The following is a 55,783-nucleotide window of genomic DNA, read 5'->3' as shown; positions in this document are numbered from 1 at the left end:
CCGCCTGCTGCCAGGCGGTCATCGCAGCCCAGGCCGGACATCTGCGGCTGGCCTACGAGTACACGGCCGAGGCCGCGCTGATGGACCTGGCCGACCTCGAGCACAACACGCGGGACGGACTGCACATCGCGTCCCTGGCCGGCACCTGGACGGCCCTGGTCGCCGGGTTCGGGGGACTGCGCAGGGACGCGGACACCCTGCGGTTCGCGCCCCGGCTGCCGGAGCGGTTCAGCCGCCTCGCCTTCAGCGTGCAGGTGCTCGGCCGCTGCCTGCGGGTGGAGATCGGCCCGGAGAAGACCGCGTACACCCTGCTGTCCGGGGAGCCGCTGACGATCCGCCATCACGGGGAGCCCGTGCACGTCAACGGGGACGGCCCCGTCGTGCGCCCGGCGCCGCCGGTCCCGGCGCGTCCGGCGCCCCGCCAGCCGACGCACCGGGGCCCCAACTTTCGCTGACCCCGCACCACGCTCAGTCGCGCACTCCGTGGTCCCTGCGGTATTTGACGATCTGCTGGACGGGGTCGCCGGTGCAGGACCACGGGGTGCGCGTCGCCCGGCGGCCGAGTCGGGCCAGGAGCGGGGCGGCCACGTCGGTGACCCGCGCCGCGCACGCCGCGTGGGCCAGGTGGTTGACGTCGCGCAGCTCACCCGGGGCGACGGCGCCCTCCTGGCGGCCGGCGAACCAGCGGTCCCACGTGCGGCGGACGTCGCCGACCGCGCCGTCGTTGTTCCAGTGCTGGGCAAGGGCCACCGAGGTGGCACGTCCGTGCGCGGTGTCGACGGCGTGGCGGAACTCCTCCACCCGCGCGTACTGCACCAGTACCGGCAGCGGGCAGCCCGGCGGAGCCACCCCCGCCGCGTCCCGGGCGAAGTCGTACATCAGCCCGTGCGAGCCGTGCCAGCGGGCGGAGTAGTAGTGCAGGACCTGGAGGTGCCCCTCCATGCTGTAGGGGTCGCGCCGGTGCAACTCGTCCCACCAGCGGGCCAGTTCCTGCCGTCGTACCCCGGCGGGGTAGAGGCGGGCGACCGAGATCAGCGAGGTCCACGGCGTCGGGTCGTCCAGATAGGCCTCGGTCGCGGCCAGACACGCCAGGACCGCGCCGTCGACCCGGGTCTGGTCGATCGGCGCGCCCCGGCCCGCGGAGACGGCCAGGTTGAACGCCCGGGCCGTCTCCGTGGCCGCCCGAAGCACCAGCGCGTCGGCGCTGTGCGGCTCGGCGGCCAGCCAGGTCTCCACCGTGGAACTGCTCGCGCAGGCCTGCGCGAGCATCCGCATCCGGTGGCCGCGGGCGAGCCAGTCGGGCCCGGTCGACCGCAGCAGCTCCCGCAGACCCTGCCAGCGGCCGATGACGATGTCGTGTTTGACGGAGGAGAGGGGGGCGTCCCCGCAGTCGGGATCGAAATCGGGAGCGAAGCGGTCCCGCGCCATCACGTTCCTTCTCAGAAGTCGGTGGAGAGGCCCTCGTGGACGACCGGTTGCCCGTCCGGCCGCCCCTCGGGCACGTAGTCGGTCTCGACGGTCCGTGCGGCGTCCAGCCGGGCGGGCCGGTAGTACTCACTGCCCTGCCGCCAGTACCAGAGCATCGGCACGAGCCCCACGGCGAGACCCCCGATGCCGATGGCGATCGCGGTGGGCGCCAGTTCGCCGAGCGACTCCGCGAACACCCAGAACATGAACACGGAACCGAACATCGGCCACAGTCCGCCGAGGACGAAGTCCGACGGCGACCTCAGCAGGGTCTTGCGGTACGCGACGACGGCCGCCAGACCCGCGAGGCCGTAGTAGACGGCGATCTGCAGGCCGATGGCCGAGATCGCGTCGGCGAGGATGTCGCCCACCGAGCCCAGCGCGTTGGAGGCGACGAACAGCACCAGCGCCACCCCGCCCACCACCACGATCGCGACCCAGGGCGTGTTCCAGGTGCGGTGCACCCGGCCCAGCGCGGACGGCATCGTACGGTCGCGGCCCATCGCGAACAGCGAGCGCGTCACCTGGATCAGGGTCGTCTCCAACGTGGCGACCGTGGACAGCATCACGGCCACGATCAGCAGTTTGCCGCCCCAGCCCGGCCACACCTGTTCCCCCAGCGCGGCCAGCACGTTCGCGCCGTTGTCGTCGATCTGCTGGGAGCTGAGGACGATGTTCACCGCGACGGTGAAGACCTCGAAGAGGAGGAAGACGACGCCCACGCCGATCAGTCCCGCCAGACCGGTCGTGCGGCGGCTGTTGCGGGTCTCCTCGCTGAGGTTGCTGGTGACGTCCCAGCCCCAGTAGTAGAACGCGGCGACCAACGCGCCCGCGGCGAAGCCGGAGACGCCGTCGAAGTGGCCGAAGCCGAACCAGGACCAGTCGAACGGCAGGGAGTTGTCCGTGTGGAACAGGCAGAGCAGCGCGAACAGCGCCAGGATCGTCAGCTCGACCCCCGACATGATCAGCTGTGCGCGGACGGTGAGCCGGGCCCCGCCCAGCACCACCGCCAACATCACCAGGAACCAGGCGGCGCCGACCACGGTGGACAGCGCGGTGTTCGCGGCGAGGTCCTCGTCGAACAGGGCGAGCGTCATCGACCCGGCCGGCAGCGACCCCGCCACCATGAAGATGGTCGCCGAGATCACCAGCGCCCAGCCGCTGATGAAGCCGAGGAAGGGGTGGAGCGTGCGGCCCACCCAGGAGTAACTGGCGCCCGCGTTGACGTCGATCCGGCTGAGGCGGCTGAACGCCAGCGCGATGCCCAGCATGGGTATCGCGCAGTACAGCAGGGCCGCCGGGCCGGCCAGACCCACGGCGCCCGCCAGGACCGCCGTAGTGGCGGCGATGGAGTAGGCGGGGGCACTGCCCGCGACCGCCATCACCACCGTGTCGAAGGTGCTCAGCACATTCGCCTGAAGCCCTCTTCCGGTGCTGTTGCTCATGGTTGGCGCTGCTTTCGTCGTGCACGCCGGAGGGGGAAGGGCCCGGCGGTGAATGGGGGGTGGGTGGGACGTGGAGTTGCGTGGAGCGCCGCCGCGCGCGAGAGGGATGGCCTCGGGAACGTCGGCGGACAGGGGCGCGCAAGGACACTGTTCGAGCACTGCGTCGGCGGACGGTTACACCGAGTGTGCGAGTGACTATAGCCCCAACTATTGAGGTTTCAAGATTGACGGATGGGTAATCTTCCCGGCCGACCGTGCAGGTGGCATGTGTCGCACGTGCGTCGCGATTGGAGCGGGCCGCACGGGAAACGCGGACGGGGAGAACAGCAGTCCGGCCGACGAGGAGGCACCCCATGGGCACGGAGTCCGAAGCGATGGGCGACGACGTCTACCAGCCCACCGGATCCGACGAGGAGCAGGAGGACAGGGCTCCGCTCGACCTTCAGGACGCCGTCGACGAACGCACCTACGACGACGTCCTGGACGAGGGTTACTCCCCGCCGGAGAAACCGCTCGGCGTCACCAAGTACGGCACCACCGCGGCCGAGCAGCACGACGGCGAGAGTCTCGACCAGCGCCTCGCCCAGGAGGTCCCGGACGTGTCCGCGCCGGCCGGGGACGGCGTCGGCGACCTGCCAGGCGGCGAGGGCGAGCCGGTCGACCCCGAGGCCGGCGACCGGCGCGCGGGCCGCCTCGTCGCCCCCGACGAGGGCGCCCACCCCGACGCCGTCAAGGAGGAGATCGCCGAGGACGTGGGCATCGACGGCGGTGCGGCGGCCGCCGAGGAGGCCGCCGTCCACATCGTCGAGGAGTAGACCGGCCCGCGGGGGCGCGGGCCCGGTCAGTCGTCCATCCGCTCCAACTGCCGCAGCCGGTTGGTGGCGTCGAGGGCGGCTACCTTGTACGACTCCGCCAGCGTCGGGTAGTTGAACACCGCGTCGACCAGGTAGTCGACGGTCCCGCCGCAGCCCATCACCGTCTGCCCGATGTGGATCAGCTCGGTGGCTCCGGTGCCGAAGCAGTGCACACCGAGCAGCGTGCGGTCCTCGGGGGAGACCAGCAGCTTGAGGACGCCGTGCGCGTCGCCGATGATCTGCCCGCGGGCGAGTTCGCGGTAGCGGGCGACGCCCACCTCGAACGGCACGCGCTCTTCGGTCAGCTGGTCCTCCGTCCGCCCGACGAAGCTGATCTCCGGAATCGTGTAGATGCCGATCGGCTGCAGGTGGTGCATCCGCCCGACGGGCTCGCCGCAGGCGTGGTACGCGGCCGCCCGGCCCTGCTCCATCGCCGTGGCGGCGAGGGCCGGGAAACCGATGACGTCGCCGACGGCGTAGATGTGCCCGACCGGTGTGCGGTAGTGCTCGTCGACCTCTATCCGCCCGCGCCGGTCCGCCGTCAACCCGGCCTTCTCCAGGTCGAGTCCGTCGGTGAGGCCCTGCCGGCCCGCCGAGTACATGACCGCGTCGGCCGGTATCTTCTTGCCGCTCTCGAGGACGGTCAGCGTGCCCCGTTGGTGTCTTTCCACGGCGGCCACGGTCTCGCCGAACCGGAAGGCCACCGCGAGGTCCCGAAGGTGGTACTTGAGCGACTCGACGACCTCGACGTCGCACATGTCGAGCATCCCCGCCCGCTTCTCCACCACCGTCACCTTGCTGCCGAGCGCGGCGAACATGCTGGCGTACTCCATGCCGATCACGCCGGCGCCGACGATGACCATCGACTGCGGCACCCGCTCGATCGTCAGGACGTTGTCGGAGTCGAGGATGGTCCGGCCGTCGAACTCGACGCTGTCCGGGCGGGCCGGCCGGGTGCCGGTGGCGATCACGATGTGCTCGGCGCCGATCAGCCGCTCCTGGCCGGTGGCCTCCCGCAGGGCGATCGTGTGGTCGTCCACGAAGCGGCCGGTGCCGGCGAAGAGGGCGACGTGGTTGCGGGACAACTGGCTGCGGATGACGTCGATCTCACGCCCCACCACGTGCTGGGTGCGGGCGGTCAGATCGGCGACGGTGATGTTCTCCTTCAGCCGGTAGCTCTGACCGTACAGATCGCGCTGGGTGAGGCCGGTGAGATAGAGCACCGCCTCGCGCAGTGTCTTGGAGGGAATGGTGCCGGTGTGGAGGGAGACGCCGCCGACCATGTCGGGGCGATCGATGACGGCGACCCGGCGGCCCAGTTTGGCCGCGGCGATGGCGGCCTTCTGACCGCCGGGACCTGATCCGAGGACGAGCATGTCGAAGTCGGGCACCCTCCGCAGTCTGGCAGTGCGGGGGCGCCCAGGGAAAGGGCGGCGGAAGATCTGCGGCGGTGGATGCGCCGGTGGATACGGTTGTGGAGGCGGCGGAGGTTCTAGGGGAGCACCTTCTCGATCGCGCCGGGACCCTCCTCGTCGAGCTTGCGCCGGGCCCACGCGAGGTTGCGCGGGGTGAGGTCGCGGCCGGTGGCGAGGACCATGTCCTCCGGCGAGACCTCGGTCCCGGTGCGGGTGTGGAGCAGGCTGTCCGGGGTGGTGCGGTCCGGCGAGGGCCGGGCGGCGCCGGGCTGTGACGTCGGCATGGTGTCTGCTCCTCGCGTCCGAAGGAATGTACTAACACCATTCATCCTGCGGCCGCGCCCCGCAATCCCGATCACCGCCGCCGAGATGCCGCGGTGATCGCGCGGAGGTCTAATGGGCTGTGTCGGGGCGACCCAACCACTGTGCGGTGACGCCGCACGGCATGGAAGGCCCAGCTCATGGAACCCACCGCTGCCGGGAAACCCCAACGGGGGGCACTGCGCAGGCTCGGCGCCTGGTGCGCCCGTCACTACCTCGTCGTGATCATCGCCTGGCTGGTGGCCCTGGTCACCCTGCAGGTGATCGACCGAGCCGTCGGCGGCACCTTCGAGGACGACTTCGCGCTCTCGGACACCCAGTCCCAGAAGGGCCTCGACGTCCTCGAGGAGCACGACCCGCAGGCCGGCGGGTACAGCGCCCAGATCGTCATGCACGACGACAAGCAGGCCCTGAGCGCGCTGAGCTCGCAGATGTCCACCACGGTCGGCGACCTGCAGAAGCTGCCCCATGTCCTGTCGGCGCAGAACCCCCTCTCGCAGAGCCCCACCAAGGTCGGCCCGGTGTCCAGCGACGGGAAGACGGGCTACATCACCATCCGCTTCGACCAGCAGCCCAACACCCTCGGCGACGCCTACCTGAACGGCGTTGACAAGGCCGTGCAGCCGCTGCGGGCAGCAGGAGCCGACGTCGAGTACGGCGGCTCGCTCGGTGAACTGGCCCGTCCCAAGGCCAACGACTTCATCAGCGAGGGGATCGGCTTCGCGGTGGCCGTCGTGGTCCTGCTCATCGGCTTCGGCAGCGTCCTCGCGGCCGGACTGCCCCTGGTCACCGCGCTCATCGGGGTGGTGGGCGGACTCGCCGTCCTCGGTCTGCTGGCCGCCGCGTTCACCTTCGCGACCGTCTCCCCGACCCTCGCGACCATGATCGGCCTCGGCGTCGGCATCGACTACGCGCTGTTCCTGATCACCCGGCACCGGCAGAGCCTGATCGACGGCGCCGATCCCGCCGAGGCCGCCGGCCATGCCACCGCCACCAGCGGCCGCGCCGTCCTGGTCTCCGGCACCACCGTGATCATCGCGCTGGCCGGCCTGTACGCGTCCGGGGTGTCCTTCATCGGCAAACTCGGCGTCGCCGCCGCCGTCACCGTCGTCTCCGCCGTGATCGGAGCGCTCACTCTCGTGCCCGCGATGCTCGGGCTCATCGGCCGTGGCATCGACCGCTGGCATGTGCGCAGACCCGTCGCCGAGACCGACGCGGCGCCCGGCGCCACCCCGCACGGCACCTGGCACCGGTACGCCAAACGGGTCGAGCGCAGGCCCTGGCAGTACCTCGGGGGAGGGGTCGCCGTCATCGCGATCCTCGCCATCCCCGTCTTCTCCATCCAGCTCGGCCACATCGGCGACGGCGCCGATCCGACCTCCTTCACCGACCGGCGCGCCTACGACCTGATGACCGACGCCTTCGGGCCCGGCTCCAACGGCCCCCTCACGATCGTCATCGACCAGACGTCCGTCCCCTCCGACAAACGCTCCGACCTGCAGTCCCAGGCGCAGAAGACCTTGAACGCCGTACCGGACGCGGCCACCGTCACCCCGTTGACCGCCACCCAGGACGGCGACGTCCTGATCGGCACCGTCTACTCGACCCAGGCGCCGCAGGACGCCGTCACCACCGGCCTGACGAACCGGCTCAAGGACACGACCCTGCCCGACGCGGTCTCCGACTACGACGCCAAGGGCTATGTCACCGGCACCACGGCCGCCCAGGTCGACTTCCGTGACATCGTCGCCAGCCGGCTCCCGCTGATCATCTGCGTGGTCGTCGGTCTCGCCTTCCTGATCATCCTCGCCGTGTTCCGGGGCCTGCTCGTCGCGGTCAAGGCCGCCGTCCTGAACGTCCTGTCCATCACGGCCTCCTACGGAGTCGTCGTCGCCGTCTTCCAGTGGGGCTGGGGCGGACCCGCGCTGGGCGTCAACGGGGACGTGCCCATCGAGAGCTATGTGCCGATGATGATGTTCGCGATCATCTTCGGCCTCAGCATGGACTACGAGATCTTCCTGCTGTCCCGGGTGCACGAGGCCTGGCTGCGCACCGGGAACGCGAAGGACTCCGTCGCGCACGCCCTGGAGATCACCGCCCGGGTCATCACCTGCGCGGCCCTGATCATGGTGAGCGTGTTCGCGGCGTTCATCATCAGCGACAACATCGTCGTCAAGATGCTGGGCCTCGGACTCGCCGTCAGCGTGCTGATCGACGCGACCGTCGTGCGGCTGCTCATGGTGCCCGCCGTGATGACCCTGCTGGGGTCGCACGCCTGGTGGACGCCGCGGTGGCTGGACCGGATCCTGCCGCACATCGACGCCGAGGGCGACGCGGAGACCCTCAGCGGGCCGCCCCGGGCGTCGGGGCGAGGACCAGCATCGTGACGTCGTCGCGAACGTCGGGGCAGTGGCGCGACACGTCCGTCCAGACCCGGCCGGCCGTCGTCGCCGGGTCGGCGCCGGCCGCCAGCGCGGGCAACCGGTCCAGGAGCGGGTAGAAGACCCCGGCGGCGTTCCTCGCCTCCGAGACGCCGTCGGAGGCGAGGAAGAGCCGGTCGCCGGGGTGCAGCGGCACGACGCAGGCGCTGACCGGGGCGCCCCCCGGCAGGCCCAGCCCCAGCGGCGTCCACGGCACGACGTCCACCTCGGTGACCGTCCCGCCGCGCAGCAGCAGGGGCGCCGGATGCCCGCAGGCGACGACGCGCACGGCGTCCGCGTCCGGGGTGAACTCCACCAGCACGGCCGTCGCGAACAGTTCGGCGTGCGCGACCCGCGCCGAGTCCACCACCAGCCTGCGGTCCAGCCGGGCCGCCACCGACTCCAGGTCCGGCTGGTCGAGCACCGCCTCCCGGAACGCCCCGAGGAGCGAGGACACCGTCGCCACCGCCGCCAGGCCGTGCCCCTGCACGTCTCCCAGCACCGCCCGCACCCCGTGAGCGCTCTCGCGCACGTCGAAGAAGTCCCCGCCCACCAGCGTCCCGCGCTGCGCCGCCCGGTAGAGACCGGCGCACCGCACCGGCCCGACCCGCTCGGGCACCGGCGGCGCCACGGCGCGCTGCGCGGCCTCCGCGATGGTGCGTTCGGTGTCCAGCTGGACGTCCCGCCGGCGGCGCACGAACGCCACGAACACGCTCAGCGCCGCGACGGAGAACACCGTCAGCACATCGGTCTGCCCCGGCCGGTCGAGCTGGAACGCGGGCACATCGAGCATGACGATCACGGCCGCGCCGAGCGCCGCGGTCACCGCGGGGCCGTAGGACAGCACCGCCAGCGGCGGGATCGCGCCCAGCAGGAAGCCGATGTCCAGCGGGCTGGGACTGACCAGGGTGGCGACGCAGACGCCCGCCGCCAGCAGCAGCGGCAGCGCCCGCACCCAGCGCGGCGGCGGTGCGCCCCGCAGCCAGCCCCGCCGGTCCCCGTCCTGTGCTCCCACATCCCCACGCTCCCCCTCGGTCCCGCCCGCCGCACGCCGAGAAACCCGCTGGACGCGGTCGTGCGCGAGCGGGTCGATCTCCGGGTTCGGGTGAGGGGCGGCTGTCGTTCCCCGGTGGCAGGGTGTCTCCGGCGGTTCGAGCGGACACGTGGGACGGAGGGTGCGGTGGGGTTCGAGGGCGAGGTCTGGCACGTGCGTGACGCGCACGGCGGAGAGGACGTCGGCGAGATCGTCGTCGCAGGGGCCGACTTCCCCTGGTTGTCGGGGCGCTTCGCGCCGGGACCGGGGTACGCCGCCGTCGCTGCTCTGTTCGCCCGTGAGCTGGCTCTGGCGGAGCAGGACCGGGACGAGCTGCTGGAGGAGTGGGAAGAGGTGTACGACGAGATCCGGCGGCGGGTGTCGCTGGTCTCGCCGCGCGGTCCCGTTCCGGAGTTCCTGCTGCACGTCGGCGGCGGCGAAGCGTGGTTCCGCTGGAGCGACGAACCGTTCGACGGGACGTGAGTCAGCGTGCCGTGTCCGCCAGCAGGGTCTCGGCGTCCGCGAGGATCTCGGTGACGCGCAGGCCGAAGGCGGCGTCGCAGGGATGAGGGCGGCCGTCGCGGGCCGCGCCGAGCAGGGCCTCCGCGGCCCGGGCGAAGGCGCGGCCGGCGTCCGCGTCGCCCTGGGGGAGCCGTCTCACCCCCGCCGTCCCGCGGAGCTCGACGCCCGCGCCGGCCGCCGCGGGCGGCGCCGTCAGGCTCAGCGTCAGGGTGCTGGAGGCGCCGTCCGCGTGGGCCAGGACCACATGGACGGTGTCGCCCGGACCGTGGGCCGCGGCCGACACCCGGCGGACGTCTCCCAGGACCGGCAGCAGCACCGACAGCGCGTGCGGGCCCACGTCCCACAGGGCGCCCTTCTCGCCGCGCCAGGGCGTGCCGAACGGGCTGTCGCTCGCCGCGTGGAGGACGTCCCCGAGCCATTCGGCGTGACCGGTGAACCAGCCTCCGCCGCCCGCCTGCTCGGCGATCCAGGCGTCGGCCTCCGGCACGAACCGGCTGGTGAAGAAGACCACCGAGGCGACCCCCGCCCGGTCGGCCGCCCGCACCACGGCCCGCGCTCCCGCCACCGTCGTGGCGACGGGCTTGTCCAGCAGCAGATGACAGCCGGCCCCGGCGGCCCGCACGGCGACTTGCGCCTGGACGTCGGGCGGCAGGGCGACGGCCACCGCGTCCACGTCCGCGAGCAGGGCGTCGACGTCGTCGTAGGGCCGGGTGCCGTGCCGGCCGGCCAGTTCCTTCGCGGCCTCGGGGCGCCGGCCCCAGACGCCGACGAGGTCGAGTTCGTCGTGGGCGGCGAGGACGGGGGCGTGCACCATCCGCGCCCAGGGGCCGGTGCCGAGCAGACCGATGCGCATACCGCTGACTCTCCCTGGAAGGAAACGGCCGGTGACACGGACGACTTGCGTCGCGTATGCCGACGTGAGCGTCGCACACCGCCGCCCCTGGGTCACCCCCCGGCCCGCCCTGCGAGATCAGGCGGCCCGGGTCTGCGACGGCCGGTCGCGCTCGGCCGCGGGGGCGGCGGGCGCCGGGGCCTCGGGCGGGGTGCCGGACGCGCCGCCGCGGATCAGGCGCAGCCGGCGTCGGGGCGAGGCGTGACGCCGGTGGGCGGGAGCCGGGGTGAGCAGGCGGGTCTCGACCCGGTCCATCACCGCCAGCAGGACGGACAGCAGCGGCAGAAGCAGTACGGCGACCCAGAGCACGGTTCTCTCCTCGGCAGGCGACAACGGGGCGAGTGCTCCGATTCGGGCCGCTGATGCCTGCCGGACGCCGTCAGGGGCGAAACGGCGCGTCGTCGAACCCGGTGAGCAGGGCGTCGGCCTGCGCCAGGCCGCTCTCCGCGGAGATCTCCCGCACCGACTGCGCGGGACGGATCACGGCGAACGCGACACGGCCCTCGTCGAGCAGCGCGCCGTACACCGCGGGCCGCGGCAGGCTGTTGTACGCCCAGTGCGCCGAGAAGTAGTAGCCCCCGGTGTCGTGGAGCACCACCAGGTCCCCCTCGGCGAGCGCGGGCAGCGGCCGGTCGTACGCCACCACGTCCCCCGCGAAGCACAGCGGCCCGGCGACGTCCTGCCGCACGAGCGGCGTCCGCTTGGGCAGGCCGTCCGGGCCGAACGCGGAGATCCGCAGCGGCCAGGCGTCCGGCATGAGGACGGTCCGGGTGGCGACCTGCCCGCCCGCGTGGGTGAGCGCGACCCGGCGCCCGCCGGCGTCCTTGACGTACTCGACGACGGCGGCGGTGAACCCGTTCTTGGCGATCAGGGACCGGCCGAACTCGGTGACCACCTGGTAGCGGCCGTCCAGCAGCGCCGGCTCCGCGGCGGTGAGCGCGGCGACGTAGTCGGCGTAGGTGGGCGTGACCGTGTCGTCGGCGAAGTTCACCGGCAGGCCGCCGCCGAGGTCGAGACTGCTCACCTGGCGGCGGCCGACACGGTCGTCGATGTCCTCGGCGAGCCGGTGCGTGTCGGCGAGACCTTCCGCGATCAACGGCAGCGGGCAGCCTTGCGAGCCCACGTGCGCGTGCAGCCGGGTCAGCCACGGCCGCCGCGCGAACGCCTCGACGACCCGGGCGCGGGCCCCGGGGTCGCGCAGCGCCACACCGAACTTCGAGGTCGCGGTCGCCGTGCTCATCGCGCCGATGGACCCGCCGCCGACCTGCGGATTGACCCGCAGTCCGAGCACGGACGAGCAGTCGGCGGGGCGCAGGGCGTCGATCCGGTCCAGCTCGTCGAGGTTGTCCGCGTTGAGCGCCACGCCCAGGGAGAGGGCCTCGCGGATCTCCCCGCGGGTCTTGGCGGGCGAGTCCAGCACGATGCGCGCCGGCGCGAACCCCGCGTCCAGCGCGAGCCGCAGCTCGCCGGGACTGGCCACCTCGCAGCCCATGCCGGCGTCGGCGAGCAGGCGCAGCACCGGGACCAGCGGACAGGCCTTGGCGGCGAAGGTGTGCAGCACGTCGGGCGTGCGGGCGAACGCCTCGTGCAGGGCGGCGACGCTGCTCCGCACGCCCCGCACGTCGACGAAACCGGCGACCGGCCGGCCCTCGCCGATCAGTCCGTCCGCGACGGCCCGGCGGACGGTGAGCGCGACGGGGGTGACGTCGCTCTGCTGGTTCTCGGTGGGCCTCGGCACGTCTGCGGTCTCCTTGGGGCGGGCGGGCGGGCGGGCATGCGAGCGGGTTCGGGCGGGGCGAGGCGGGACGGGCCGGGGTGCGGGCCGGGGTCGTCCTCACTGCTACCACCTGTCGAGGGTCTTCCCGGCGCCGGGCGTGGCCGCGCGCCGAACCGGCCCGGAGGGTCACCGGGACGGCCGAGCGGGCCGAAAAGAAGACTGCACACCCCTAGGGACCGACCGGACGGTATGCCATCCTTCGGGGCAGGACGAGTCGGACGGCGGGGCAGCGGCCCCCGGGGGAGGACCGCGATGCATCACGCCCTACGGTCACGGACCGTGTTCCGTCCCGCCGCGGACGCCCCGGCGGCCCCCGTGCACCGGCCGCGACCGCAGCCCGTCCGGTCCCTGATCGACGCCGACGCCCTGCGGGTGCTGCACCGGGCCGCCCGGGTGCTGCTGGAGGACCTGGCCGGCCTCACCGACCGGCTGGTCGCCGTGCTGCAGGAGCAGGAGCCCGCCTACCGCGCGGCCGTGACGTGCGACCCCACCGCGACCTGGCAGGAGGTGCACCGGTCGCTGCGGCACAGCGTGTCCTCGCTGCTGGACCCGCGCGGCAGCCGGGACGCGGCCCGCCGGTGCTCCTGGCGGATCGGCGCCACCCGTGCGGAGCAGGGCCTGCCGCTGGACGCCCTGCTGCACGCGTTCCGGCTGGGCGGATCCCTGGTGTGGCAGGGCCTCATCGACGAGACCGCCCGGACCGCTCCCGAGGACGTGCGGTTGCTCGTGCACGTCGCGTCCGACGTGTGGAACTTCGTCGACGAGCACTGCACCCTCGTCGCGGACGCCTACCGGCAGGTCGAACGGCAGCTCGCCTGGCGGCGCGAGAACCGGCTGCGGGTGCTGGCCGGGGCGCTGCTGGACGGCGCCAGCCGCATCGCCGACCTGCCGGAGACCGCGCAGGCCCTGGACCTCCCCGAGGAGGGCCGGTACGTCGTGGTGGCGGTGACGGCAGGCTGCCCCACCGACGGGGCCGGCGCGCGCGCCGCCCTCGCGCGGGGCGCCCGCGTGTACTGGCACACCGGCGTCGAGGTGGACTACGGCATCGTCCTGCTGGGCGAGGACGCCGACGCCGGGACGGTCGGCCGCCCCGGCCAGGAGCGTCCGCCGACCGCCGGACCCGGACACGGGACCGTCCCCGGACCTGGACCTGGACCCGGGACCGGATCGTCCGGTGCCGGACCGGCCGTGGGCAGCGCGCGGACGGGCGTCAGCACGGCCGTGACGGGACTGGCCGCCGTCGGGGACGCCCGCCGGCTCGCGGACGTCGCGCTGGGCCTGTGCCCCCGGACCGGCGGCGCGATCCGGCTGACCGAACACCTCCCGGCCGCGCTCGTGGTCTCCGCACCCGACCTGGGCGCGGCGCTGGTCGAACGGGCGCTCGGCCCGCTGGGCAACCTGGAGCCCGCCGACGAGGCCGTCCTGCTCGACACCCTCGCCGCCTGGCTGGCCTGCGACGGCTCCGCCCAACGGGCGGGGGAGCGGCTGTACTGCCACCGCAACACCGTCCTCAACCGCCTGCGCCGCTACGAGCAGTTGACGGGCCGGTCGCTGGCCCGGCCGGCCGATCTGATGGAGGTCAGCCTCGCCCTGACCGCGAGGGGTCTGTACCCCCGCTGACCCGGCGCGCACCGCACGCGCCTGGGCAGCCGCACAAGCCGCCCCGCCCTCCGTTGGTCGCGCGCAGCGACCCCGCCGCCGCGCCTGTACCGCCCCCGTCCCGCCGTGCTGTCGTGAGCTCCCCTTCCCCCGAACGCCGTGCCCACGGGCACGGTCCCGAGGAGCCGCGATGCCCCAGGCACCCCCGCAGGAGCGGCCCGCCCTGCACGTCGAACGTCTCGACGTGACGTACGGGCGGGCCCTGTCGGCCCTGCGCTCCGTGTCCCTCACCGTCCCGCACGGCGCGGTGGTGGCCCTGTTGGGCGCCAACGGCGCCGGAAAGTCCACGCTGCTGCGGGCCGTCTCGGGCACCCTCCGGCTGCACCGCGGCGCCGTCACGGCCGGTCTGATCCGCTACGGGAGCACCGTCCTTGACGGCCGTGACCCCGTCGCGGCCGTACGGGCCGGCGTCGTCCAGGTCCCGGAGGGCCGCCGGGTCTTCGCCGGACTGACCGTGGACGAGAACCTGCGCACCGGGGGCCTCGGCCCCGGCCGGCGCGCGCCCGGACAGCTCCGCGCGGCACGGGAGCGGGTGCACACCCTCTTCCCCGTGCTCGCCGAACGCGGGCGGCAGGCGGCCGGACTGCTGTCCGGCGGCGAGCAGCAGATGCTGGCCATCGGCCGGGCGCTGATGGCCGCGCCCCGGCTGCTGCTGCTCGACGAGCCCTCCCTCGGCCTCGCCCCGCGCATGGTGCACCGGATCGCCGAGGTGATCCGGGAGATCAACGCCCAGGGCACGGCCGTCCTGCTGGTCGAGCAGAACGCGGGCATGGCCCTCTCCCTCGCCGGCCATGCCCATGTCCTCGAGGTCGGCGAAGTCCGGCTGTCCGGGCCCGCCGACGAGCTCGCGCGCACGGACGCGGTGCGCCGCCTCTACCTGGGTGACCCGGCCGACGACCAGGGGGCCGCGTGAACGCCCGCACCGCCCGCGGTGTCGCGACCGACCGGCCCCCGGCGCCGCCTCCCGCCCTGCACGTCGAGGACGTCACCGTGCGCTTCGCGGGCCTGACCGCCCTCGGCACCGTCTCCCTGACCGTCGCGCCGGGCTCCGTGCACGCCCTCATCGGGCCCAACGGCGCCGGGAAGTCGACCTGCTTCAACGTCCTGTCGGGCCTGTACCGCCCGGAGTCCGGACGGGTCCGGCTCGGGGACACCGAACTGACCGGACTCGCCCCGCACCGGATCGCCGCACTCGGCGTCGCCCGCACCTTCCAGAACATCGTCACCACCGAGGGCACCGTCGCCGACAACCTGATGCTCGGCCGGCACGCCCTGTCGCGGGCCGGTTTCGCCGCGAGCGCCCTGCGCCTGCCCCGGGCCGTGCGCGAACAGCGGGCGCACCGCGAACGGGCCCGGGAGATCGCCGAACTCACCGGCCTCGCCGCCCACTTCGACACCCCCGTCGCCCTGCTGTCCTACGGCGACCGCAAACGCGTGGAGTTCGCCCGCGCCCTGTGCCTGGAGCCGCGCGTGCTGCTCCTCGACGAGCCGGTGGCCGGCATGAACGGCGCCGAACGCGCCCGCACGGCCGAGGCGATCGCCGCCGTCCGCGCGCAACTCGGCCTGTCCGTACTGCTCGTGGAGCACGACATGGGTCTGGTGATGCGTCTCGCCGACGAGGTCACGGTCCTCGACTTCGGCCGGACGCTCGCCCACGGCTCCCCCGACGAGGTGCGCGCACACCCCGAGGTGCTGCGCGCCTACCTCGGCGTCCCCGGAGAGGACACCGTATGACCGCCTTCCTCGACAGCGTCCTCGCAGGTCTCGCCCTCGGCGCGGTCTACGCCCTGGTCGCGCTCGGCTTCGTCGTCATCTTCAAGGCGTCGGGCGTGCTCAACTTCGCCCACGGGTCCCTGCTGCTGTTCGGCGGCTACCTGACCGCCGTCCTCCACGACGACCTGGGATTCGCCGGCGCGCTCGCGGTGTCCGTCCTTGCGACCGCGGCGCTCGCCGGCGCACTGGACCGGCTGCTGCTGCAACGCGGCGACCCCGACCCCGGGGCCGCCCATGTCCAGACCATCGTCACCATCGGGGTCGACATCGTGCTGCTGACCGACCTGTCCCGGCGCATCGGCGGCGATCTGCTCACCCTGGGCGACCCCTGGGGCGACTCGGTGACCCGGCTCGGCTCCGTGACCGTCGCCGACAGCCGGATCGCCGCGATCGTCGTCTCCGCGCTGGCCATCGGCGGCGTCTTCGCCCTGTTCCGGTTCACGCCCTGGGGTCTCGCCCTGCGGGCCGCCGCCGAGGACACGGAGGCCGCGGCCCTGATGGGGGTGCGGCTGAGCCGGGTGCGCATGCTCGCCTGGTGCCTGGCGGGCGCCCTCGCCGCCCTGGCGGCCGTGTTCCTCGCCGCGTTCCCCGCTCCCGGACTGGAGCGGACCACCGGCCAGATCGCCCTCAACGCCTTCCCGGCGGCGATCCTCGGCGGACTCGCCTCGCCGCCCGGCGCCCTCGCGGGCAGCCTGCTCATCGGCCTGACCGAAGCCCTGGCCGCGGGCTACCAGTCCGAACTGCACGTGCTGGGCGAGGGGTTCGGCGACGTCGCCCCCTACGCCGTGATGGTCGCCGTCCTGCTGGTGCGTCCCACCGGGCTGTTCGGCGCGAAGGGAGCGGCACGTGTCTGAGCGCATCCCCAAGGGCGCGGGCGCGCTCCTGGCGGCTCTCCTGCTGTGCGCCCCGCCCTTCTACCTCGACGCCTTCTGGCTGCGCATCGGCCTGTTCTCCATGGCCGCCGCCGTCGGCGCCGTCGGCCTCGGCCTGCTCACCGGAGCCGCAGGCCAGCTCTCCCTGGGGCACGCCTTCTTCCTCGCCGTGGGCGCCTACGGTTACACCTGGCTGGCGGGCGAACCCGGCCCCGGGTTGCCGACCGCGCTCGCCGCGCTCCTCGCGGTGCTGCTGGCCGGGGTGGCCGGCGGGCTCTTCAGCCCCGTCGCCGGTCGGGTGCGCGGCATCTACCTGGGCGTCGCCACGCTCGCCCTGGTCTTCCTGGGCCACCACGTGCTGCTCACCGCCGACTCCGTCACCGGCGGCTTCAACGGCCGCTCGGTGCCCCCGCTGACCGTCGGCGGGTTCTCCTTCGCCGGCGACGGGTCCTCGCTCGTCGTCCTCGGCGTGCCGTTCGGCGGCGAGGAACGCCTCTGGTACCTCGGGCTCGTGCTGCTGGCGGGCACCTGGTGGACGGCGCGCGGCCTGCTGCGCGGCCGCCCGGGACGCGCCCTGACCGCGTTGCGCGACAGCGAGACCGCAGCCGCGGTGATGGGCGTCGACGTCGCCCGCTACCGCTCGGCCGCCTTCGTCGTGTCGTCGATGTACGCGGGCCTGGCCGGGGTCCTCCTCGCGCTGGCCTTCCGCCGGGTGGTCCCGGACTACTTCGGCCTGGCCCTCTCGGTCGACTACCTGGCGATGATCGTCATCGGCGGGCTGGGGTCCGTCGCCGGCGCCGCCGCGGGCGCGGTGTTCGTCACCGCGCTGCCCCTGCTGATGACCCGTTACGCCGACCAGCTGCCGCTGGTGACCGCCCCCGGCGCCGGCGACGGCGGGGTCGGACCCACCGAGGCGGCGCGCTACCTCTACGGCGCGGCCATCGTCCTCGTCCTGCTGTACACCCCCGACGGACTGCGCGGCTTCACCCGCCGCCTCCGCGTCCGTCTGCGACCCGGCGCCCCGTCCCCGGCGGCCGTGAACCGTCCACCCGCCTCCGCAGTCCGAGCCAAGGAGCCCACCCCGTGAACCGCACGCAGCACAGACACCGCGCCCACGTCCCCCTCATCGCCGCCGCGCTCGCGGCCCTGCTCGTCACGGCCACCGGCTGCAGCTCCAAGGCCCAGGGCGGCGGCGGTTCCGAAGGCGCCGACGGCGTCAAGGAGGGCCCGGGAGTGACCGACAAGACCCTCCGGCTCGGCGCCCTCACCGACCTGACCGGCCCCTACGCGACCCTCGGCAAGTCCATCGTGCAGGCCCAGCAGATGTGGGCCGACGAGACCAACGCGGCCGGCGGCGTCTGCGGCCGCAAGGTCGAGATCGTGGTGAAGGACCACGGCTACGACGTGCAGAAGGCGGTCACCGCCTACGCCGACCTGGCCCCCGACGTCGTCGCCCTGCCGCAGGTCATCGGATCGCCCGTGGTCGCCGCCCTCCTCGACGACATCGAGCGCGACCACCTGCTGACCTTCCCGCAGGCGTGGGCAGCCTCCCTGCTCGGCAAGGACTCCGTCCAGGTCATCGGCACCACCTACGACGTCGACATGATCGCCGCCGTCGACTTCCTCACCCGGACGAAGGGGCTGGCCAAGGGCGACGCCGTCGGCCATGTCTACTTCGAGGGCGACTACGGCGCCAACGCCCTGGAAGGGTCCACCTGGGCTGCCGGGCGGGCCGGGCTCACGATCGTGCCGCAGAAGATCAAGGCGACCGACACCGACCTGTCGGCCCAGGTGTCGGCGCTGCGCAAAGCGGGTGTGAAGGCCGTCCTGATCAGCGCGGGTCCGGCGCAGACGGCCTCGCTGGTCGGGGTCGCCGCCTCACGCGGGCTGCGGGTGCCCGTCGTCAGCAGCGCGCCCGGCTTCGCGCCCCAGCTGATGAAGACCCCCGCGGCGCCGGCACTGCTGGCCATGCTGAACGTGGTGAGCGCGGCGCCCGCGGTGAGCTCGGACCTGCCCGGCGTGCGACAGATGGCGGCCGCCTACGGCAAGAAGTACCCGGACTCCCCGGTGGACGCCGGCACGCTGTCCGGCTACAACGCCGCGCAACTGCTCGGCGCCGACCTCAAGAAGGCCTGCGCGGCCGGCAGCCTGGCCCGGGAGGACGTGGTGAAGGCCCACCGCTCGCAGAAGAACGCCGACACCGGCCTCGGCTCGCCGCAGGACTTCTCCGACGTCAAGAAGCCCGCCGCCCTGTCCACCTATGTGCTCAAGCCGGACGCGAAGGCGCTCGGCGGCGTGGTGGGCGTCGAGGACGCGCACCAGGCGCCGGGCGTCACGGAGTACCTGGCCGGCCGTTCCTGACCGGCCCCGGGCGATTCAGCGGCCCGGCTGCTGAATGCGTTCGGTTATCTCCATTGGACCCGCGGCCGACGGCGGGGCCAGGGTGGAGAGGTCCGGTGCGTCGCGATCACCGTCCCGGCGCACCGGACCTCTCCCTGCCCGCCCGCACCCGAGAAGAAGAGGTCGCGACCCCATGCAGACCCGCCGCATCGGTGAACTGGACGTCAGCGCGATCGGCCTCGGCGCCATGCCCATGTCGATCGAGGGACGACCCGACGAAGCACGTTCCCTGGCGACGATCCACGCCGCGCTGGACGCCGGCGTGACGCTGATCGACACCGCGGACGCCTATCACCTCCACGCCGACGAGGTCGGCCACAACGAGACCCTGATCGCCAAGGCCCTGGCCTCCCACGACCGCGGCGGCGACGTCCTCGTCGCCACCAAGGGCGGCCATCTGCGCCCCGGCGACGGCAGCTGGACCCTGGACGGCGGCCCCGCCCACCTCAAGGCGGCCTGCGAGGCGTCACTGCGCCGGCTCGGCGTGGAGGCGATCGGCCTCTACCAGTTCCACCGCCCCGACCCGCGCATCCCGTACGCGGAGTCCGTCGGCGCGATACGGGAACTGCTGGACGAGGGCAAGATCCGCGCCGCCGGCATCTCCAACGCGGACCCCCGGCAGATCAGGGAGGCGAACGACATCCTCGGCGGACGCCTGGTCGCCGTGCAGAACCAGTTCTCCCCGGCCTTCCGCTCCAGCGAGCCCGAACTGCGCCTGTGCGACGAGCTCGGCATCGCGTTCCTGCCGTGGAGCCCGCTCGGCGGCATCTCCCGCGCCCGCGAACTGGGCTCCTCCTACGCGCCGTTCGCGCATGTCGCCGAGCGGCACGGGGTCAGCCCGCAGCGCGTGTGCCTGGCCTGGGAGCTCGCCAGGTCGCCGGTGGTCGTGCCCATCCCCGGCGCCAGCAGGCCCGAGACGATCCTCGACTCCCTCGCCGCGACGGAACTCGCCCTGACCGCCGGCGAACTCGCGGAACTGGACGCCGCCGTCTGACACGACCACCGGGAGGACGGACGTCGACGACGTCGTCGTCGCACGGAGCCGGCACGTCCATCGGGCTCGGCCTCGTCATCGACTTCATCCGGCCGACCTCCGGCCGGATGCTGCTCGAGCGCACCCGCGTTGCGGCCGACAGCGGCCCGCACAGCGCCCGGATCGCCTGACCGTCCGTGGCCGGATCGTGCCCCTGGGGAGTGACAAGTCCGTGTGTCATGCATGATTCGCCGGAGTCCGGGCACACGCAGCGCACAACAGAGAGAGGGGCGCTCGTGATCGTTCCGGATCCGAAAATCGCCAGGACGTTGCTGACCCGCTACGCGACGCTGAAGATCGCACAGGCGGAGAGGGAGACGCCGCAGGCGGCTCGTGAACTCCAGGACGTGACATACACCTTGTGCGTGCTCATGGGCACGTCCGACGTCCGGGAGGCGGTCGCAGCGGCTGACGCCCTGCTGGAGTCCGTGCCGCAGACGCGTACGCCCGCGGAGGGCTCGGACGGACTGTCGCTGGCCGTCTGAGGCCATGGACGGCCGGGCCCGGCCGTGCGGCGTCCGCCCCCGGGCCCGTCGCCGTCCGGACCGACGGCATCGGGGCCGGCCCTCCGAGGGCGGCCGTCTGACGGGCCCGGCGCGGCGGAGCTCTTCCGGGCTCCGGCCGCGTCCGGGCGCCTCACGGGGCCGCGGAACCGCACCGGTCGACCCGCCGGGCGTCGCGCTCCGCCGGCGGCCCGGCCAGCCACTCGGCGATGGTGCGGGCGATGGGCTGACCGGTGTCCACCTCCACGAAGCCGAACTGACCCGACTGGTTGCACTCCAGGAACCACCAGGTTCCGTCGGCGTCCTCCGCGAAGTCGAAGGCCCCGTAGGCGAGTTCCGCCTCCCGCAGATACGTCCGCACCGCCTCGGCCAGGCGCGGCGGCACGTCGGCGGGACGCCAGGGCGTGGCGGACGGCGTATAGCGCACGTCCACCACGTCGGGGTCATCGCCGGGGACGGTGTCCTTGCGGGCGGCGAGGAGGCGGTCACCGACCGCGGTCAGCCGGATGTCGGCCCGTTTGGCCACCCGGCGCTGCAGCAGCGTCGGGCCGTAGGCGACGGCGGCGAAGTCGGCGTCCGGCGGGACCCTCGTGGTGGGCACCGCCCGGGGCGGATCCTGCGGATGCGCCCCGGACACCGGCTTGACCACCAGGTCCGGATAGCGGTCCGCGAACTCACGGGCCGCCTGCGGGAACGTCGTGACGATCGTGGCGGGCACGGGCAGGCCGCTGCGCTGTGCGAGCCGCAACTGCCACGGCTTGTGCCGGGCCCGGACGGAAGCGTCCGGGTGGTTCATCCAGCGCGCCCCCGTCCCTCGGAGCATGCCGTAGAGCGCCTGCGAGGCCTCCTCCGTCAGCCACGAGGACGGCTGGGACGCCCGGGCCGCCGGGGAGCCGGGCCGGCGGACCCACACCGACCGCAGCCCCTCGAGGCTCACCAGCCGTCCGGCGGAGGACAGATGGCCACGGAAGGCTCCGTGCACGTACTCGCCGGAGAGCGCGACGGTATGGGTCAGGTCGGCCGGATCGAGCCGGACGACGGGGACGCCCGCGGCGTTCAGGTGCACGACCACCATGTCCGCCGTGACGTCTTCTTCACAGGTCAGGATGAGCACGGTCATTTTTCGTCGGCCTGTGTTCAGTCGTCGAAGTGGGTCTTGGAGCCCGCTGTCGAGGTGGTGGTCGCCAGTTCGCGCAGGAGGGCGTGGTCGCGAGCGGCGATCCGGCCGTCGAAAGTTACGTTCAACTGCATTCCGGGGTCGTAGGCATACGGAGTGGCAAACTCCAACTCAGCCGCGGGGCGTGCGTAGTTGAGCGTGAACGGTTGCATCGTCTCTCCCTCGTCGGTACTGCCTCGATCAAGCGGTGCCGCTGTGCGACGTCACTCGGGCCCGCTGCTTTGTGCTGGGTGGGTGCGCCCTTCAGTCACTTATACGAATCGAACGGGTGGTTGGTTTCCTTACTCTCCGTGATCGTCGGGGAGTTGGGCGCCGAGCAGGGCGTGGAGCAGGGGAGATCGGGTCGAGCGGTGGTGAAAACGTCTTCCTCGGCGGTCAGTCGGGGACCCGTTCTGACACGTTCCCGGTGGTGCGGTCGGGGGCGCGGCGCAGTGAACGCAGGGCCAGCAGAAGCATGCCGACGTCGTCGAGATAGACCGGATCCGGCAGCAGATCGGCCGGAAACACGAAGTACAGAACCGCCCCCCAGAACACCCAGCGCGGGCCGGTGGGCAGTCCGGCCTGTCTGAGACCCCGGCGGGTCCGGATCAGCCGCGTCAGCACCGCGGCGGCCGCGGCGAACACCGCGACGGCTGCCACCGCCACGACGACGACGAGCGTGGTTGGCGCATCCACGGGTCCTCCCCTGTGGTCCGTCGCGCTACGTCCGGCCGTGCTCTGCGCTTCCTGTCCGGACCCCGGGCAGCGGTCCCTGTCTGTCGATTTCCCCGCTTCGGGTGCTCGAATGCCCGTTTCCGGCAGGATTACCGCATCGGACGCCGTCGCGCGGGCGCGCCGCGGCCGATCGACGCGACCGGCCGGACGGCGGGGGCGGGGTGTACGCCGGGGGCGGAACGGGCGCACAGCGGCGGCGGAACGGGGCGCACAGCGGCGGCTGCCTGCGGCCCTCGGCGGGCGTCCGGCGTCGACCCCGTCATGGGCAGGGCCGCGCGCGGGACGGTCGGGCGCGAGACGCCGGCGCGCGCCTACGGGCGCTTCGAGCCGGCCTCTCCTGCGCCGGACCCGGGTGCGCCGTCCTGCTCCGGCCCGTCGGCGGGCGTGCTCGCCGGCACCGGCCGCAGGCCCTTGGTGGACTCCTTGAAACGCTCCAGGGTGCGGCCCAGCTGCTGGAAGGGTGAGGCGGCCCGCTTGGCCTGCGCCTGCCGCGGCACTCCCGCCGCGTCGGCCTCGGCCGCGGCCTCCCGGTACGCGGCCAGCGCCTCGTGTGCGTGCTCGGCGGCCTCCCGGTACAGATCGCGGGACTCCGTCATCGCCTCCAGCGCGTCCTTGTACATCGCCACGAGCGCGCGCTCCCGGGCGAGTTCCTCCTCCAGGGTCAGCAGCTGCCACTCCTCCCGCAGCACGGTGAGCGCGGCGTCGCCGCCCTCTGGCAGCGGCCGGGGCAGAGCGGCGAAACGCCGCACGGCGTCCAGCAGCTCGGTGGGGTGCGTGCCGTCCAGGAACACGCTGCGCACCGAGAACGCGGCGGGGTCGTAGTCGGCGGGAGCGGGTACGCCGGGCAGCACCAGCGCACCGCCGCGCGGCACCTCCGCCCCCGACTCCTTCAGGGCCCAGTTCACCGTGCGCAGCTGGTGCGGGGCGGCCCGGTGCTCGACTACCCGGTGATGCAGGCCGGGCGGAAGCAACGGGACCAGCGAGCGACGGCCCTGTTCGTCCGGTGTCATGGCCTCGTGGACGACGAAGTGCACGGCCCAGGTGTCGCGCAGGGCGGCCCGCAGTGTGCGCCGCAGCTCCTTGTCGTCCGCGGGCAGCGGGTTGACGTCGAGGAACCGTTCGCCTGTGACGGTCTCGTGGCCCCACGGGGCGTCCGCGTCCCAGGGCCAGAAGACGCCTGCGGGTGACGGCCAGCGCCGGTCCCAGGGCCGGTCCGCCTCCGCCGTCAGCGTCCACTCCTGGCCCCGGCCCGACCACTCGGCGAGGGTGAGCCGGGCGCGGACCGTCACCTCCTCCTCGGGCTGCCACCTGGCCTCGAAGGCCGTCTCCCCGTCCGGCGTGTCCGCTTCGGGCAGCTCCGCGAAATCCTGCACCGCACCGGAGTCCTTGAGGGCCTGGAGGTTCTTGCGCAGGACGTCCGGCGCGGTCGGTCCGGTGTGGCGGCCACGGGCCTGCCACACCGTGGAGGGCGTCATGGGCGAATCGGTCGCGGCGATGTGCATGGGTCCATTCGTGAGGGCGGGCGGGCGGCCGGGCGGCGGCGCGGCGACGACATGCGACGACGCGCGAAGGCCAGTATCGCTCGCCGCAGGGGGTGGGCGGTCCGACGGATGACGGCGAGGGCGCCCGAGGACGCCTCCGTTCAGGAGCCCCTTCCCCGGCACGGCGCCCGTCACGCGTCCGAATCCGCCCGGTTGGCCGCATCCGCCGCATCCGCCGCATCCGCAACGACCGCCGCATCTGCGGAGGCGCGCGCAGTGTGTGCGTCGCCCGCCCGGGGTGTGCGCCGTGCACCACGGGCGGGCACCCCGCACTCATGGGCTCTCCCGGTCGGGAACGCGACAATAGGACGGCGGACGGGGCTCGCCCACCATCCGCTGAGGGGCGGGCCCCGTCCGCGCGCCCGCGGTCCCCGCGGGCGTCCGCCGCGCGAGCCGGGCCCGGCACCTCTTCCCGCCGAGCAGCCTGCGCGTGCGGCGTGCGGCGTGCGGCCTGCGGACGTCCGGCCCGCGCCGCCGGGCGAACCCCGGGCATGCCAAAGGAATGTGCCAAAGCCATCGCCTTCGGCTGCCGCGTTCCGTAACCTCTGGGGCACCCGAACCATCCCGCGCCGCTCCGCACTTGCTCCGCCCCAGTCGCCAACGCGCCGAAGGGACACCGGTCATGGCCGTCGAGGTCGAGGTCGCGAACGAACTGCACCGGCTGCGCGCCCGAATGCCGCAGCTGACGGGGGCGTTGGCGGCCGGCGCCGACGGTCTCGTCCTGGCCCAGGACATGCCGGACGTCCAACCGGAGGGACTGGCCGCGCTCACCGCCGCGGCGCTCGGCGTCGGACGCCGCATGGTCGACCTGGCGGACCGCGGCGACTTCCGCGAACTCCTGGTGCGCGGCGCCGACGGCTACCTCGCGACCTACGCGGCGGGGCCGACCGCCGTGCTGACCCTGCTCGCCGACGACCGGGTCAACGTCGGGCGACTGCACCTGGAGGGGCGGCGCTGCGGCGCACGCATCGCCGAACTCGTGGCCGCCCGGTCCGCGGACGAAGGGCCCCTCGGCGCCGAGGGCGGCCGGTTCCCTCCGCCGCATGCCCGCGGCCGGATCCAGGGCGCCCTGCCCGTCCGCATCCCACCACAGTCCCGCCACCGCCCCTGAACCCACCACGTCCCGCCCAGGGCCCCGAAGTCGGCCGCAGTCCCGCCACCGCCCTCAATCCCGCCCCAGTCTCGCCACCGGCCCTGAAGCCGGCCGCGGTCCCGGCACCTGTGCTGAAGCCGGCCGGGGGCGGCCAAGGGCGTGGTGTCGAGGAGGGCGCCGCAGGTCAGGCTGCGCCGCCGCCTGCTCCCGAGCGCCCGCGCCGCCCCCCGACGGGGCGTCGCCGCACACCGCCCCGTTCCGGGCCGGCGCCGGCTCCCGTGGGGGGTGCGCTGAAGCCGCCGGGGACGAGCCGTGCCGGTCCGACGGCGGGCATCGTGGGTCCCGACGGACCGTGCCCGCCGTACGCCTCCCGCCCCGCACCGGAGCCGGAAGCCTCCACCGGGCCGCCGCCCGCGCGGGCGTTCGCCTCCGACCCAGCGTCCGCAGCCGCCGGGTCCGGCACCCGGGGCCGCGGCGGAGCCGACCGGCTCAGCACGCGCGTGTGAGGCATCAACGGGGCGCACGCGGAGCACACTTCGCTGAGCGTCCACACCTGCCCCACCGACGGGTCGTGCCGCAGGACGAGGACGACCGTGCCCGCGCAGGAGACCCGGATGTCCTCGTGCGGCGCGCACCGCTGACGACGGCACCAGCAGGCGGCGTCGTGATGCACCGCCGCCGCCCGGGCGTGCGCGGCCGCGTGGGCCTCGGCGAAACGGCGCAGGGCCGCGAGGTCCCGGGAGCGTGGCGGCATCGCGCACGCGGAGGAGCAGGTGACCGACGCGGTGCGGTCCCGGTGCCCCACCACGCGGATCGTCCAGCAGCGGCCCGGACGGCGGGCCGAGGGGGCGTCAGGGTGCATGAGAGCCAAAGCGCACGTCCTTCGTGGGGAGGGCGGGAGGAGAGGGGAGGGAGAGCGGACCGGGAGCGGTTACGGCACGGCCCGGCGGAAGTGACCTCGTTCACAGCATGCCCGTGGGCGACCGGACCATTCGCGCTGTGCCCCCTCCGGCCGACACACCGCGTGTCGGTCGCTGCCTCTAAGCTCCCTCCATGAGCACAGGGGGAACCCACAGACGCGTCGTCGACGGACGCTTCGAGCTGGTGGAGCGACTCGGCGGGGGAGGGATGGGCCTGGTGTGGCGGGCCCACGACCTGGTCCTGCAGCGCGCGGTGGCGGTGAAGGAAGTGCGGCACGCGGACCCGGACCTCGCCGAGCACGACCCGGCGGCCGCCGGCGTGCTGCGCGAGCGCGTCCTGCGGGAGGCCCGCGCGCTGGCGCGCGTCCACCATCCCAACGTCGTCACCATCCATCACATCGTCGACGGCGGCGAGCACACGTATCCGTGGATCGTGATGGAGCTCGTCGAGGGCGGTTCCCTGCAGGACAGGCTGGAGCGGGGCGTGATGTCCCCGGTCGAGGCGGCCCGGATGGGCCGCGAGGTGCTGGCCGCGCTGCGCGCCGCGCACGCCGTCGGCATCGAGCACCGTGACGTGAAGCCCGCCAACGTCCTGCTGCGCCCCGACGGCCGGCCCGTGCTCACCGACTTCGGCATCGCCGCCGTCCGGGAGTCGGCCGGCCTCACCGCCACCGGCTCGGTCATCGGCTCGCCCGACTACATGGCGCCGGAACGGGTCAGCGGGAAGGAGGGCGGCCCCGCCGCCGACCTGTGGTCCCTCGCGATGCTGATGTACGTCGCCGTGGAAGGGCACCATCCGCTGCGCAGGGGCAGCACGCTCGCCACCCTGGCCGCCGTGCTGAGCGAGGACGTGCCCTCGCCGCGCAGCGCGGGACCGCTGACCGCCGTTCTCTCGGCGCTGCTCGTGCGCGACCCGCAGGCCCGCCCCGACGCGGCCCGGGTCGACCTGATGCTCGCGGCCGTGACGGCCGCCGCGCCGGCGCCGGGCGCGGTCTTCCCGTCCGCTCCGGTCCCGCCGGCGGGCGCGGCCGTTCCGCCGGTTCCGGTCCCGCCGGTCCGGACGCCGCAGCCCTCGACGACCTCGTACTCCCTCACTCCGCCCTCGGCCCCGCCGGGTGTCGCCACGGTCGTCCCGCCTGCCGACGCCCGGCCCCCCGCCCGCCGTGGCCGTGGCGCGGCCGTCGCCGTCGCCGTGCTGGCCACCGCCCTGGCCGGCGTCCTGGCGTGGACGCTGCTTCCGTACCTCCAGGACAGCGGCGACAGCGGCGGAAGCGGAGCCGCCTCACCGCTGCCCGGCGTGTCCGCGTCGCAGAGCGCCCGGCAGGCGGCCTCCGGACCGTCCGGGGCCCCTTCCGACGACGCCTCCGGGGCGGCTTCCGACGACGCGTCCGACCCGCAGAAGGTCGACCTGCTCAGCGGGGACGGCGTCAAGAACGTGGTGGCGAAGCTGTCGGCGGCCACGGGCGGGGCGAAGGTGACGAGCCTCGCGGTGTACGAGGAGTACGCCATCGCCGAGGTCTCGGTGAAGGGCCGCCCGAAGCTCTACGACCGGTACACGTACCGCGGTGGGGACGTGGCGGTGAAGGACGGCCCGGGCGGCACGGTGATGAGCGGCGAGGTCCCCGTCGACCTGGACGTCTACGACTGGGACAAGGTGCCCGGGCTGTTGGCGCGGGCCGCGAAGAGTCTCGGAGTCCCCCATCCCACCAGCCGTTACCTGCTGGTCGACCCGGGGTCCACGGTCTTCGACACCGAACCGTCGATGAGCGTCTACCTGTCCGACGACTACGGCAGCGGGTACCTCCGCGCCGACGTCAAGGGCAGGGTGATCGCGACGTACCCGCGCGACGACGGCTGACGGCCGCCGGCAGCCCACGGCCGGATGGTGCCGAAGCGGCGTTTCGTCGCGCAGGATATCTTGGGAGCCGATATATTCGGTCCCATGGCATCGAGGAGCATGACCCAGGCCGCCTTCTTCGTGCTGACGGCCCTCGCCGACCAGCCGCGGCACGGCTACGGCATCCTGCGGGAGATAGAGGAACTCTCGGACGGCGAGGTGCAGTTGCGGGTGGGCACGCTCTACGGCGTGCTCGACCGGCTCACCGCCGACGGGCTCATCGTCCTGGACCGCGAGGAGGTCCAGCAGGGCAGGCTCAGGCGCTACTACCGCGTCACCGACGACGGCGTCCAGGCCCTCGCGGCGGAGGCCGACCGCATGGCGGCCGGCGCCGGAGCGGCCAGACGCCGCATCGCCGAGGGCCGCCGCGCCCCCGGAACCGTCATCCCGCCGGCCCCCGGGCCCGGACTCGCCGGAGGTATGGCATGACCGGCACGACGACCCTTCTCGAAGCGCGCTACCGCGCCGTGCTGCGGCTGCTGCCCGCGTACTACCGCCAGGAGCGGGAGGAGGAGATGGTCGAGGTCTTCCTCGGTGACACCGACCGCGATCTCCAGGACCAGAGCCGGCCGACTCTCGGCGAGGCGGCAAGCGTCGCCGCCCTCGCCCTGCGCGCCCGGCTGGGCACCGCGGCCGCGCCGCGCCGCTACGCGCTGCTCGGCTCGGCGGCCCGGCTCTTCGCGCTCTCCGCCGTGCTGCTCCAGGCGGCCGCCGCGGTCGCCGACCGGGCACTGGAGCTGACCTGGACGTCCACGCACGGCGCCTTCGCCCGGGACGTGTTCATGTCGGGGTTCTCCGGGCAGGGGCCGGTCGTCGCCACGGCCGCCGTCGCCGCCTGGGTGCTGCCGCTGGGGTGGACGGTCGGCTACTTCGCCCTTCTGCGCGACCGCCGCAGGACCGCGCGGATCAGCGTGCTGCTCGCAGCCCTGCCCACCCTCTGGCCGTTCCTCGCGCCCTTCGTGAGGGACTTCCCCCCGCCGGAGCCCGCCTACGCCGCCGCCGCGGCGGCCTTCGCCTGGCTGCCGGCCCTGGCCCTGTGCACCGCCTGCCACCGCGACGCGCCCCCGGCGGCGCTGCCCGCCGGTACGCCGGGCACGGTCTATCTCGGATGCTGCGTCGTCATGGGCGCCTCCGTGGTCGTGCTGCCCGGAGTGGTCGACTCCGTGTGGGCGCCGACCACCTGCTTCGTCCTCGGCGCACTCGGCTGGCTGGTGCGACGCGGCCGCCGGGGCCGTATCGCGGGCGGGGAGGGCGCGCTCGCCCTGGCCGTGCTCGGGTTGCTGGTCCTCACGCTGCGCGTGACCGCCGCGTACACCTGGCTCGGCGTGTCCATGCCTCTGCCCATGGTGATGGTCGCCGGATTCGCCGTCCAGGCGGCCGCGTTGCTGCTCCTGACCGCCGCCCTCGCGGTCGTCGGCGGCCGTGACGTCGCGGCCCGCTGACCGCCCGCACGACGTGCCGTGTCTCAGTGCGGGTAGGCGCGCGGCTGCCGCAACCGGGGCAGCTCGTCGCGGAACTCCTCTATGCGGGAGCTGATCTGCCGCATCAGGACGGTGTCGGCCAGCCGGTCCAGGTACAGGTTGCCGCGGGCCAGGCCGGGCGCGTCGACGCAGAAGTACAGCGCCATGAGGGGATTGACGAACAGCTCGCCGTCTTTCGTGCGCTCGGTGAACCGGACGTCGCCGAAGTCGCCGCGCACGGCGGCGGCGACGGACCCGTTGACGATGCTGGGGTGGCCCGGCGTGCAGGCGTGCGCGTCGGCCACCGCGTCGAGGTAGAGGGAACCCTCGGGGCTCAGCTGCGACAGGGAGAACGCGCCGAGGTAGGCGCCCGCCCGGTCGAGTTCGGCCAGGTTCTCCAGCACCAGGGAGTGGCTGATCCCGTGATAGGCGTCCACGCCGAAGCCCAGACAGGCCACCAGCCGTTCGGGGACGTCGTCGAGGCCCTGGACGGCGGCCAGGCTCGCCATGTCCTCCTCGGGCGTGCCCAGGCCGTGCTCGTCGCCGCGCATCAGGATGTCGGTCCCGCCGTCCACCAGGACCACGGCGTCCACCCCGCCCAGGTGGTCCACCAGGGCCCGGTAGGCGGCGCGCAGCGGCCGTACGCCGGTGCGCGGGAAGGCGTACACCGTGGCGGGCAGACCCTGCCGGTCGAGCCAGCGGGCCAGTGTGCGTTCGGGGAAGTAGTCGCCCCGCACGGCGAGGTCGGGGCCGACGGCCGCGACGTCGGGCTGCACCCACACGTCCGAGGGCAGCCCGTACAGATCGGCGAACGAGAGGTTCGCGAGATGGACCTCCTTGCCCGCCGCCCGCAGGGCGAACGCCAGCGGAAGCCCCGCGTACACGTCGAAACCGCCGCCCGCGCCGGCGACGAGCACCCGGCGCGCATCGCGCAGCCGGGTGAAGAGGGGAGGCTCCTGGAGTGAGAACACCCCGGGACGCTAACAGCCGGCGATCTTGCGGACCAACGGATTCGCCGAGGCCGCGCGCCGGGCGTGCACGCCGGGGGAAAGGGCCCGGAGGCGTCCGCCCCCGAGCCCCGTCACCGTGCTTACGCGCCGCTCTCCCGCAGCATGTCCTCGCGTTCGACGATCTTCACGCGTTCGCGGCCCTGTGGCTCGCCGAGGGCTTTCTCGGCGGCGTCGAGTCGGTGCCAGCCCTCCCAGGTGGTGTAGCGGACCTCGCGCTCGGCGAGGAACGCGTCGACGGCTTCCGGCTCGGGTGTGTCGGGGGTGTGCAGGCGGCCGTTCGCGTGGTCGTCGAGGAGGTTGGACACGGTCTCGTTGGCGTCGCCCTTGGTGTGGCCGATGAGGCCGACCGGGCCGCGTCGGATCCAGCCGGTGACGTAGGTGGACTGCAGGTGTGCGCCGGATTCCTCGATGACCCGGCCGCCCTCGTCCGGGACGGTGCCGGAGTCGAGGTCCCAGGGCAGCTTCGGCAGCTTCTCGGAGAGGTAGCCGACGGCGCGGTAGACGGCCTGGACGTCCCAGTCCTTGAACTGGCCGGTGCCCTTGACGTTGCCGGTGCCGTCGAGGGCGGTGCGCTCGGTGCGCAGGCCGACGACGTGGCCGTCCTCGCCGAGGATCTCGGTCGGTGACTCGAAGAAGTGCAGGAACAGTTTGTGGGGGCGGTCGCCCACGTCGCGTATCGCCCAGTTCTCGAGCGTCTTGGCGACCATGTCGGCCTGCTTGTTGCCGCGTCGCGTCGCGATCGAGCCGTCGTCGTAGTCGATGTCCTCGGGGTCGACGATGACCTCGATGGTGGGGGAGTGGTCGAGTTCGCGCAGTTCCATCGGCGAGAACTTGGCCTGTGCGGGCCCGCGCCGGCCGAAGACGTGGATCTCGCGTGCCTTGTTGGCCTTGAGGCCGTCGTGGACGTTGGCCGGGATCTCCGTGGGCAGGAGCTCGTCCGCCGTCTTGGCGAGCACGCGGGCGACGTCGAGGGCGACGTTGCCGACGCCGAGGACCGCGATCTTCTCGGCCTCCAGCGGCCAGGTGCGCGGTACGTCCGGGTGGCCGTCGTACCAGGAGACGAAGTCCGCGGCGCCGTGGGAGCCGTCGAGGTCGATGCCCGGTATCGACATCTCCCGGTCGGCCGTGGCGCCGGTGGAGAAGATGACGCCGTCGTAGAAGGCGCGCAGGTCGTCCAGGCTGATGTCGCTCGGGTAGTCGACGTTGCCGAAGAGGCGGATCTGGGGCTTGTCGAGGACCTGGTGCAGGGCGGTGACGATGCCCTTGATGCGGGGGTGGTCGGGGGCGACGCCGTAGCGGATCAGGCCGAAGGGGGCCGGCATGCGTTCGAAGAGGTCGATGGAGACACCCGGGTCGGTGGCCACGGCGGACTTGAGCAGCGCGTCGGCGGCGTAGATCCCGGCGGGGCCGGCTCCGACAATGGCTACCCGCAGGGGGCGGGGCATGATCAGGTTCCCTTCGAGCGGCGACAGATCGACTCGGGGAAAGCCTAAACTAAGGCAAACCTAACTCGGTACGTGGGTCCACTCTATGAGCTCATAAGCAGCATTTATGAGCGGACGGCGGTATGCGCGCCCCGGCCGCGACGGCTCACGCGCACGCACGCCGGAGGTCCACGCCCCCTCAGGGCAGCGGCTGTTCGGCCCAGATGACCTTGCCCTTGGGCGTGTACCGGGTGCCCCAGCGCTCGGTGAGCTGCGCCACCAGGAACAGCCCGCGCCCACCCTCGTCGGTCATCGCCGCGTACCGCAGATGCGGCGAGGTGCTGCTGCCGTCGGAGACCTCGCAGATCAGCGTGCGGTCGCGCAGCAGCCGCACCCGCACGGGCCCGCTGCCGTAACGGATCGCGTTGGTGACCAGCTCGCTGAGGATCAGCTCCGTCGCGAAGGACAGCTCGTCGAGGTCCCAGCGCGCCAGCTGCCGCATGGCCGCCGACCGCACCTCGGCGACCGCCGCCGGGTCCACCGGCACGTCCCACTCGGCGACCCGGTCCGCACCCAGGGCCCGGGTGTGCGCGACGATCAGCGCGATGTCGTCGCCCTGCCGGGCCGGCAGCAGCGCGTCCAGGACCGCCTGGCAGGCCTCCTCCGGCGAACCGTCGGCGCTCCGCTCCAGGGCCGCGCGCAACATCTCCAGGCCGGTGTCGATGTCCCGCTCCCGGTCCTCCACCAGCCCGTCCGTGTACAACGCCAGCCGGCTGCCCTCGGCCAGCTCCAGCTCGACCGTCTCGAACGGCAGACCGCCCAGTCCGAGCGGGAGCCCCGCCGGCACGTCGGCGTACTCGACCCGGCCGTCGGGATGCACCACCGCCGGCGGCGGATGCCCGGCGCGGGCGATCGTGCAGCGCCGCGCCACCGGGTCGTAGATGGCGTACAGACAGGTCGCCCCGGAGACGGCCGCGTTGCCCCGGTCGCCCGCCTCGTCCTGGTCGATGCGCGCCACCAACTCGTCGAGCAGACCCAACAGTTCCTCGGGGGACAGATCCAGCGCCGAGAAGTTGTGCACCGCCGTGCGCAGCCGACCCATGGTCGCCGCCGCATGCAGCCCGTGCCCCACCACGTCACCGACGACGAGAGCGACCCGGGCTCCCGACAGGGGCAGCACGTCGAACCAGTCGCCCCCCACACCGGCCTGCGCGGGCAGATACCGGTAGGCGATGTCCAGGGCGTTCTGCTCCGGCAGCGTACGGGGCAGCAGACTCCGCTGCAGCGTGACGGCCATGCCGTGCTCGCGGGTGAAGCGGCGCGCGTTGTCGATGGAGATCGCCGCCCGCGCCACCAGCTCCTCGGCGAGCGCCACCTCGTCCGCATCGAACGGGTCGGGCCGCTCCGAACGCCAGAAGCTGACCACGCCCAGGATCAGCGCTCCGGCCCGGACCGGCACCGTGATCAGTGAGTGGATGCCGAACTCCACGACCTGCTCGGTCCGTTCCAGGTCCTGGGCCCGCCAGCCGGACGCCCGGAGCAGCCGGGCCTCCAGGACGGCCCGTGCGGTGCTCAGACTGCGGGCCTGCGGCGCGGAGTCGACGAACCGGATCCGATCGCCCACCGCGTACAGCGGAGCGCCCTTGCGGATCCCGTCGACCGCGGTACGCCGCAGCGATCCCCGCCCCTGAGGCTCCTCGCCCTCCAGGACGGCGTCGAACAGGTCGACGGTCGCGAAGTCCGCGAACCTCGGCACGGCCAGCGCCGTCAGCTCCTCGGCCGTCCGGGTCACGTCCAGGCTCGTCCCGATGCCGACCCCGGCCGCGTACAGCATGTCGAGACGCTCGCGGGCCGCCTCCGCCCGCCCGGACAGGGCGCGCAGCTCGGTGGAGTCGCGCAGGGTCGCGACGCTGCCGGCCGGACCGCCCGCCAGGTCGGTGGGCCGCTGGTTGATCGCCAGCAGCCGTTCCCCGACCAGGTGCACCTCGTCCGTGACCATCCGCCCGGAGGCCAGCAGCCGGGCGGTGTCCTGGTCCAGACCCAGGTCGAGGACCTGCCGCCGCTCGGCGTCCGGGGGCAGGTCGAGCAGCCGCTGCGCCTCGTCGTTGGCGAGCAGCAGATCGCCCTCGCCGCCGACGATGATCACGCCCTCCCGCACGGCGTGCAGCACGGCGTCGTGGTGCTCGTACATCCGGGTCATCTCGCGCGGCCCGAGACCGTGCGTCTGGCGCTGCAGCCGGCGGCTGACCAGCGCGGTGCTCGCCGTGGCCAGCACCAGGGCCAGAGCGGCGCTGCCGAGGACGAGCGGCAGCTGCCGGTCGGCGTTGCCGCCCACGTGCGCGGTCGTGATGCCGGACGACACCAGCCCGACCACCTGCCCGTCGGGGGCCTTCACCGGGACGACGGCCTGGACCAGCCGGCCGATGGTCCCGTCGACCTCCTCGACCACGACGCCGCCGTCCAGCGCCGGTTGGAGGGTCCCGACGAACTTCTTGCCGATGCGGTCCGGCTTGGGATGCGTGTAACGGATGCCGTCGGTGTTCATGACGACGATGAAGTCCATGTCGGCGGCCGTGCGGGCGGCCTCGGCCTTGGGCTGCAGCACGGCCGTCGGATCCGGGCTGCTCAGCGCCGCCACCATGCCCGGCGAGTTCGCGAAGGTCTGTGCGACGGCCAGCGAGCGGTTGCGGGCCTCCTGTGTGGTGTCGTGCCGCACCTGCAGCAGCAGCGCCACCACGGCCGCCACGACCAGCAGCAGCACGATGACCACCTGCAGCACGAACACCTGCACCGCGAGACTGCGCCCGCCCAGCGTGCTCTCGGGAGCACGCCGGCCCAGCGGGCCCCGGGGACCACGGGCCTGACGGGCATCCGAGCGCCCCAGGAGTCGGACCATGTGCTCATGTCTACACTGCCCGGCCCCCTGAGGCGAGAGCCGTCACCGAGGGTGACGGACCGCGCCGCTCAGACCCGGCCCGGCGGCTCCGGCCCGGCCCGGCCCCGCCGGGTGGCCAGCAGCAGCGCGATGTCGTCGAACCGGTCCGCGGACCGGCGGGCCGCCGCGGTCAGCCGGTCCGCCACGTCGGCGAGCGAACGGCCGGCGCCGCCGACGGAGCCGGTAGCACCGATGGAGCCGGCGGGACCCGTGGCCTGGGCCGAGGCGGTGGGGTCCCCCTCGCTCGGGCGGCCCTGTGCTCCGCCGGCCTCGGCCAACACCCTGCGCAGCTCCGCGATGCCGTCGTCGATGTCGTGTCCGGGCCGCTCGACCAGCCCGTCCGTGTAGAGGGCGAGGATCGCGCCCGGCTCCAGCAGCAGCTCGGTGACAGGATAGTGGGCACGCGGATCCACCCCCAGGACCACCCCGCCGGGCAGCTCGAGGACCTCGGTCCGGCCGTCCGGGTGGCGCAGCAGCGGGGGCAGATGCCCGGCGCGGGCCGCCCGGGCCCGACCCGTGGACGGATCCAGCCGGACGTAGCAACAGCTCGCGAACTGGCCCGGGTCCAGGTCGATGAGAAGGTGGTTCGTGCCGCCCATGACCTCCTCGGGCGGCCGGTCCCCGAGCGCGAACGCGCGCACCGCGCTGCGCAGTTGCCCCATGGTCGCCGCGGCCTGCACCCCGTGTCCCTGGACGTCGCCGATGACCAGGGCCAGCCCGTCCCCGGACTCCACCACGTCGTACCAGTCGCCGCCCACGTCCATGCCCTCGGTGCCCGGCAGATAGCGGCCCGCGGTCTCCACGCGCGCGTGCTGCGACAGCCGGCGGGGGAGCAGGGCCTGCTGCAGGCCGCGCGCGAGGGCCGCCTCGGTGTCGTAGCGCTGTGCCTTCTCCATCGCGTGGGCGATCAGCCCCGCCAGCGCGGTCAGCACCGTGCGTTCCTTGGAACCGAAGCTGCGCGGACGGTCGAAGCCGAGGATGCACGAGCCCACCGGGCGGCCCGAGGCGATCAGCGGGAGGAAGGCGCGGGCGCCCTCCTCGGCGTCGAGTTCGATGCCCGGGTAGGCGTCGGCCAGCTGCTGCATCGAGTCGAAGAAGAGCGGCCGGCCCGTGGTGAGCGTCTCCACGCCCGGCAGCCGGGCGTCCAACGCCACCCCCTCGAAGGGCGCCAGGAAGCCCTCGGGGAACCCGGACTCCCAGGCCAGGTACAGATGCCGCTCCTGAAGCAGGTAGATGGCCAGCCGGCGGCCGCCGAACGCCGGCAGCAGCTCCTGCATGACCACCGCCGACACCTGCCGGGCGGTCACCGCCTCCGTCAGCGCGATGGCCAGCACGATCGGCCGGTACAGCGGGGCCGTCGAGGCGGCGGCGTCCGGCGCGGGGCCGTCCGGCCCGGCGGCCTCGGGGACGTCGTCGTGCGGCACACGGTCGGCCGGGACGGCCTTGCAGGTGACGAGATCCGCGCCCGGGTACAGCGACATCCGCAGCCAGTCGCCCTCGTACGGCCGAGGCGCCGCGGGCCTTTCGGGCGCGGCGGGCAGCCGCACGTCGAAGTGCGCGGGCTCCGGCGACAGCAGGACGCCCCGCAGGTGCTCCTCGTACGTGGGCTGGTTCAGCCACGGCACGGCCTCCCACAGCGGCCGACCGACCAGCAGCTCCCGCGGCACGCCCAGGAGGTGACCGGCCCGGGGGTTGGCGTAGACGACGAAGCCCATCCGGTCGAGGCAGAACACGCCCTCCGGGAGCAGATCGGCGGCCCCGTCGGCGAGCGCGCCCGGCCCCGGGTCCAGGACGACCCCGGCGACGGGGTGCGGTGCGTCGGGAGAGGCAAAGGCCCCGCCGCCGTCCGACGCGGCGGGCCCGCCGGATTCCGGCGCCTCCCGGGCCTCCCCGGCCGCCCGGGCCCGCTCGGGCCGACGGGACGGCGCAGACGCCCGCCCGTGCTCGCGCGCCTCCCCGGTGCGGACGGCGGGCCACCGGGCCTCGGCGGCCGGGCCGACGCCCGCGGCCTCCGCGTCCGTGGCCCGCCACAGGTCCAGCAGCCGCAGGCCGCCCCCGGCGGTCCGCACCTGGATCGGCAGCGGCGGGGGCCGGCCCCGGGCCGTCCGGCGCAGCAGGTCGGGCAGCCGGTGGGCGTCCGCCGGGTCGACGGCCCTGGTCAGGGCGTCCAGCGTGCCGGGGAGGTCGCCCGGCGGCAGACCGAGGAGGGCGCAGGCCTGCGCATCCACGGCCAGCGCGCCGGTCGCCGGGGTCCACGAGAGCCGTCCGACGCGCCCCGGCGCCGGTCCGGCGGCCGGCGGCCGCACACACAGCGGCGCATCGTCCCAGGTGACGGTCCCGCCGTCGGCGCCCAGCCGCAGCAGGTCCGCGCCCAGGGCGTCCGCCACGGCCGACAGCCGCTCGCCCTCCGCCTGCACCTCCGCCGCGTCGGCCGCCGCCGCCCGCAGCACGGTCAGCACTCCGAAGGCCTGGTCCTCCGCCACGACTGGCACATGCACCGAACCGAACTGGAAGGGCAGTCCGGCCGCGAACTGCGGATAGCGGCGCATCACCTCGGTGGCGTTCGCCAGCACCACCGGGACGCCCGTCCGGTGCACGTCGGCCACCGGGAACGGCCGGTCCACGTTCACCCGCCACCAGGGGCGGAACAGCTGACCGGGCAGCCCGGAGAGGACCGCGAGGCGCAGCATTTCGGAGCTGCGGGAGCGCAGGTAGACGCCCGCCGCGCGCCCGGCCGTCGTCCGCAGCGCGTCCGCGACAGTCCCGGTCAGCAGCGCGGGCGGCGGTCCGGACGGCTTCCGCTCGTCCCTGGCGCTCCCAGTCATCGGCCCTACCTCGTCCGTGCGCCGCCGCGTGGGGCGACACAGCAAGAATGCGCCACATGTGACCGGATGTGCATCCGCTCGCACCGGAGAAAAGCCCGTCGGACGGGGTAACCGGCCGCCCATGGGTGAGATTCTGGTGGGCGCCTGTTCGTGGACGGACCGGACGCTGGTGTCCAGCGGCTGGTATCCGGCCGGGCGGCGCGACGCTGCGGGCCGGCTGCTGCACTACGCCGAACGGTTCCCGGTCGTCGAGGTCGACGCGACGTACTACGGGCTGCCCCGCGAACGCACCTGCCGGCTGTGGACCGAGCGGACCCCCGACGGGTTCGTGTTCGACGTGAAGGCGTTCTCGCTGCTGACCGGCCACCCCACCCGGTCCGCCGCGATGCCGCCCGGCCTGCCGGCGGACTCCCGCGGGCCGCGGGCCCTGGACGAGGTGTGGCGCAGGTTCGCGGACGGCATCCGCCCGCTGCGGGACGCCGGCCGGCTGGGCGCGGTCCTCTTCCAGTTCCCGCCCTGGTTCCGGCCCGGCGCGCGGGCCCACGCGTTCCTCGCCCAGTGCGCGGAGCGCACCGCCGGGTGGCCGGTCTGCGTCGAGTTCCGGCACCAGGACTGGTGGCGGGGTGAGCAGGAGCGGGCGACGGCAGACCTGCTGCGGACCCACGGCTTCGCCGCCGTCGCCGTCGACATGGAGCAGTCCCTGCCGACGGCCGTCCCACCCGTCACACCGGTCACCTGCGAGCGCCTGGCGGTCGTCCGGTTGCACGGCCGTAGCCCGCACTGGGGCACCGGCAGCAAGGAGGACCGCTTCCGCCACGAGTACGGCCCCGGTGAGCTCGACGAGTGGGCGCCGAGGATCCGCGCGCTCGCCCGGCGGGCCGAACAGGTGCATGTGCTGTTCAACAACTGCTGCGGAGACGCCGCCGTCCGGGCCGCCGCGCGCATGCGCGCCCGGCTCGGCGGCTGACGGGCCCGCGCCGCCCGGACGGCGGGCGTCGGCCAGGCGAGCGGGAGGGCGTCAGGCGGCGTCGGTGTGCAGGGTGCTCTTGGCGAGCTCGTAGGCGGGCAGCATCGCCTCGTGCTCGCCGGTGTCCATGCCGCCGAGGTGCAGGACGACGGGGCCCTTCGACGTGGTGACGGCGAAGGCGTGCTCCTGCTTGCTCTCGTCGAGGAGCTTGCTCGTGGTGGTGTAGGCGACCTCGACGCCGGTGACGTCACCCGCCTCGAGCTCGCGGTACACGGCCCCGCTCGCCGCAGGCTCGGCGGCCACGAACTCCTTCAGCACGGTCCGCGCGTCGGCCTTGCCGGGGGCGCCGGTCCACACCCGGAGGAACCCGATCTTGCCGGCGGGCTTCGCGTCGATCTCGCAGACCAGGGTGACCGGGCCCTGGCGCAGGAACGCGTCCCCGAGCCCGGCCAGGTCGCCGGTGGACGAGTCCCCGCCGTCGACGGCCTCGGCCTTCCAGAACTCCGCGACGTCGAAGGCGACCGGCAGTTCGCAGGCGGACCCGGCGGCCCCGACCGACCCCCCGCGCTTCGCGACCTTCGCGCTCCCCTTCGCGGACGTCCCGGTCGCGGCGTCCGAGCCCTCCCGCTCGGCCGTGCACCCCGTCACCAGACCCGTCACCAGACCTGTCGCCACGGCCGCCAGCGTCATCCCCCGCCGAACCCGCCCCGCGTTTCCCGCGTTTCCCGCGTTCCCCACGATCCCCGTGCTCCCCACGTTCCCCACCCCAAAGCCCACCGCTGTGTCCTCTCGCCGGGCCGGCGCCTTGCCGGCGGAGCACTGTAACCGAGGGGTGCGCCGTCTTCGCCACCGAGATTTCGCACCACCGGGCCGCAGCACGTGAGGCGGAAGAGTGACGTGCCGTCATATCGGCGTTCGAATGGGGCGAACGGGAACGCATAGCCGCATGAGCAAGACCGCACTGATCGTGATCGACATGATCAACACCTATGACCATCCGGACGCGGAGTTCCTGCTGCCGTCCGCCGACAGCGTGGTTCCGGTGATCGCCGGTCTCCTCGAACGGGCCCGCGGCGCAGGCGTGCCCGTCGTCTACGTCAACGACAACTTCGGCCAGTGGCGCTCCCACCACGGCGAACTCCTCGACAGGGCGCTCGCCGGCCGGTACGCCCCACTCGTCGAGCCGCTGGTGCCGGACGAGGAGTCCCTCTTCGTCGTCAAGGCGCGGCACTCCGTCTTCTTCGAGACCCCGCTGTCGTACCTCCTCGACCAGGAGGCAATCGATCGCGTCGTGCTCTGCGGGCAGGTCACGGAACAGTGCGTGCTCTACTCGGCCCTCGACGCCCACATCCGCCATCTCGAGGTGACCGTCCCCCGGGACGCCGTGGCCCACATCCACGCCGACCTGGCGGACGCCGCGCTGACCATGATGCGGCGCAACATGGGCGCCCGGGTGTGCGACAGCGACGAGCTGTGGAACTGAACGGCCGGGCGCGGCACGGCGGCTGAGCACCAGCGTCGGCCGGCTCGCACGGAGCGCCGGCCGCAGCGACCCTCCGCGTTCCGGCCCGGGCGGAGACGAGCACAGAACCGCCCCCGTGGGGCACGGGCCGGCCCTCCCACCGGTTCCTCCCACCACCAAGGGGCACACACATGGCAGAGCTGACCCGACGCCGACTGCTGGGCTCGGCCGCGGGAGCGCTGGGCGCCGCAGCAGCCCTCTCCCTGCTCCCGTCGAGCGTTCAGAAGGCCGTCGCGGCCGGACAGCCCCGTGGGGGCTCGCTCGCCGACATCGAGCACGTCGTCCTGCTGATGCAGGAGAACCGCTCCTTCGACCACTACTTCGGCACCCTCTCCGGCGTGCGCGGCTTCTCCGACCCCGACGCGCTCACCCTCGACAGCGGACGGTCGGTCTTCTACCAGCCCGACGACGAGAACCCCAGCGGCTACCTGCTGCCCTTCCACCTCGACACCCGCACCTCCAGCGCCCAGGCGATCCCCTCGACGAGCCACTCCTGGTCGGTGCAGCACGACGCCTGGAACGCCGGCCGGATGGACCGCTGGCTGCCCGCCCACCGCAGAGCCGACGGCGCCGACGGCCCCTACGTCATGGGCTACTACACACGCGAGGACATCCCGTTCCAGTTCGCCCTCGCCGAGACCTTCACCGTCTGCGACCACTACTTCAGCTCGGTGCTGGGTCCGACCTGGCCGAACCGCCTGATGTGGATGACCGGTTCCATCGACCCGGAGGCGCTCCACGGCGGCCCGGTGACCGGCAACTCCGCGCCGACGCCCTTCAGCTGGACGACGTACGCCGAACGTCTCCAGGCGGCCGGCGTCAGCTGGAAGGTGTACCAGCAGGAGGACGACTACGGATGCAACGTGCTGGAGCAGTTCGCCGCGTTCAGGAACGCGCTGCCCGGCACCGAACTGTACGAGCGGGGCGTACGACCCCAGCCGGAGGGCGCCTTCGAGGACGACGCCCGCAACGACCGCCTGCCGACGGTGTCCTGGATCATGCCCCCGGGCCACCAGTCCGAGCACCCGGACTACCTGCCGGCGGCCGGCGCGGCCTTCGTCGCCTCGAAGATCGAGGCCATCGCGGCCGACCCGGAGGTCTGGGCCAAGACCGCGTTCATCCTCAACTACGACGAGAACGACGGCCTCTTCGACCATGTGCCGCCCCCCACTCCGCCCGTCGGCACGCCCGGCGAGTTCGTCGGCGGCCTCCCGATCGGCGGCGGCTTCCGGGTCCCGGCGATCATCGTCTCGCCCTGGACCGTGGGCGGCTGGGTGGCCGGTGAGAGCTTCGACCACACGTCGACCCTGCGGCTGCTGGAACGACTCACCGGGGTCCTGGAGCCCAACATCAGCGATTGGCGGCGCAGCGCGTTCGGCGACCTCACCTCGGCGTTCCGCTTCGAGGACGGCAGCGCACTCGCACCGGCGCTGCCGGACGGCACGGAGGAACAGCTGGTGAAGGCGCAGACGGAGGTCGCCACCCTGCCCAGGCCCACTCTGCCGGGCGCCGACCAGAGCTTCCCCCACCAGGAGACGGGCCGCCGCCCACAGCGCTGACGCGCAGGCCGGAGCGTGCCACGACCGGGCCTCCCGAACCGTGTCGCCGTCCGCGGCGCGAGCGTGGTCCGGTCAGTCGCGCGCGGCCGCCGCCGGGGGGTCTGCGCGCGTAGACAGTGCGCAGTCCCGGGGAAGGAAGAACAGGGCGCAGATGCGCAGGGGGCCGGACTCCCGGTTCTCCGCCATGTGGACGCCCCGCGGCCCCACCGGCTCCACGATGCAGCCCCCCGCGGGCGTCACGCACTCGGATCCGTCCGCCAGGGTCCGGGTCAGCACCCCGGCCGTCACGACGGCGACGACCCGGCCGTCGTGATAGTGCCAGGGCAGTGAGCCGCCCGGCGGGATCTCGTAGTCGGCGACCACCACCCTGGTGCCCTCCGGCGCGGCCAGAGCCAGTCGTTCCGTGAGGAGGCCGTCGGCGAGCAGAACCGGTGCGGGTTCGGCGGCGGGCCGGCTCCCGACGGGCGCGGGGCGGTTCACGCGGCGGTCGCAGGGAACGGCAGGCGCCCGATACGCCGGGCCCGCGGGAGTCCTCCGGGGCCCGCCGGGTCCGGTAACTCGGCAGGGTTCATGTTCCGCTGGTCAGTGCGTTCCACAGCGGTGACAGTAGCCCACCCACGTCACACGGGGGTGACGCCGGGGTGACCGGGAGTCAAGGCCGGCCCACCGAGTGATCCTGTCGCCCGATCTCTGCGTCTCCCAGAGCGGGACTCGCACACACCTCGTGCGACAAGTGGTTGGGGAGACCATGAGCATGCTGCGCCTGCGCCCGGAAGTGGAGCGGCCTCACGAGGGCCACACCGGTGGCGAGCCTCGCGCCGACCGTACCGCGGACGAACCGCCCGGCAACCCGCTCCGCCGGGCCGCCGTGTTCCTCGGCCGCACGTTGCGGGGCGAGTGGCACGGCATCGTCGTCGACCCCGTACGGCAACTCGGCCGGCGCGGGCCCGCCGCGCTGCTGCTGGCGGTCGTCGCCTGCGCGGGCGTGATCTTCTTCCACGGCATCGCCCAGCACCCCGTCGGCGCGACGGGGGTCCGCCTCCTCGGCGGGGTCCAGGGCGACCTGCCCCTGTGGCTGGCCCTCCTGCGCACCCCGGTCTCGCTGTACGTCCCGGCACTCGACCTGCCGGTGTGGGCCGGCATCACCCAGCTGTTCCTCGCCTTCGCCCTGGCGGAGCTCGCCCTCGGGCGTCGCAGGACCCTGCTGATCGCCTACGCCTCCACCCTGGCCGGCACCCTCTCCGTACGGGTGATGCTGGCGATCGGACCCGGCTCTTGGGGCCTCGGACTGCCGCCCGAGGCCGGGCAGGTGCTCGACACCGGCCCGTCCGCCGCGGTCGTCGGGCTCTTCACCTATCTCTCCGTCGTCCGCCGCGCGCCCATCGTGTTCACGCTCACCGGCGGCTCGATGGTGTGGGAGTCGATAGCCAAGCCCAACCTCGCCGGCCGCGAGCATCTCATCGCCGTGGCCGCCGCCGTCGTGATGGGTCTGCTGCAACTGCGCGCGGACCGCAGGCGGCAGGCTCGGCCCGGCCTCGTGGATACTCCGGCGGGATGACGGCCGGCAGCGCCCTGCGCGCGGTGAAGACGCGGGAGACGGGGCTTGTCTGAGATCTTGCTGTGAATTCGCCGTGCGGTTGAACACTTCCGTGTCCGGCAGCGTATGAGGCCGGGGGATTTCATGTCCGTGGCCGCCGACGACGCGTAGGAGCACTCCTTGGCACAGAACAGGCGCAGAAGACCGACGGGCGGACGGCGGGCCAGCTTCGCCGCGATGGCGCTCATCCTCGGCGGCGGCGGGCTGATGGCGGCGAACGTCTACGCCTCGGCGACCGAGGACGGCACCTCGGGCGACTCCGTTCGCAAGGGCGGCAACAGCGCCGTCACCATCGACTGCCCGGACGTGGGCGCCAAGCTGACGACCGTCCCGGAGCAGGCCTCCGCGGAGGTCGACCGCGAACTCGCGGTGCTCGACGAGCAGGTCGCCGCGGCCTACCGGCAACTCCAGGAGTCGGCGCAGGCCGTGCGCCAGGACGCGGGCTTCGCCGACAACGCGGTGATGAACCCGCTCAAGGAGAAGCGCGGCGCGACGATCGAACGGATCGCGGTCGCCATCGACCGGGTCGGCGACCGCCCCGAGGGGCTCGAATCCCTCGCCGCCTGCACCCTGCGCGCCTCCGACGACCAGGCGGACGAGGGCGCCGACGGCAAGGGCGACGAGAACCAGGGCGGCGGCCAGGACGGCCAGGGCCAGGACGACCAGGGCCAGGACGACAAGGGCCGAGGCGGTCAGGGTCAGGGCGGCGGCCAGCAGGGCGGGCAGGGGCAGCAGGGCAACGGCGGGCAGGCCGGGAACGGTCCGGTCGCCGCCGACTTCGCGGACATCGCCTCCGTCCAGCCGGCCCAGCAGACGCCCGACCCCCGCTCCGGCCCCTCCCGAGGCGTCTTCGTCACCAGCTGCGGCGTCAATGCGGGCGGCCTGTTCAACTCGGACAACGTGATCGTGGCGCCGGGCGTCAGCAACGGCGCCCACCACTTCCACGACTACGTGGGCAACCAGTCGAACAGCGCCTTCGCCTCCGACGACGACCTGGCCAAGGCCGAGACGAGCTGCGTCGACCAGGGCGACAAGTCGACCTACTACTGGCCCGTGCTGCGCCTGCAGAACGGCGCCCAGGAGCAGGACGCGCAGAGCCCGGGCGGCGGCGTCGAGGGCAACGCGGGCAAGATCATCACCCCGAAGGACGTCACGCTGACCTTCGTCGGCAACCCGCGCTCCAAGGTCACGGCCATGCCGCGACTGCTGCGCATCATCACCGGTGACGCCAAGGCCTTCGTCAACGGCACGGCCAACGCCAACGCGTCGTGGAGCTGCACCGGGTTCGAGGACCGGCAGCTCAAGGACAAGTACCCGCTCTGCCCGTCCGGCAGCGATGTGGTGCGCACCTTCCGCTTCCAGAGCTGCTGGGACGGCTCCAACATCGACAGCGCCAACCACCGCACCCATGTGGCGTTCGCCGGCGCCGACGGCTCCTGCCCGGCGGGCTTCGAGGCCGTGCCGCAGCTGGTGCAGCGCATCGTGTACGACGTCGACGCGCCGAGCCTGCAGGACGGCGGCCGGACGACCCCCCTGTTCGCGGTGGACTCCTTCCCGGAGCAGCTGCACAAGGCGGTCACCGACCACGGCGACTTCATCAACGTCTTCGACGAGTCCCTGATGCGGCAGATGGTCGACTGCATCAACGAGGGCCGCCAGTGCGGAGCCGGCCAGAACGGCGGCGGCAACGGAAACGGCGGAAACGGCGACAACAACGGCGGAAACGGGAACGGCGGAAACGGCGACAACAACGGCGGAAACGGGAACGGCGGCGACAACGGCGGAAACGGTTCCGGTAACGGGGACAACGGAAACGCCGGCGACAACGGTTCCGGTAACGCCGGCGGCGACGGCGCCGGTAACGGCGGCGACAACGCTTCCGGCAACGGCGACAACGGGAACGGCGGCGACAACGGTTCCGGCAACGCCGGGGGCAACGCCGGTGGCAACGGCGGCGGCAAGGCTGGCGGCAAGGCCGGCGGCAACGGTTCCGGAAACGACGACGGAGCCGGTCAGAACGCTCAGCCGTCCGCCGGCAAGCCCGCTCCCCAGGCGCCGGCAAAGAACGAGCCCCGCGTCGACGCGAAGCCGTCGGCGAAGGCGGCCACCTCGGCGCCTCCGGCGGGCTCGGGCGGCGAGATCGGAGCCCCCGCGACCGCTCCGCCGACCGTGTCCGCCCCGGCACAGTCGCAGTCGCAGTCCCAGGTCCAGCCCCCGGCCGACCCGGGCGCCGTCACCGGCGGCACCGAGCAGCAGGCGGTGCAGGGCGGCCTCGCCGAGACCGGCGCCAACCTGTGGCCCGGGGCGCTCGGCGCGCTGCTGGTGATCGGCGGCTTCGTCGTCCTGCGCCGCAACGCCCGGCGCAACTGAGCTGCTGAGTCCGGTCGGCACGACCAGGGGCCCGTCGCACCGCGACGGGCCCCTGGTCGTCCGCCTCCCCGGGCCGCGGCCCCGTGACGGGCCCCGTACGTCGAAGGCGCAACTCAGGTCACGGCACCACGGGTTCGCGGCCCCCGCCCCGGTGACGCGCCGTCCGCCGGCAGGCGACGGGAAGACAGGCGACAGGTGAGAGGCGGCAGAGGACGGGCGTCCGGCGTCCGGCGTGCGGCGTCCGGCCCGTCGGGGTCGCCGCGGTTCGGAAGGCCGCCCCGGACACCGCATCCCCGGGGTCGCGGTCACGCCGGGGCACCGCGCCATGGACAATTGATCGAGATCGTTGGTGCTGTCGACGCACGACAAGGAGCCTCGGAGCATGGCGGGCGCACGGTGAACGGAACAGGCAGATCGAAGTGGGCGCTGCCGCACGTCGGCCAGGCCCAACAGGACGCCGTCGCCCGCGCGCGCGGCTGGGCGCGGCTCGCCCTGGTGTTGGTGGCCGCGTGCGTGGCGGTGGTCATGGCCGGCGCCGGTTCCGGCGGCTGGCTGGTGCTGCTCGCCGGGTTCGCCCTGCTCGCGCTGGCCGCGGCGGGCGTGTGGTGGATGCTGGCGCACCGGGGCGGCCCCCGACTGCTCGGGGGTCTCCTGGCGGTGACCGCGCCCGTGGGCGTGCTGGTGCTGTACGCGACGTCGGGGCTGTGGCCGGTGGCGGTGGGCGCGCTCGCGCTGTGGGCGGGGGCGCTGGCCTCGGCCCGGTCCGCGTTGCGCAGCGTGCGCCGTCCCAAGGGCACCCACGGCCGCAGGACCCCGCCGCCGCGCCGACCGGTGCTGATCATGAACGTGCGCTCGGGCGGCGGCAAGGTCGTCAAGCACGACCTCGCGGCGCGCGCCGAGGCGCTCGGCGCGCGGGTGATCCTGCTCGGCGTCGACGACGGTTACGTCGACCCGGCGGCGGAGGCCCGTCGGGCCGTCGCCGAGGGCGCGGACCTGCTCGGCGTCGCGGGCGGCGACGGCACCCAGGCGCTGGTCGCGGGTGTGGCCGCCGAACTCGACGTGCCCTTCCTGGTGGTCGCCGCCGGCACCCGCAACCACTTCGCCATGGACCTCGGCCTCGACCGCACCGACCCGGTGCGCAGTCTCGACGCCCTCACGAGCGGCGTCGAACTGCGTGTGGACCTCGGGGACGTGAGCGGACGGCCCTTCGTCAACACCGTCTCCTTCGGGGCGTACGCGGAGATAGTGCAGAGTCCCGACTACCGCGACGCCAAGGCCGCCACGGCCCTCGACCACCTGCCCGACCTGCTGCAGGGCGCCTCGGGTCCGGTTCTGGCCGTGCGCACGGACGACACCGCGGTGCACGCGCCGCAGGCGCTGCTGGTCAGCAACAACGCCTACGCCCGCGCCGACCCGTTGGGCGGTGGCCGCCGCCCCCGGCTGGACTCGGGGCTGCTCGGGGTGATCGGCGTGCGGGTGGAGAGCGCGGCCCAGGCCGCCGAACTCGCCCTGCTCGGCGAGCGCGCGGGCAGCATCACCTCGGTGACCTCCAAACGCGTCGTCGTCGAGGCCGACCGCGAGCGCATCGCGGTGGCCGTCGACGGCGAGGCCCTCGAACTCGACATTCCCGTGGTGTGCACGGTACGGCCCGCCGCGCTGCGGGTCCGGGTGCCGCGGCACCGCCCCGGCGCGGCCTACGCGCCCCCCACGGTCGACTGGCGGCGCGTCGCCCGACTCGCGCTCGGCCATCCCGACCCCCGCACGATCAAGGAGGCCTACGATGTCTGACCGCCCAGCGAAGCTGACCGCCCGGCGACTGGTGGGCGACCTCGCCACCCTGGACCAGGCTCTGTACGAGGCGGTCACCGTGACCAGGACGCCCACCCTGGACACCGCGCTGCGCCGGCTGTCCGCGGCCGCCGACCACTCCAAGCTGTCCTTCGCGGTCGCCGCCGCGCTCGCCCTGCGCGGCGGCCGCCCGCGCCGCGCAGCGCTGCTCGGCGTCGCGGCCATCGGCGTCGCCTCGGCCAGTGCCAACCTGCTCGGCAAGCAGCTCGTGCGCCGTCCCCGGCCGCATCGCGCGGAGGACTCGCCGTACCCGGGCCGGCACGTGCCGATGCCGCACTCGGCGTCGTTCCCGTCCGGGCACACCGCCTCGGCCGTAGCCTTCGCCGCAGCCGTCGGCCCGACGCTGCCGGTCTGCGCGGTACCGCTCGGCGTGCTGGCCTGCGCGGTGGGCTACTCGAGGGTCCACACCGGTGTGCACTATCCGGGTGACGTGGTGGCCGGTGCGGTCCTCGGCACGGGTGCGGCCGCACTCGTCCTCGCGCTCGCCGCCCGCGTCGGGGACTGAACGACGGCGGAGGGCGGGCCTACGGCTTGCCGCAGTGCAGGAACAGATGGGGCTCGGGGCCGGCCTCGGGGTGGTCGGGGGTGAACAGGACGCTCTCCTCGTCCAGTACGGTCAGGCCGGCGGCGGTGACGACGTCGACCAGGCCGTCCCGGGCGTAGCTGGTCACCCGCACCGGCTGCCCCATGAACACGGCGTCGACGCCCTCCACGTCCACCGGCACGGTGGCCAGGGCGAGGCTGCCGCCCGGCAACAGCGCCCGCGCCAGGGTGCCGATGAGCTCGCTCTGCTGCGCCCGTTCCATCTGCAGCAGGGAGAAGTACGCGCAGACGGCGTTCAAGGAGCGCTCCCGCAGCGGGAGCCGACGTACGTCCACGCACCGGAACGTGGCGTCCGGCACCTGGCGCGCGGCGAGGTCGACCATGACGGGGGACACGTCGACGCCCAGCACGCGATGGCCCGCGGCCGCCAGGGTCGCCGCCGTGGGCCTTCCCGTTCCGCTGCCGACGTCCAGCACGTCGCTGCCCGGTGTCAGCCGCCCGAGCAGCCAGTCCAGGGATCGGCGGTGCGCCTCCGAGTGGGCGAACGCCTTCTCGTACGAGGGCCCCAGTGCGTCGAACACCCGCGCCGCGCGCTGTCCGTCGTCCTCGCTCGTCATGTCGGCTCCTCCTCGTGATGTGCGGGTCCCGGGGGCCGCACGGACGGGTTCACGCCAGGTGAGCGGAAAGACTTCCCGAAACGGGCCGGAATCATGTTTTCCACTACCGTAAGTAACATGATGCAATCCTCCTGACGCGGAAGCTACTAGCGAGTAGCCCTGGCTGCCGCGGACCGTCGTTTCGTTCGGAGGACCCCCCATGAGCTCACCCGAGGACGCACTGCGGGAGACCCGCGCCGCGTACGAGGAGCATGCCCGCACGTGCCGTCAGTGTCACTACGACGGGGCGCCGTGCGCCGTCTCCAAACTCCTTCTGCGCGCCTACAACAACGCCAGAAGGGCGCAGGTGCACTCCCGTCCCGCCATGCACTGACGGGCCGGCGGCTCACGTCGCGACGCCCGGTCCCCGCGCCGGCCCCGGGCGGGCGGGGCCGGCGCGAGCGGACGCCCCCGGCGCGCCGGCGTGTGCGAGCGAAAGCCCCTGAGGCGCGCCTCAGGCAGGCCGGACGGCGCCGCGCAGCGCGCCCTCTCCGTAGGGAAGGATCGCCTCTTCGCGGATGGCGGCGCCCGGACCGGGGGCGTGGATCATCATGCCGTTCCCCGTGCACAGCCCGACGTGACTGAGGTCGTCGAAGAAGAACACGAGGTCGCCGGCACGCAGGTCGGCCAGGCTGATCCGGGTGAAGGCCTTGGCCTGATCGATGGCGGCCCTCGGCAGGCTCACCCCGGCGGCCTTCCAGGCGGCCTGGGTGAGGCTGGAGCAGTCGTAGGACTCCGGTCCCGTGGCTCCCCACACGCAGGGCCGTCCGATCTGGGCCCGGGCGAAGGCGAGCGCCTTGTCCGCCTTTCCCAGATAGGCCGTCCCGGTGGCGCGGACGGTGACGTCGGCGGGGGCGGCCGGCCGGACCGGCTCGGGAAGCGGAGCCGCGGGCGCGGCGAGCCCGACGGAGGTCTGGTAGCCGTGACCGGCGGTCAGCACGTCCGGCGTGGGCGCCGGGAGGCCGAGTCCGGACGTGGGGTACGCGGGGGCGGTCGCGACCGAGGCGAAGCCGAACTCGGGGGACGCGACCGGAATTTCGGGGTACGCGTAACCGGCGGGAGGCGTCATCGTCCCCAGTTCGTCCATGAGGTGGTCCGGCGCGACCGCACCCGCCGGGGAGGCCGCGAAGCCGGACTCCGGTGCCGCGGCGCCGAGGCCGGGTATCGCGTAGCCGAACGACGGTGTACCGAAGCCGGGTTCCACCCCTAGGTCGGGCGCCGGTTCCACCAGGGCGATGTCGGATGCCGAGAACGCAGGCGCCGGTGCGGGGAACGAGAACCCGCCGGTGTCGAGGAGGCTGTCCGGCCCGGCCGGCGGTACGGCGGGAGGGGCCATGGCGGGAGCGGCGGCGGGCCGTCCCGCCCAGGCGGCGGTGATCTCCGCACGGAACGCCTGCTGTTCCGCGGTGTCCCAGGGCTGCTGGACCGGCTGCGGTGCGGCCGGCTGCTGAGGTCCGGCGGCGGGCGCATAGCCCGTCTGCGCGGTCGCCGCGGGCAGGGACTGCGTCGACGGGGAGGATGTGGACTGCGCGGGGATGAACGCGGTGAGAGCGGACTGCTGGGCGGGCGCGGGCTGGGCGACGGCCCGCGCCAGCACCTCACGGGCTGTGGCGAGCTTGCGCCCGATCTGTTCCTTGGTGCTCCTGAGCGAGGCCTGCCGGTCCGCGGGAGCGACGGCGGCTGAGGCTGAGGCGGGAGCGACGGGGAGCGCGGCCGGCGCGGGGAGGGCGGCCAGGGGTGCGGGGAGCGCGGCCGGTGCGGCTGCCTCGAGGGCCCTGGGCTCGCTGCGGCGCGCCTCGATCGCTGCGGGCGGCGCGGCCACGGCCGGGCCGGTGAGTTCCGGAATCCGTCGCGCCGCCGCTTCGAGCTCGCGGATCGTCGCACTGTCCGCGGAGGGGCCGGGCCGGGCCGGACGGGGCGGCCGGCGGTCGGCCGGCAGCACGGCCGCGGTGGTCGGTCCGATCTTGTCGCGCGCCACGTCGAACCACTGCCTGGCCACCGAGTCGAGCGACGGATCGGCTGATCCGCGGCCGCTGTTGGCGACGGAGCCGACCGTCCGGCGCGAGAGGTTCGACATGGCGCGCGTGGCGTTGTAGGTGCCCGTGTCGGTCTCGGCCCGGTCGTACAGCGAGTTGACACGCTGCTGGATCTCCGCCCGGCTCGGCTCGTCGGCGCCGCCTGGGGACCGAGGGCTGCGATCCGTCGCCATGGAAGACGTTCTCCTTCCGTGCTCCGCCGGGGTGTTGCGGCGGAATCCGGGCGACCCCTGTTGCGGGTGACCCAAGCCCCCTGCCCTGAAAGGCAGTCGAACGGCCTGGGCGTCAACCTAGCCAACTTGTGTACCTGGTGTGAAGATTGAGGTGTTAAATGTCCGATACGTATTCGTGACCTTCGTCTCTTGTCGGCGACGCCCCGTCGCCGTGTCGAGGACGTGGCGCATCCTGGTGTCCGGCTGTGTGCGGCCGACGCCTGTCGGTCACGAGCGGCGGATCGTCCGGCCTCGGGCTCACGGCCTCACGGACGCCGGGCGCGGCCCGCCTCGTCATGGGCCAGCAGCGACAACAGTGACGCCACGCTCAGTCCCGCTTCGGCGGGATGACGCAGCACCTGGCCGGGCTCGATCCGGTAGATGTTGCTGCGCCCTTCCTTCGTGTGGGACAGATAGCCGTCCTGTTCCAGGTCGGCGATGATCTTCTGGACCGCCCGCTCGGTGAGCCGGCAGTGTGCGGCGATGTCCCGGATGCGGGCGCTGTGGTCGTCCGCGATGGCCGCGAGTACGCGGGCGTGGTTGGTCAGAAACGTCCATCCGCTGTGTGGCTCGGGCACTCCCTCCATGGGGGCATCTTATGCCCGAGCTTTCGCGAACACAAAAGCCGGAACTTCATTTCGTGTATCTGTTGACGTACGACGGTCGGAGGGTGAGTCTTGAGGTGACATGTGGAGTGACCGAGGGAGGCGGTCATGGCGGAACCGGTATACGACGCGGACGCCGGAGGCGGGGATGCGTGCACGGGTGCGGAGTCCCGCGACGCGCGCCACGTCGGGGCGACGCCCGGGACTGACATCACCGTCCGTACCGACGGGGAGCGGGTCGTCGTGGCGGTACGGGGTGAGCTCGACCTCGACTCGGCCGGGCCCCTCGAACGCGCCCTGGGCGCCGCCCTCGACGCGGCGCGGGACGGGATCGACCTGGAGCTGGACGGGGTGGTGTTCTGTGACTGCTCCGTCCTGAACGTGCTGCTCGGCGTGCGCGAGGAAGGCCTGCGGCAGGGCAGGACGGTCGTCCTGCGCTCGGTCGGCCCGGCGGTGGAACGGCTGTTGACGCTGACCGGCACGGGATCGCTGTTCGCGGCCGGCCCCGATCCGGGCGGCACGCGCTCAGCCGGCCGGCGGGGCGGAGTGCCCGACGGAAGCCCCCCGGGACACCTGCGCATCGAACTCGTGCGACTGCGGCGTGCGTTGCGGACCCGCCCGGTGATCGACCTGGCCCGCGGCGTCCTCATGGCGTCCTTCGGTCTGAGCGCCGACGAGGCCTGGCGGGTCCTGGTCCTGGCCGCCCGGAACACCGGCGGCACGGTGCGAGGCCTCGCCCGGGACCTGGTCGGCGCCGTCGAGGGGAACCCGCAGCCGGGCGCCCTGCCGGAGGCGGTGACCGCGGCGGTGGCCGAAGTCAGGTCCTAGGAGACGCGTGCGGCGGTCGCTGCGGAGCCGCGGCGCGGCGGCCGGTTCCGTGCGGGGGGACGTTCTCGGGTAGAACTGGCTGACATGCGCGTCGATCATGATCCCGAAGCCCTGGGCCCGGGCGCCTTCTACCGGCTGCTCACCGCCGTCGTCGTACCCCGGCCGATCGCCTGGGTGTCGACCCTCGCGGCGGACGGCACCGCCAACCTCGCCCCGCACTCCTTCTTCACGGTGGCCTGCACCGACCCGCCGATCGTCCAGTTCACGTCCGTGGGACGGAAGGACTCGTTGCGCAACGTCGAGGCCACCGGCGAGTTCGTCGTCAATCTCGCACCCGAGGAGCTCCTCGGACAGATCAACGCCACCGCCACCGACTTCCCCGCGCACGAGGGCGAGTTCGACGCGGTCGGCATCGAGCGGGAGCCCTCCCTGCGCGTGCGGCCGCCCCGCGTGGCGGCCTCACCCGTGGCCCTGGAGTGCCGCCTGCACTCCACCGTCGTCATCGGCGACTGCACCCTGGTCCTCGGCGAGGTCGTGCACGCCGCCGTGGACGAGGACGTCGTCGTCGACGGCCGCCCGGACATCCGCCGGCTGAGGCCTCTCTCGAGGCTGGGCGGCAACGAGTGGGGCACCGTCGGCGAAATCCACGACCTGGCCCGCGTCGCCTACCGCGACTTGCCGCCGTCCTGACCGGTACGCCCTTATGCTCGGCTCATGACGAGACGGGTGGCGAAGGGCGACGGGGCCGACGGCTCCTGGTGTTCGCTGTGGTCGAAGAACTCGGCGCTGTCGATCGGCTCCGTCAACTCCTTCCTCTCCGTCGGCTCGGTGGGCAGCTCCCTGTCCGTCGCCTCCGTCGGCGGATTCCTGTCCGTGGGGTCGGTCGGCTCCGCCCTGTCCGTCGCCTCGGTCGGATCCTGGCTCAGCGCGGGCTCGGTGCTGAGCGCCCGTTCCGCCGGTTCGGTGCTCACCCGCCGTCCGCGCGAAACGGTGGCCGCGGCGACGACGGCCGCCGCCGGGCTGACGCTGCTGGCCTGCGCATGGAAGTACGGCCGCAGCCGCCCCGTTTCGTGAGTCACCCGGTGGGCCGCGGATTCCCCGCGATCCCCGCCACTCGTGCGGGAGCGGCCCGTAGGCTGGCCGCAGGAAACGACTGAGGGGCCGGCCGGCGGCGCCCGCGTGCCGGGCGACCGCCGACACCCTGGGCACCGGGCGTCGGACCGGGCGAATGCCTGGGCGCACGGCGCCGGGCGGCGCCGCCGGATCAGCCGGGTGACCGTGACGCCCTGCGTCCCGAACCGGCACACCGACCGCGCGGCGCCCTGCGGCCTCCGGTCGCGCACGGCGTTGTCAGTGGCCGCCGCTAAGTTCGTTCATGTCGCGCCGCTCGGGTGCGACGACCCCCCTTGTGCTGCGCCGAGTCGGCGTGTGCAGCCGCGTGCCGCAAAGGAGATGGTGTGTTCTCGGACCGGGAGAACTGGGAGAGGGCGAGCACGGCCCGGGTGGTGCCGCCCGCGCGGCCGCGCAAACTCGCCAAGGTCCCCTTCGTCGAACTGGCCGACGGACGCCTGCAGGGCGTCGTCTCCAGCGGCTCGGACATCGAGCGGGTGTACGTCTCGTCGGTCGCCGCCGGCACCTACGCCTTCGCGTGCAGCACCAACAACAACCGCCCCTGCGGCGGCGCGCGCGGCTCGTTCTGCAACCACATCCGCGCACTGATCACCGAGGCCGTGCTGCAGTACGGCGCCGACCGCGTCGCCCGCTACCTGCGCGTGGAGCCCGCCGGCCCGCAGGCCGACGCCGCCGCCCTCACCGTCGCGATGACCGGAGCCCGCCCGCCCCAGGCCGACGGCAAGGCGACGGCCGCCCCCGTCTTCAGCCGGTTCCTGCGGCACCTGGCCTATCTCGAGCTCGCCCCCGTCACCGTGCCCCTGCCGGAACTGCAGTGGTTCCCGCCGACCCGCACGGACTCCGCCCCGGGCACCGGACACGGGCCGCAAGCCGCACAGGGAGCCCGGACCGGCCCTGGCGCCGCCCCCGTCGAGGGACTCGACGAGGCGCTGTCGGCGGTCGACGCCTTCGACCACGCCCTCGCCGCCGGTCTGCTGCGCCCCCGCCCCGACCGGGTCGGCGGCCTCGGCGACCTCGCCCGGGCGGTCTCCGGCAGCCCGCTGGCCCCCCGGGTGGAGGAGGCGGCCGAGAAGGCCGCGGCGGGCTCCGCGAGCGAGGACCACCTCGTCGCCCTCGCCGCCGCCCGTGCCGCCCTGCTCGGCGCCGTGCACGACGCCCTCGTCGCGAGCGCCGACGAACTGAGCGGCCGCCTTCGCGAGGAGCCGGCGCCCGCCGCCGCCGGCCCCCGCACGGCGGTGAACCTGCTGGCGGCGGCCCGCACCTGGCTCACGGACCTCGCCCGCACCGGCTGGCAGGGCATCGACCACGAGCTGGCCGGCGGAGCCGCCCCGATCGTCTCCGCCATGTTGCCGGAGCCCGGACTGCGCCGACTGGCCGTCCTGCTCGACGGATTCGCCGCCGAACTCGCCGCCTCCTGCCCCGGCGCGGCCCTCGAACGCGTCCCGGAGCGCCGCTGGGCCGACCTGTGGTCCCGTGCCCTGCTGCTCACCACCCCGGGCGCGGCCGACACCCCCGTGGCCGCCACCGCCACCGGCCGGCTCCTGCCGCTCGGCGTCGACCTCCAGGAACACGCCACCGCCGCACAGGCCCAGGTCCACGCGGTCTTCGAACCGGCCGACGGCAGCGCGCCGCGGCTGGTCCGCGCGAGCGTCTGCGCGCCGAAGCCGGACACCGTCGTCGCGGCCGGCGTCTGGCAACTGCTGCGGCCGCGCCTCTCGCTGCTCACCGCCCTCGGCGAGGGCCGGTCGATGGAACTCGACGCCATGCCCCTCACCGAAGAGGGCGACCTCCTCTGGGACGACGCCCTGGCCCGTCCGGGCGACCCCGCCGACGCCCTCGCCACCGCGCGGGTCGTCCTGCCGACCGCCGTCGCGCCGCTCACCGCACCCCTGAACCGCCATCCCGCGTGCCTCGCCGAGCCGGTGTTCCTGGAGGGCTACGACCGGCGGCAGGAGGGCGAGGTCCTCACCTTCACCGTCGCCGGCCGCGACCTTCCCGTCGACACTGACCGCATCCCGGCCGCCGGACCGCTCACGCCCGAGGCCGTGGCCGGCTCCCGCGCCTGCGTGGGCCTGCTCCGCTGGGACGACGGGGGCCTGCGTCTCCAGCCGCTCGCCGTCGAGACCACCGTGCGCAGGAAGGCCGTCGCCCTGCACGCGGGCGCGTGGGCCGGCGGCACCGCCGACAAGGCCGGCGCCCGGGCCGAGAAGGCCGCCACCGACGCCGTGACCGTCCTGCGCGAACGGGCGGGAAGGCTGCTGCGGAAATGAGCGACGACATGCTGCGACCGGGCCCCGAGATTCCCACGGCCCCCGCCGTCCCCGACGACAACCGCCGGCAGGTGCTCTACTGGCGGCTGCTGGCCCGGCTCTTCGATTCCGAGGAGCAGATGGCCCTGGAGTCCGCGAGCCTCGCCGTCGTCGAGGACATCGGTCTGCCGGCCGCCCTGCTGGACCCGCGGACCTCCGTCGACTCCCTCGTCCAGCGTCACCCGGAACTCGCGGCGGAATTCGACGGGTTGATGATC

Annotated in this window: 51 protein-coding genes and 2 pseudogenes (2 of these 53 cut by a window edge); 31 read left to right on the top strand and 22 right to left on the bottom strand. The window is 73.8% G+C overall.

What is annotated here, in order from left to right; translation table 11 throughout:
• Positions 1-455 carry the 3' portion of a glycoside hydrolase family 65 protein gene (locus OHS82_RS05465; protein WP_057581835.1) on the top strand. Its footprint begins 1,888 nt before the window's first position, so only the last 455 of its 2,343 coding nucleotides appear in the window; the start codon falls outside the window, past its left edge; it ends in the stop codon at positions 453-455.
• A 13-nt stretch (positions 456-468) separates the two neighbouring features.
• Here OHS82_RS05465 and OHS82_RS05460 read toward each other — a convergent pair whose 3' ends face one another.
• Positions 469-1,428 (bottom strand): hypothetical protein, encoded by a 960-nt coding sequence (locus tag OHS82_RS05460; RefSeq protein WP_057581836.1) that lies wholly within the window; start codon positions 1,426-1,428, stop codon positions 469-471.
• Positions 1,429-1,439: 11 nt separating this feature from the next.
• The gene (locus OHS82_RS05455; RefSeq protein ID WP_057581837.1) at positions 1,440-2,912 is read right to left on the bottom strand and encodes an APC family permease; all 1,473 of its coding nucleotides are present in this window, start codon (positions 2,910-2,912) and stop codon (positions 1,440-1,442) included.
• A 353-nt stretch (positions 2,913-3,265) separates the two neighbouring features.
• On the opposite strand from OHS82_RS05455, the gene OHS82_RS05450 reads away from it, so the two are divergent.
• Entirely contained in the window at positions 3,266-3,727 is a 462-nt protein-coding gene (locus tag OHS82_RS05450; protein ID WP_057581838.1) for a DUF5709 domain-containing protein, read from the top strand.
• Between the two features lie 26 nt (positions 3,728-3,753).
• On the opposite strand, the gene sthA is transcribed toward OHS82_RS05450, so the two are convergent.
• Both sthA and OHS82_RS05440 read right to left on the bottom strand, forming a co-directional pair.
• Positions 3,754-5,157 carry a Si-specific NAD(P)(+) transhydrogenase gene (gene sthA, locus OHS82_RS05445; RefSeq protein ID WP_057581839.1) on the bottom strand — a complete coding sequence of 468 codons (1,404 nt, stop codon included), beginning with the start codon at positions 5,155-5,157 and terminating at the stop codon, positions 3,754-3,756.
• A 101-nt stretch (positions 5,158-5,258) separates the two neighbouring features.
• A complete protein-coding gene (locus OHS82_RS05440) occupies positions 5,259-5,465 on the bottom strand; it encodes a hypothetical protein (RefSeq protein WP_057581840.1) in 207 nt (68 codons plus the stop codon).
• Between the two features lie 177 nt (positions 5,466-5,642).
• Between OHS82_RS05440 and OHS82_RS43425 the strand changes: the two are divergent.
• Positions 5,643-6,770, top strand: a pseudogene (locus OHS82_RS43425) (MMPL family transporter); the annotation flags it as partial.
• A 141-nt stretch (positions 6,771-6,911) separates the two neighbouring features.
• On the top strand, positions 6,912-7,889 hold the full coding sequence (locus OHS82_RS43420) for an MMPL family transporter (RefSeq protein WP_370444172.1): 978 nt from the start codon (positions 6,912-6,914) through the stop codon (positions 7,887-7,889).
• On the opposite strand, the gene OHS82_RS05430 is transcribed toward OHS82_RS43420, so the two are convergent.
• Positions 7,846-8,937, bottom strand: coding sequence for a PP2C family protein-serine/threonine phosphatase (locus tag OHS82_RS05430; protein WP_328433396.1), 1,092 nt, complete (start codon positions 8,935-8,937; stop codon positions 7,846-7,848). The genes OHS82_RS43420 and OHS82_RS05430 overlap by 44 nt on opposite strands.
• Before the next feature lie 165 nt (positions 8,938-9,102).
• On the opposite strand from OHS82_RS05430, the gene OHS82_RS05425 reads away from it, so the two are divergent.
• Positions 9,103-9,438 (top strand): hypothetical protein, encoded by a 336-nt coding sequence (locus tag OHS82_RS05425; RefSeq protein ID WP_057581843.1) that lies wholly within the window; start codon positions 9,103-9,105, stop codon positions 9,436-9,438.
• Between the two features lies 1 nt (position 9,439).
• On the opposite strand, the gene OHS82_RS05420 is transcribed toward OHS82_RS05425, so the two are convergent.
• The 3 genes from OHS82_RS05420 to OHS82_RS05410 form a co-directional block, all read right to left on the bottom strand.
• Positions 9,440-10,330, bottom strand: coding sequence for a Gfo/Idh/MocA family protein (locus tag OHS82_RS05420; RefSeq protein WP_328433395.1), 891 nt, complete (start codon positions 10,328-10,330; stop codon positions 9,440-9,442).
• A 117-nt stretch (positions 10,331-10,447) separates the two neighbouring features.
• Entirely contained in the window at positions 10,448-10,678 is a 231-nt protein-coding gene (locus OHS82_RS05415) for a hypothetical protein (protein ID WP_328433394.1), read from the bottom strand.
• A gap of 70 nt (positions 10,679-10,748) precedes the next feature.
• On the bottom strand, positions 10,749-12,107 hold the full coding sequence (locus OHS82_RS05410; RefSeq protein ID WP_057581846.1) for a diaminopimelate decarboxylase: 1,359 nt from the start codon (positions 12,105-12,107) through the stop codon (positions 10,749-10,751).
• Between the two features lie 291 nt (positions 12,108-12,398).
• On the opposite strand from OHS82_RS05410, the gene OHS82_RS05405 reads away from it, so the two are divergent.
• From OHS82_RS05405 to OHS82_RS05370, 8 genes are all read left to right on the top strand, one after another.
• On the top strand, positions 12,399-13,766 hold the full coding sequence (locus tag OHS82_RS05405) for a PucR family transcriptional regulator (RefSeq protein WP_328433393.1): 1,368 nt from the start codon (positions 12,399-12,401) through the stop codon (positions 13,764-13,766).
• A gap of 169 nt (positions 13,767-13,935) precedes the next feature.
• Positions 13,936-14,718: an ABC transporter ATP-binding protein gene (locus OHS82_RS05400; RefSeq protein WP_328433392.1), complete on the top strand. Its 783-nt coding sequence runs from the start codon at positions 13,936-13,938 to the stop codon at positions 14,716-14,718.
• The gene (locus tag OHS82_RS05395; protein WP_328433391.1) at positions 14,715-15,539 is read left to right on the top strand and encodes an ABC transporter ATP-binding protein; all 825 of its coding nucleotides are present in this window, start codon (positions 14,715-14,717) and stop codon (positions 15,537-15,539) included. The genes OHS82_RS05400 and OHS82_RS05395 overlap by 4 nt, the downstream gene beginning before the upstream one ends.
• Complete coding sequence (locus OHS82_RS05390) at positions 15,536-16,432, top strand: branched-chain amino acid ABC transporter permease (RefSeq protein ID WP_057581849.1); 897 nt, start codon at positions 15,536-15,538, stop codon at positions 16,430-16,432. Before OHS82_RS05395 ends, OHS82_RS05390 begins: the two co-directional genes overlap by 4 nt.
• Positions 16,425-17,537 carry a branched-chain amino acid ABC transporter permease gene (locus tag OHS82_RS05385; protein WP_057581850.1) on the top strand — a complete coding sequence of 371 codons (1,113 nt, stop codon included), beginning with the start codon at positions 16,425-16,427 and terminating at the stop codon, positions 17,535-17,537. Before OHS82_RS05390 ends, OHS82_RS05385 begins: the two co-directional genes overlap by 8 nt.
• Positions 17,534-18,811 carry an ABC transporter substrate-binding protein gene (locus tag OHS82_RS05380; RefSeq protein WP_328433390.1) on the top strand — a complete coding sequence of 426 codons (1,278 nt, stop codon included), beginning with the start codon at positions 17,534-17,536 and terminating at the stop codon, positions 18,809-18,811. The genes OHS82_RS05385 and OHS82_RS05380 overlap by 4 nt, the downstream gene beginning before the upstream one ends.
• Before the next feature lie 172 nt (positions 18,812-18,983).
• Entirely contained in the window at positions 18,984-19,844 is an 861-nt protein-coding gene (locus tag OHS82_RS05375; protein WP_057581852.1) for an aldo/keto reductase, read from the top strand.
• Positions 19,845-20,119: 275 nt separating this feature from the next.
• On the top strand, positions 20,120-20,368 hold the full coding sequence (locus tag OHS82_RS05370) for a DUF5133 domain-containing protein (RefSeq protein ID WP_328433389.1): 249 nt from the start codon (positions 20,120-20,122) through the stop codon (positions 20,366-20,368).
• A gap of 151 nt (positions 20,369-20,519) precedes the next feature.
• On the opposite strand, the gene tgmB is transcribed toward OHS82_RS05370, so the two are convergent.
• The 4 genes from tgmB to OHS82_RS05350 all read right to left on the bottom strand — a co-directional run bounded on the left by tgmB (position 20,520) and on the right by OHS82_RS05350 (position 23,779).
• Positions 20,520-21,506 (bottom strand): ATP-grasp ribosomal peptide maturase, encoded by a 987-nt coding sequence (tgmB, locus tag OHS82_RS05365; protein ID WP_328433388.1) that lies wholly within the window; start codon positions 21,504-21,506, stop codon positions 20,520-20,522.
• 17 nt (positions 21,507-21,523) lie between these two features.
• Complete coding sequence (gene tgmA, locus OHS82_RS05360) at positions 21,524-21,715, bottom strand: putative ATP-grasp-modified RiPP (protein WP_057581854.1); 192 nt, start codon at positions 21,713-21,715, stop codon at positions 21,524-21,526.
• A gap of 223 nt (positions 21,716-21,938) precedes the next feature.
• On the bottom strand, positions 21,939-22,238 hold the full coding sequence (locus tag OHS82_RS05355) for a DUF1232 domain-containing protein (RefSeq protein ID WP_057581855.1): 300 nt from the start codon (positions 22,236-22,238) through the stop codon (positions 21,939-21,941).
• Between the two features lie 350 nt (positions 22,239-22,588).
• Positions 22,589-23,779 carry a hypothetical protein gene (locus OHS82_RS05350; RefSeq protein WP_328433387.1) on the bottom strand — a complete coding sequence of 397 codons (1,191 nt, stop codon included), beginning with the start codon at positions 23,777-23,779 and terminating at the stop codon, positions 22,589-22,591.
• Positions 23,780-24,440: 661 nt separating this feature from the next.
• Between OHS82_RS05350 and OHS82_RS05345 the strand changes: the two genes are divergently transcribed.
• Positions 24,441-24,929 (top strand): roadblock/LC7 domain-containing protein, encoded by a 489-nt coding sequence (locus tag OHS82_RS05345; RefSeq protein WP_057581857.1) that lies wholly within the window; start codon positions 24,441-24,443, stop codon positions 24,927-24,929.
• 166 nt (positions 24,930-25,095) lie between these two features.
• Here OHS82_RS05345 and OHS82_RS05340 read toward each other — a convergent pair whose 3' ends face one another.
• Complete coding sequence (locus tag OHS82_RS05340) at positions 25,096-25,773, bottom strand: hypothetical protein (RefSeq protein WP_328436029.1); 678 nt, start codon at positions 25,771-25,773, stop codon at positions 25,096-25,098.
• Positions 25,774-25,964: 191 nt separating this feature from the next.
• Between OHS82_RS05340 and OHS82_RS05335 the strand changes: the two genes are divergently transcribed.
• The 3 genes from OHS82_RS05335 to OHS82_RS05325 all read left to right on the top strand — a co-directional run bounded on the left by OHS82_RS05335 (position 25,965) and on the right by OHS82_RS05325 (position 29,170).
• Positions 25,965-27,689: a serine/threonine-protein kinase gene (locus OHS82_RS05335; protein WP_057581859.1), complete on the top strand. Its 1,725-nt coding sequence runs from the start codon at positions 25,965-25,967 to the stop codon at positions 27,687-27,689.
• Between the two features lie 99 nt (positions 27,690-27,788).
• Positions 27,789-28,157, top strand: a complete 369-nt coding sequence (locus OHS82_RS05330) for a PadR family transcriptional regulator (protein ID WP_057581861.1) — start codon at positions 27,789-27,791, stop codon at positions 28,155-28,157.
• A complete protein-coding gene (locus OHS82_RS05325) occupies positions 28,154-29,170 on the top strand; it encodes a hypothetical protein (RefSeq protein ID WP_057581863.1) in 1,017 nt (338 codons plus the stop codon). The genes OHS82_RS05330 and OHS82_RS05325 overlap by 4 nt, the downstream gene beginning before the upstream one ends.
• Positions 29,171-29,193: 23 nt before the next feature.
• Here OHS82_RS05325 and OHS82_RS05320 read toward each other — a convergent pair whose 3' ends face one another.
• The 4 genes from OHS82_RS05320 to OHS82_RS05305 all read right to left on the bottom strand — a co-directional run bounded on the left by OHS82_RS05320 (position 29,194) and on the right by OHS82_RS05305 (position 37,382).
• Positions 29,194-30,159 carry a DUF1152 domain-containing protein gene (locus tag OHS82_RS05320; RefSeq protein ID WP_057581865.1) on the bottom strand — a complete coding sequence of 322 codons (966 nt, stop codon included), beginning with the start codon at positions 30,157-30,159 and terminating at the stop codon, positions 29,194-29,196.
• Positions 30,160-30,278: 119 nt separating this feature from the next.
• Complete coding sequence (locus tag OHS82_RS05315; protein ID WP_328433386.1) at positions 30,279-31,643, bottom strand: FAD-dependent oxidoreductase; 1,365 nt, start codon at positions 31,641-31,643, stop codon at positions 30,279-30,281.
• Between the two features lie 178 nt (positions 31,644-31,821).
• The gene (locus OHS82_RS05310; protein ID WP_242433382.1) at positions 31,822-34,518 is read right to left on the bottom strand and encodes a SpoIIE family protein phosphatase/ATP-binding protein; all 2,697 of its coding nucleotides are present in this window, start codon (positions 34,516-34,518) and stop codon (positions 31,822-31,824) included.
• Positions 34,519-34,586: 68 nt separating this feature from the next.
• Positions 34,587-37,382, bottom strand: coding sequence for a SpoIIE family protein phosphatase (locus OHS82_RS05305; protein WP_328433385.1), 2,796 nt, complete (start codon positions 37,380-37,382; stop codon positions 34,587-34,589).
• A gap of 121 nt (positions 37,383-37,503) precedes the next feature.
• Here OHS82_RS05305 and OHS82_RS05300 point away from each other — a divergent pair, with 121 nt between their 5' ends.
• The gene (locus OHS82_RS05300) at positions 37,504-38,349 is read left to right on the top strand and encodes a DUF72 domain-containing protein (RefSeq protein ID WP_057582711.1); all 846 of its coding nucleotides are present in this window, start codon (positions 37,504-37,506) and stop codon (positions 38,347-38,349) included.
• Positions 38,350-38,400: 51 nt separating this feature from the next.
• On the opposite strand, the gene OHS82_RS05295 is transcribed toward OHS82_RS05300, so the two are convergent.
• Positions 38,401-39,039, bottom strand: coding sequence for a lipoprotein (locus tag OHS82_RS05295; RefSeq protein WP_057582710.1), 639 nt, complete (start codon positions 39,037-39,039; stop codon positions 38,401-38,403).
• A gap of 256 nt (positions 39,040-39,295) precedes the next feature.
• Between OHS82_RS05295 and OHS82_RS05290 the strand changes: the two genes are divergently transcribed.
• Both OHS82_RS05290 and OHS82_RS05285 read left to right on the top strand, forming a co-directional pair.
• Entirely contained in the window at positions 39,296-39,832 is a 537-nt protein-coding gene (locus OHS82_RS05290) for a cysteine hydrolase family protein (protein ID WP_328433384.1), read from the top strand.
• 170 nt (positions 39,833-40,002) lie between these two features.
• Positions 40,003-41,430, top strand: coding sequence for an alkaline phosphatase family protein (locus OHS82_RS05285; RefSeq protein WP_328433383.1), 1,428 nt, complete (start codon positions 40,003-40,005; stop codon positions 41,428-41,430).
• Between the two features lie 72 nt (positions 41,431-41,502).
• On the opposite strand, the gene OHS82_RS05280 is transcribed toward OHS82_RS05285, so the two are convergent.
• On the bottom strand, positions 41,503-41,910 hold the full coding sequence (locus OHS82_RS05280) for a cupin domain-containing protein (RefSeq protein WP_057582707.1): 408 nt from the start codon (positions 41,908-41,910) through the stop codon (positions 41,503-41,505).
• A gap of 268 nt (positions 41,911-42,178) precedes the next feature.
• Between OHS82_RS05280 and OHS82_RS05275 the strand changes: the two genes are divergently transcribed.
• The 4 genes from OHS82_RS05275 to OHS82_RS05260 all read left to right on the top strand — a co-directional run bounded on the left by OHS82_RS05275 (position 42,179) and on the right by OHS82_RS05260 (position 47,750).
• On the top strand, positions 42,179-42,988 hold the full coding sequence (locus tag OHS82_RS05275) for a hypothetical protein (protein ID WP_443061769.1): 810 nt from the start codon (positions 42,179-42,181) through the stop codon (positions 42,986-42,988).
• 216 nt (positions 42,989-43,204) lie between these two features.
• Entirely contained in the window at positions 43,205-45,397 is a 2,193-nt protein-coding gene (locus tag OHS82_RS05270; protein WP_328436027.1) for a DUF1996 domain-containing protein, read from the top strand.
• A gap of 396 nt (positions 45,398-45,793) precedes the next feature.
• Positions 45,794-47,185 (top strand): diacylglycerol/lipid kinase family protein, encoded by a 1,392-nt coding sequence (locus OHS82_RS05265; protein WP_443061768.1) that lies wholly within the window; start codon positions 45,794-45,796, stop codon positions 47,183-47,185.
• Positions 47,178-47,750, top strand: a complete 573-nt coding sequence (locus tag OHS82_RS05260; protein ID WP_057582706.1) for a phosphatase PAP2 family protein — start codon at positions 47,178-47,180, stop codon at positions 47,748-47,750. The genes OHS82_RS05265 and OHS82_RS05260 overlap by 8 nt, the downstream gene beginning before the upstream one ends.
• A gap of 19 nt (positions 47,751-47,769) precedes the next feature.
• On the opposite strand, the gene OHS82_RS05255 is transcribed toward OHS82_RS05260, so the two are convergent.
• Positions 47,770-48,405 carry a class I SAM-dependent methyltransferase gene (locus tag OHS82_RS05255; RefSeq protein WP_328433382.1) on the bottom strand — a complete coding sequence of 212 codons (636 nt, stop codon included), beginning with the start codon at positions 48,403-48,405 and terminating at the stop codon, positions 47,770-47,772.
• A 199-nt stretch (positions 48,406-48,604) separates the two neighbouring features.
• Between OHS82_RS05255 and OHS82_RS05250 the strand changes: the two genes are divergently transcribed.
• Positions 48,605-48,778, top strand: a complete 174-nt coding sequence (locus tag OHS82_RS05250) for a hypothetical protein (RefSeq protein WP_199863954.1) — start codon at positions 48,605-48,607, stop codon at positions 48,776-48,778.
• 120 nt (positions 48,779-48,898) lie between these two features.
• On the opposite strand, the gene OHS82_RS05245 is transcribed toward OHS82_RS05250, so the two are convergent.
• Together OHS82_RS05245 and OHS82_RS05240 are read right to left on the bottom strand one after the other, a co-directional pair.
• Positions 48,899-50,653, bottom strand: a complete 1,755-nt coding sequence (locus OHS82_RS05245) for a C40 family peptidase (RefSeq protein WP_328433381.1) — start codon at positions 50,651-50,653, stop codon at positions 48,899-48,901.
• Positions 50,654-50,958: 305 nt separating this feature from the next.
• Positions 50,959-51,279, bottom strand: a complete 321-nt coding sequence (locus OHS82_RS05240; protein ID WP_057582703.1) for a helix-turn-helix transcriptional regulator — start codon at positions 51,277-51,279, stop codon at positions 50,959-50,961.
• A gap of 126 nt (positions 51,280-51,405) precedes the next feature.
• Between OHS82_RS05240 and OHS82_RS05235 the strand changes: the two genes are divergently transcribed.
• From OHS82_RS05235 to OHS82_RS05210, 6 genes and pseudogenes are all read left to right on the top strand, one after another.
• Entirely contained in the window at positions 51,406-52,125 is a 720-nt protein-coding gene (locus tag OHS82_RS05235) for an ANTAR domain-containing protein (RefSeq protein WP_057582702.1), read from the top strand.
• Positions 52,126-52,209: 84 nt separating this feature from the next.
• Complete coding sequence (locus tag OHS82_RS05230) at positions 52,210-52,815, top strand: flavin reductase family protein (RefSeq protein ID WP_328433380.1); 606 nt, start codon at positions 52,210-52,212, stop codon at positions 52,813-52,815.
• 24 nt (positions 52,816-52,839) lie between these two features.
• On the top strand, positions 52,840-53,199 hold the full coding sequence (locus OHS82_RS05225; protein ID WP_063894326.1) for a hypothetical protein: 360 nt from the start codon (positions 52,840-52,842) through the stop codon (positions 53,197-53,199).
• 428 nt (positions 53,200-53,627) lie between these two features.
• Positions 53,628-54,089, top strand: a pseudogene (locus OHS82_RS05220) (hypothetical protein); the annotation flags it as partial.
• 96 nt (positions 54,090-54,185) lie between these two features.
• Positions 54,186-55,526 (top strand): hypothetical protein, encoded by a 1,341-nt coding sequence (locus OHS82_RS05215; protein ID WP_328436025.1) that lies wholly within the window; start codon positions 54,186-54,188, stop codon positions 55,524-55,526.
• On the top strand, positions 55,523-55,783 hold the 5' portion of the coding sequence (locus OHS82_RS05210) for a VWA domain-containing protein (protein ID WP_328433379.1). 1,218 nt of this gene lie beyond the right edge of the window; the window shows 261 of its 1,479 coding nt (coding positions 1-261); the start codon lies at positions 55,523-55,525; its stop codon lies beyond the right edge, outside the window. The genes OHS82_RS05215 and OHS82_RS05210 overlap by 4 nt, the downstream gene beginning before the upstream one ends.

This window comes from Streptomyces sp. NBC_00425, assembly GCF_036030735.1.
In the GTDB taxonomy this organism is placed as follows: Bacteria; Actinomycetota; Actinomycetes; order Streptomycetales; family Streptomycetaceae; genus Streptomyces.
Note: the sequence above shows the minus strand (reverse complement) of the source record. Positions and strands in the feature narration are given on the sequence as shown.

What these genes read in the sequence shown, in the direction of transcription:
- OHS82_RS43420 (WP_370444172.1), top strand. Translation starts at nt 6,912, where the DNA reads ATGACCGACGCCTTCGGGCCCGGCTCCAACGGCCCCCTCACGATCGTC.
- OHS82_RS05270 (WP_328436027.1), top strand. Translation starts at nt 43,205, where the DNA reads ATGGCGCTCATCCTCGGCGGCGGCGGGCTGATGGCGGCGAACGTCTAC.
- OHS82_RS05375 (WP_057581852.1), top strand. Translation starts at nt 18,984, where the DNA reads ATGCAGACCCGCCGCATCGGTGAACTGGACGTCAGCGCGATCGGCCTC.
- OHS82_RS05285 (WP_328433383.1), top strand. Translation starts at nt 40,003, where the DNA reads ATGGCAGAGCTGACCCGACGCCGACTGCTGGGCTCGGCCGCGGGAGCG.
- OHS82_RS05400 (WP_328433392.1), top strand. Translation starts at nt 13,936, where the DNA reads ATGCCCCAGGCACCCCCGCAGGAGCGGCCCGCCCTGCACGTCGAACGT.
- OHS82_RS05315 (WP_328433386.1), bottom strand. Translation starts at nt 31,643, where the DNA reads ATGCCCCGCCCCCTGCGGGTAGCCATTGTCGGAGCCGGCCCCGCCGGG.
- OHS82_RS05225 (WP_063894326.1), top strand. Translation starts at nt 52,840, where the DNA reads ATGACGAGACGGGTGGCGAAGGGCGACGGGGCCGACGGCTCCTGGTGT.
- tgmA (WP_057581854.1), bottom strand. Translation starts at nt 21,715, where the DNA reads ATGCAACCGTTCACGCTCAACTACGCACGCCCCGCGGCTGAGTTGGAG.
- OHS82_RS05440 (WP_057581840.1), bottom strand. Translation starts at nt 5,465, where the DNA reads ATGCCGACGTCACAGCCCGGCGCCGCCCGGCCCTCGCCGGACCGCACC.
- OHS82_RS05345 (WP_057581857.1), top strand. Translation starts at nt 24,441, where the DNA reads ATGGCCGTCGAGGTCGAGGTCGCGAACGAACTGCACCGGCTGCGCGCC.
- OHS82_RS05255 (WP_328433382.1), bottom strand. Translation starts at nt 48,405, where the DNA reads ATGACGAGCGAGGACGACGGACAGCGCGCGGCGCGGGTGTTCGACGCA.
- OHS82_RS05350 (WP_328433387.1), bottom strand. Translation starts at nt 23,779, where the DNA reads ATGCACATCGCCGCGACCGATTCGCCCATGACGCCCTCCACGGTGTGG.
- OHS82_RS05325 (WP_057581863.1), top strand. Translation starts at nt 28,154, where the DNA reads ATGACCGGCACGACGACCCTTCTCGAAGCGCGCTACCGCGCCGTGCTG.
- OHS82_RS05275 (WP_443061769.1), top strand. Translation starts at nt 42,179, where the DNA reads ATGAGCATGCTGCGCCTGCGCCCGGAAGTGGAGCGGCCTCACGAGGGC.
- OHS82_RS05235 (WP_057582702.1), top strand. Translation starts at nt 51,406, where the DNA reads ATGGCGGAACCGGTATACGACGCGGACGCCGGAGGCGGGGATGCGTGC.
- OHS82_RS05335 (WP_057581859.1), top strand. Translation starts at nt 25,965, where the DNA reads ATGAGCACAGGGGGAACCCACAGACGCGTCGTCGACGGACGCTTCGAG.
- OHS82_RS05240 (WP_057582703.1), bottom strand. Translation starts at nt 51,279, where the DNA reads ATGGAGGGAGTGCCCGAGCCACACAGCGGATGGACGTTTCTGACCAAC.
- OHS82_RS05250 (WP_199863954.1), top strand. Translation starts at nt 48,605, where the DNA reads ATGAGCTCACCCGAGGACGCACTGCGGGAGACCCGCGCCGCGTACGAG.
- OHS82_RS05245 (WP_328433381.1), bottom strand. Translation starts at nt 50,653, where the DNA reads ATGGCGACGGATCGCAGCCCTCGGTCCCCAGGCGGCGCCGACGAGCCG.
- OHS82_RS05295 (WP_057582710.1), bottom strand. Translation starts at nt 39,039, where the DNA reads ATGACGCTGGCGGCCGTGGCGACAGGTCTGGTGACGGGTCTGGTGACG.
- OHS82_RS05330 (WP_057581861.1), top strand. Translation starts at nt 27,789, where the DNA reads ATGACCCAGGCCGCCTTCTTCGTGCTGACGGCCCTCGCCGACCAGCCG.
- OHS82_RS05455 (WP_057581837.1), bottom strand. Translation starts at nt 2,912, where the DNA reads ATGAGCAACAGCACCGGAAGAGGGCTTCAGGCGAATGTGCTGAGCACC.
- OHS82_RS05230 (WP_328433380.1), top strand. Translation starts at nt 52,210, where the DNA reads ATGCGCGTCGATCATGATCCCGAAGCCCTGGGCCCGGGCGCCTTCTAC.
- tgmB (WP_328433388.1), bottom strand. Translation starts at nt 21,506, where the DNA reads ATGACCGTGCTCATCCTGACCTGTGAAGAAGACGTCACGGCGGACATG.
- OHS82_RS05405 (WP_328433393.1), top strand. Translation starts at nt 12,399, where the DNA reads ATGCATCACGCCCTACGGTCACGGACCGTGTTCCGTCCCGCCGCGGAC.
- OHS82_RS05290 (WP_328433384.1), top strand. Translation starts at nt 39,296, where the DNA reads ATGAGCAAGACCGCACTGATCGTGATCGACATGATCAACACCTATGAC.
- OHS82_RS05390 (WP_057581849.1), top strand. Translation starts at nt 15,536, where the DNA reads ATGACCGCCTTCCTCGACAGCGTCCTCGCAGGTCTCGCCCTCGGCGCG.
- OHS82_RS05450 (WP_057581838.1), top strand. Translation starts at nt 3,266, where the DNA reads ATGGGCACGGAGTCCGAAGCGATGGGCGACGACGTCTACCAGCCCACC.
- OHS82_RS05310 (WP_242433382.1), bottom strand. Translation starts at nt 34,518, where the DNA reads ATGGTCCGACTCCTGGGGCGCTCGGATGCCCGTCAGGCCCGTGGTCCC.
- OHS82_RS05460 (WP_057581836.1), bottom strand. Translation starts at nt 1,428, where the DNA reads ATGGCGCGGGACCGCTTCGCTCCCGATTTCGATCCCGACTGCGGGGAC.
- OHS82_RS05340 (WP_328436029.1), bottom strand. Translation starts at nt 25,773, where the DNA reads ATGCACCCTGACGCCCCCTCGGCCCGCCGTCCGGGCCGCTGCTGGACG.
- OHS82_RS05260 (WP_057582706.1), top strand. Translation starts at nt 47,178, where the DNA reads ATGTCTGACCGCCCAGCGAAGCTGACCGCCCGGCGACTGGTGGGCGAC.
- OHS82_RS05420 (WP_328433395.1), bottom strand. Translation starts at nt 10,330, where the DNA reads ATGCGCATCGGTCTGCTCGGCACCGGCCCCTGGGCGCGGATGGTGCAC.
- OHS82_RS05305 (WP_328433385.1), bottom strand. Translation starts at nt 37,382, where the DNA reads ATGACTGGGAGCGCCAGGGACGAGCGGAAGCCGTCCGGACCGCCGCCC.
- OHS82_RS05300 (WP_057582711.1), top strand. Translation starts at nt 37,504, where the DNA reads ATGGGTGAGATTCTGGTGGGCGCCTGTTCGTGGACGGACCGGACGCTG.